This is a genomic window from Actinomycetota bacterium, from assembly GCA_014360645.1.
GTDB lineage: Bacteria > Actinomycetota > Geothermincolia > Geothermincolales > RBG-13-55-18 > Solincola_B.
Genome location: JACIXD010000014.1, coordinates 1 through 57,671, shown reverse-complemented (window position 1 = coordinate 57,671; position 57,671 = coordinate 1). Strand labels below are relative to the sequence as shown.

General features: G+C 66.9%; 45 protein-coding genes, 1 tRNA gene and 1 riboswitch (1 of these 47 running past the window's edge). Of the genes, 12 read left to right on the top strand and 34 right to left on the bottom strand.

Annotation, left to right across the window (positions count from 1 at the left end):
* From cobU to H5T74_12080, 8 genes are all read right to left on the bottom strand, one after another.
* Positions 1-545, bottom strand: partial view of a bifunctional adenosylcobinamide kinase/adenosylcobinamide-phosphate guanylyltransferase gene (gene cobU / locus H5T74_12115; protein ID MBC7231120.1) — the 5' portion only. 31 nt of this gene lie to the left of the window's left edge; only the first 545 of its 576 coding nucleotides appear in the window; the start codon lies at positions 543-545; the stop codon falls past the left edge of the window.
* A 150-nt stretch (positions 546-695) separates the two neighbouring features.
* A riboswitch (cobalamin riboswitch) is annotated at positions 696-874 on the bottom strand.
* Between the two features lie 158 nt (positions 875-1,032).
* Complete coding sequence (locus H5T74_12110) at positions 1,033-2,208, bottom strand: thiolase family protein (GenBank protein MBC7231119.1); 1,176 nt, start codon at positions 2,206-2,208, stop codon at positions 1,033-1,035.
* Positions 2,209-2,269: 61 nt separating this feature from the next.
* Positions 2,270-2,467: a hypothetical protein gene (locus tag H5T74_12105; GenBank protein ID MBC7231118.1), complete on the bottom strand. Its 198-nt coding sequence runs from the start codon at positions 2,465-2,467 to the stop codon at positions 2,270-2,272.
* Positions 2,468-2,612: 145 nt separating this feature from the next.
* Complete coding sequence (locus H5T74_12100) at positions 2,613-3,455, bottom strand: SAM-dependent chlorinase/fluorinase (GenBank protein MBC7231117.1); 843 nt, start codon at positions 3,453-3,455, stop codon at positions 2,613-2,615.
* Positions 3,445-3,849, bottom strand: a complete 405-nt coding sequence (locus H5T74_12095) for a YjbQ family protein (protein ID MBC7231116.1) — start codon at positions 3,847-3,849, stop codon at positions 3,445-3,447. Before H5T74_12095 ends, H5T74_12100 begins: the two co-directional genes overlap by 11 nt.
* A 370-nt stretch (positions 3,850-4,219) precedes the next feature.
* Positions 4,220-5,893, bottom strand: coding sequence for a thiamine pyrophosphate-binding protein (locus H5T74_12090; protein MBC7231115.1), 1,674 nt, complete (start codon positions 5,891-5,893; stop codon positions 4,220-4,222).
* A 96-nt stretch (positions 5,894-5,989) separates the two neighbouring features.
* On the bottom strand, positions 5,990-6,979 hold the full coding sequence (locus H5T74_12085; GenBank protein ID MBC7231114.1) for a hydroxyacid dehydrogenase: 990 nt from the start codon (positions 6,977-6,979) through the stop codon (positions 5,990-5,992).
* Positions 6,980-7,488: 509 nt separating this feature from the next.
* Positions 7,489-7,923, bottom strand: a complete 435-nt coding sequence (locus H5T74_12080) for a response regulator (protein ID MBC7231113.1) — start codon at positions 7,921-7,923, stop codon at positions 7,489-7,491.
* A gap of 452 nt (positions 7,924-8,375) precedes the next feature.
* Here H5T74_12080 and H5T74_12075 point away from each other — a divergent pair, with 452 nt between their 5' ends.
* Positions 8,376-9,518: an acyl-CoA dehydrogenase family protein gene (locus tag H5T74_12075; GenBank protein ID MBC7231112.1), complete on the top strand. Its 1,143-nt coding sequence runs from the start codon at positions 8,376-8,378 to the stop codon at positions 9,516-9,518.
* 220 nt (positions 9,519-9,738) lie between these two features.
* Here H5T74_12075 and H5T74_12070 read toward each other — a convergent pair whose 3' ends face one another.
* The 3 genes from H5T74_12070 to H5T74_12060 form a co-directional block, all read right to left on the bottom strand.
* A complete protein-coding gene (locus H5T74_12070) occupies positions 9,739-10,908 on the bottom strand; it encodes an aminopeptidase P family protein (protein MBC7231111.1) in 1,170 nt (389 codons plus the stop codon).
* 240 nt (positions 10,909-11,148) lie between these two features.
* A complete protein-coding gene (locus tag H5T74_12065) occupies positions 11,149-13,548 on the bottom strand; it encodes an RND family transporter (GenBank protein MBC7231110.1) in 2,400 nt (799 codons plus the stop codon).
* Between the two features lie 308 nt (positions 13,549-13,856).
* Positions 13,857-14,315, bottom strand: a complete 459-nt coding sequence (locus H5T74_12060) for a MarR family transcriptional regulator (protein MBC7231109.1) — start codon at positions 14,313-14,315, stop codon at positions 13,857-13,859.
* Between the two features lie 532 nt (positions 14,316-14,847).
* Here H5T74_12060 and H5T74_12055 point away from each other — a divergent pair.
* Complete coding sequence (locus H5T74_12055) at positions 14,848-15,486, top strand: PASTA domain-containing protein (protein ID MBC7231108.1); 639 nt, start codon at positions 14,848-14,850, stop codon at positions 15,484-15,486.
* A gap of 174 nt (positions 15,487-15,660) precedes the next feature.
* On the opposite strand, the gene H5T74_12050 is transcribed toward H5T74_12055, so the two are convergent.
* The gene (locus H5T74_12050) at positions 15,661-16,524 is read right to left on the bottom strand and encodes a prolipoprotein diacylglyceryl transferase (protein MBC7231107.1); all 864 of its coding nucleotides are present in this window, start codon (positions 16,522-16,524) and stop codon (positions 15,661-15,663) included.
* Positions 16,525-16,828: 304 nt separating this feature from the next.
* Between H5T74_12050 and H5T74_12045 the strand changes: the two genes are divergently transcribed.
* The 5 genes from H5T74_12045 to H5T74_12025 all read left to right on the top strand — a co-directional run bounded on the left by H5T74_12045 (position 16,829) and on the right by H5T74_12025 (position 24,236).
* Positions 16,829-17,071 carry a hypothetical protein gene (locus H5T74_12045; GenBank protein ID MBC7231106.1) on the top strand — a complete coding sequence of 81 codons (243 nt, stop codon included), beginning with the start codon at positions 16,829-16,831 and terminating at the stop codon, positions 17,069-17,071.
* 650 nt (positions 17,072-17,721) lie between these two features.
* Positions 17,722-18,228, top strand: a complete 507-nt coding sequence (locus tag H5T74_12040; protein MBC7231105.1) for a hypothetical protein — start codon at positions 17,722-17,724, stop codon at positions 18,226-18,228.
* Between the two features lie 230 nt (positions 18,229-18,458).
* Positions 18,459-19,433: a hypothetical protein gene (locus H5T74_12035; GenBank protein ID MBC7231104.1), complete on the top strand. Its 975-nt coding sequence runs from the start codon at positions 18,459-18,461 to the stop codon at positions 19,431-19,433.
* 1 nt (position 19,434) lies between these two features.
* The gene (locus tag H5T74_12030) at positions 19,435-23,070 is read left to right on the top strand and encodes a hypothetical protein (protein MBC7231103.1); all 3,636 of its coding nucleotides are present in this window, start codon (positions 19,435-19,437) and stop codon (positions 23,068-23,070) included.
* 239 nt (positions 23,071-23,309) lie between these two features.
* Positions 23,310-24,236, top strand: a complete 927-nt coding sequence (locus tag H5T74_12025; GenBank protein MBC7231102.1) for a hypothetical protein — start codon at positions 23,310-23,312, stop codon at positions 24,234-24,236.
* A gap of 88 nt (positions 24,237-24,324) precedes the next feature.
* Here the strand turns inward: H5T74_12025 and H5T74_12020 are convergent, their stop codons facing one another.
* Together H5T74_12020 and H5T74_12015 are read right to left on the bottom strand one after the other, a co-directional pair.
* Positions 24,325-24,957, bottom strand: coding sequence for a response regulator transcription factor (locus H5T74_12020; protein ID MBC7231101.1), 633 nt, complete (start codon positions 24,955-24,957; stop codon positions 24,325-24,327).
* A gap of 16 nt (positions 24,958-24,973) precedes the next feature.
* On the bottom strand, positions 24,974-26,596 hold the full coding sequence (locus H5T74_12015; GenBank protein MBC7231100.1) for a response regulator: 1,623 nt from the start codon (positions 26,594-26,596) through the stop codon (positions 24,974-24,976).
* Positions 26,597-26,947: 351 nt separating this feature from the next.
* Between H5T74_12015 and H5T74_12010 the strand changes: the two genes are divergently transcribed.
* Entirely contained in the window at positions 26,948-28,036 is a 1,089-nt protein-coding gene (locus tag H5T74_12010; GenBank protein ID MBC7231099.1) for a hypothetical protein, read from the top strand.
* Between the two features lie 336 nt (positions 28,037-28,372).
* Here H5T74_12010 and H5T74_12005 read toward each other — a convergent pair whose 3' ends face one another.
* The 18 genes from H5T74_12005 to H5T74_11920 form a co-directional block, all read right to left on the bottom strand.
* Positions 28,373-29,542, bottom strand: coding sequence for an aldo/keto reductase (locus H5T74_12005; protein ID MBC7231098.1), 1,170 nt, complete (start codon positions 29,540-29,542; stop codon positions 28,373-28,375).
* A 239-nt stretch (positions 29,543-29,781) separates the two neighbouring features.
* Positions 29,782-29,857, bottom strand: a tRNA-Thr gene (locus H5T74_12000).
* 227 nt (positions 29,858-30,084) lie between these two features.
* Positions 30,085-31,047: a pyruvate synthase subunit beta gene (locus H5T74_11995; GenBank protein ID MBC7231097.1), complete on the bottom strand. Its 963-nt coding sequence runs from the start codon at positions 31,045-31,047 to the stop codon at positions 30,085-30,087.
* A complete protein-coding gene (porA, locus tag H5T74_11990; protein MBC7231096.1) occupies positions 31,044-32,264 on the bottom strand; it encodes a pyruvate ferredoxin oxidoreductase in 1,221 nt (406 codons plus the stop codon). The genes H5T74_11995 and porA overlap by 4 nt, the downstream gene beginning before the upstream one ends.
* Positions 32,261-32,545, bottom strand: a complete 285-nt coding sequence (locus H5T74_11985; GenBank protein MBC7231095.1) for a 4Fe-4S binding protein — start codon at positions 32,543-32,545, stop codon at positions 32,261-32,263. The genes porA and H5T74_11985 overlap by 4 nt, the downstream gene beginning before the upstream one ends.
* A 38-nt stretch (positions 32,546-32,583) precedes the next feature.
* Positions 32,584-33,189, bottom strand: a complete 606-nt coding sequence (locus tag H5T74_11980) for a 2-oxoacid:acceptor oxidoreductase family protein (GenBank protein MBC7231094.1) — start codon at positions 33,187-33,189, stop codon at positions 32,584-32,586.
* 139 nt (positions 33,190-33,328) lie between these two features.
* Entirely contained in the window at positions 33,329-34,207 is an 879-nt protein-coding gene (locus H5T74_11975; GenBank protein ID MBC7231093.1) for a stage 0 sporulation family protein, read from the bottom strand.
* A gap of 25 nt (positions 34,208-34,232) precedes the next feature.
* Positions 34,233-35,381 carry a DNA polymerase III subunit delta' gene (holB, locus tag H5T74_11970; GenBank protein MBC7231092.1) on the bottom strand — a complete coding sequence of 383 codons (1,149 nt, stop codon included), beginning with the start codon at positions 35,379-35,381 and terminating at the stop codon, positions 34,233-34,235.
* A gap of 83 nt (positions 35,382-35,464) precedes the next feature.
* On the bottom strand, positions 35,465-36,124 hold the full coding sequence (locus H5T74_11965; GenBank protein ID MBC7231091.1) for a dTMP kinase: 660 nt from the start codon (positions 36,122-36,124) through the stop codon (positions 35,465-35,467).
* 91 nt (positions 36,125-36,215) lie between these two features.
* Positions 36,216-36,794: a fumarate hydratase C-terminal domain-containing protein gene (locus H5T74_11960; protein ID MBC7231090.1), complete on the bottom strand. Its 579-nt coding sequence runs from the start codon at positions 36,792-36,794 to the stop codon at positions 36,216-36,218.
* A gap of 3 nt (positions 36,795-36,797) precedes the next feature.
* A complete protein-coding gene (locus H5T74_11955; protein MBC7231089.1) occupies positions 36,798-38,507 on the bottom strand; it encodes an MFS transporter in 1,710 nt (569 codons plus the stop codon).
* 121 nt (positions 38,508-38,628) lie between these two features.
* Entirely contained in the window at positions 38,629-39,489 is an 861-nt protein-coding gene (locus H5T74_11950; GenBank protein MBC7231088.1) for a fumarate hydratase, read from the bottom strand.
* A complete protein-coding gene (locus H5T74_11945; protein ID MBC7231087.1) occupies positions 39,461-40,405 on the bottom strand; it encodes a malate dehydrogenase in 945 nt (314 codons plus the stop codon). Before H5T74_11945 ends, H5T74_11950 begins: the two co-directional genes overlap by 29 nt.
* Positions 40,406-40,662: 257 nt before the next feature.
* The gene (locus H5T74_11940) at positions 40,663-42,711 is read right to left on the bottom strand and encodes a DNA topoisomerase I (protein MBC7231086.1); all 2,049 of its coding nucleotides are present in this window, start codon (positions 42,709-42,711) and stop codon (positions 40,663-40,665) included.
* A gap of 375 nt (positions 42,712-43,086) precedes the next feature.
* On the bottom strand, positions 43,087-44,067 hold the full coding sequence (locus H5T74_11935) for an alcohol dehydrogenase catalytic domain-containing protein (GenBank protein ID MBC7231085.1): 981 nt from the start codon (positions 44,065-44,067) through the stop codon (positions 43,087-43,089).
* A 65-nt stretch (positions 44,068-44,132) separates the two neighbouring features.
* Positions 44,133-45,023, bottom strand: coding sequence for a 3-hydroxy-5-phosphonooxypentane-2,4-dione thiolase (lsrF, locus tag H5T74_11930; protein ID MBC7231084.1), 891 nt, complete (start codon positions 45,021-45,023; stop codon positions 44,133-44,135).
* 89 nt (positions 45,024-45,112) lie between these two features.
* A complete protein-coding gene (locus H5T74_11925) occupies positions 45,113-45,325 on the bottom strand; it encodes a hypothetical protein (protein ID MBC7231083.1) in 213 nt (70 codons plus the stop codon).
* A gap of 133 nt (positions 45,326-45,458) precedes the next feature.
* Entirely contained in the window at positions 45,459-47,567 is a 2,109-nt protein-coding gene (locus H5T74_11920; GenBank protein ID MBC7231082.1) for a sodium-translocating pyrophosphatase, read from the bottom strand.
* Positions 47,568-47,797: 230 nt separating this feature from the next.
* Here H5T74_11920 and H5T74_11915 point away from each other — a divergent pair, with 230 nt between their 5' ends.
* On the top strand, positions 47,798-48,478 hold the full coding sequence (locus H5T74_11915; GenBank protein MBC7231081.1) for a metal-dependent transcriptional regulator: 681 nt from the start codon (positions 47,798-47,800) through the stop codon (positions 48,476-48,478).
* 291 nt (positions 48,479-48,769) lie between these two features.
* Here H5T74_11915 and H5T74_11910 read toward each other — a convergent pair whose 3' ends face one another.
* Together H5T74_11910 and H5T74_11905 are read right to left on the bottom strand one after the other, a co-directional pair.
* On the bottom strand, positions 48,770-50,107 hold the full coding sequence (locus tag H5T74_11910) for an alpha/beta hydrolase (protein MBC7231080.1): 1,338 nt from the start codon (positions 50,105-50,107) through the stop codon (positions 48,770-48,772).
* Positions 50,108-50,734: 627 nt separating this feature from the next.
* Complete coding sequence (locus H5T74_11905; GenBank protein ID MBC7231079.1) at positions 50,735-51,379, bottom strand: hypothetical protein; 645 nt, start codon at positions 51,377-51,379, stop codon at positions 50,735-50,737.
* A 575-nt stretch (positions 51,380-51,954) separates the two neighbouring features.
* Between H5T74_11905 and H5T74_11900 the strand changes: the two genes are divergently transcribed.
* From H5T74_11900 to H5T74_11890, 3 genes are all read left to right on the top strand, one after another.
* Complete coding sequence (locus H5T74_11900; protein ID MBC7231078.1) at positions 51,955-53,109, top strand: pyridoxal phosphate-dependent aminotransferase; 1,155 nt, start codon at positions 51,955-51,957, stop codon at positions 53,107-53,109.
* Between the two features lie 386 nt (positions 53,110-53,495).
* Entirely contained in the window at positions 53,496-55,862 is a 2,367-nt protein-coding gene (locus H5T74_11895) for a S8 family serine peptidase (GenBank protein ID MBC7231077.1), read from the top strand.
* Positions 55,863-56,218: 356 nt separating this feature from the next.
* On the top strand, positions 56,219-57,671 hold a 1,453-nt coding region (locus H5T74_11890; GenBank protein ID MBC7231076.1), incomplete at its 3' end, for a hypothetical protein.

Genomic DNA, 57,671 nt, shown 5'->3' with positions numbered 1-57,671 from the left:
ACCACCAGGAAGACCTCGTCCGCGCGCTCCGCCAGGCGCTGGTTGAGCCTCCCCGCCAGGTCGCGGAAAACCCGTCCCAGCCGGTAGGGAGGCACCACGCCCATCCCCACCTCGTTGGAGACCAATACCAGCCCGGAGGCCGCGTCCCGCAGGCGCTCCACCAGCTCCAGGGCCTCCCCCTCCACCTCCTCCATGCGGCGCAGGACCTCCTCCTCGTCCATGCGCTCCTCCTCCTCGGGCGGCCAGTCGAGGCCTCGGCGCGCCATGAGGTTGGAGAGGTAGACCGTGAAACAGTCCATGAGCACCAGGGCTCCTCGCGGCGGGAGCTCGCGGAGCTCCGTCCCTCCCCCCAGCTCCAGGGTGAGCCACTCCTCCGGGCGCGCCTCGCGGTGCCTCCTAATGCGCTTCTCCATCTCCGCGTCGCCCGCCTCCGCCGTGGCCAGGAAGCACACCCTCGAGCCGGACGCCGCGGCCAGCCTCTGGGCGAAGGCGCTCTTGCCGCTGCGCGCTCCCCCCAGCACCAGGGTCATGCGCTTTTCCGCCATGCGTCCCCTTTCCTCTTCCCTCGCGGCCCTCCCGGCCTCACCTCTTCTCCCTCCTCTTTCCTCCCGACCTTTACCGCACAAAAAGCCCCGCTCTCTCGCCAAGAGCGGGGCGTATTTCCCGTCTCGCCAGGTTTCTCCCTGAGGCGGAGAGCTTACTGGCGCCTTCCGGGCAGGTCTTCTGACTCCTGGATCCTCGTTCCGCCCCTCCTTCCCAACGTATCGTCAGTGGATAAGCGGGGCTTCGCTCCCCAGTCACAGCGGCGCTACCGTGCCGGACTCCCACCGGCTTCCCTCTTGGCCCTCGCGGGACCCGTCAGGCATGCGTATGACGCTTTCAAGGAACGGGCAGTGAAATGTTAACACCGCGTCCGCGGGCGGTCAAACGGCCGACTCACGATCATGGCGGGGCGGCTCCCTTTTTTTCTCGTCCCGGGAGCCGCCGGCGCACCGCCGCCCCATCCCCCGACGGGGCGGCACGTCCGCGCCGTCACGCGCGCTCGACGACCATGGCGATCCCCTGCCCGCCGCCGATGCACAGCGAGGCCAGGCCGTAGCGGGCGTCGAGCTCCTTCATGGCGGTGAGCAGCGTGACCACGATACGCGCGCCCGTGCACCCCACCGGGTGCCCCAGGGCGATGCCGCTCCCGTAGATGTTGGTTATCTCCGGGTTCAGTCCCAGCTCCCGGATGCAGTAGTAGGCCTGGGAGGCAAAGGCCTCGTTGAGCTCGATGGCCCCTATGTCCTCCATCTTGAGGCCCGCCTTCTCCAGCGCCCTGGGTATGGCGTAAACCGGCCCCACCCCCATGATGTCCGGGTCCACCCCCACGTAGGCGTAGGAGAGCACCCTGGCCAGGGGCTTGACCCCCAGCTCCTCCGCCCTCGCGCCGGATATGAGCACCAGGGCGGCGGCGGCGTCGTTGATGCCGGAGGCGTTGCCGGCGGTGACCGTGCCCTCCTTCTTGAAGGCGGGGGGCAGGGAGGCCAGCTTCTCCAGGGTGGTCTCGGTGGGATGCTCGTCGGTATCGAAGACCTCCACTCCCTTGCGGGTCTTCACCTCCACGGGCACGATCTCCTCCCTGAACTTGCCCGCCGCGATGGCGGCCAGGGCGCGGCGCTGGCTCTCCAGGGCATAGGCGTCCTGCTCCTCCCGGGTGATCCCGAAGCGCTCCGCGATGTTCTCCGCCGTGAGCCCCATGATCAGGCCGTTATAGGGGTCATGCAGCACCTCCCACAGCCCGTCGACGAACTCTCCGTTGCGCATGCGCTTTCCCCAGCGCATGTCGTTGCTGTAATAATGGATGGAACTCATGTTCTCGGCGCCCCCCGCCACCACCACGCGGGAATCACCCACGCGGATGGCGCGCACGGCGTCGATGAGGGCCTGCATGCCCGAACCGCAGCCCCTGATCACCCCCGCCGCAGGAACGGTGTAGGGCAACCCCGCCCTGAGGGCTCCCAGCCTGGCGGCGAGGCAGTTCTCGTCGGTGCGCGGCACCACCTGTCCGAAGATGACCTCGTCCACTTCCTGCGGGGAGATCCCCGCCCTCCTCACCGCCTCATCCACCACGATGCGGACCAGCTCGCCCGTCTTGACGCCCCTGAGGCTTCCTCCGAACCTCCCGATGGCGGTGCGGCACGCGCTGGCGATGTAAGCTTCTTCCATCTCTCCCTCCTTGCCTTCGTCTGCTGCAGCGAACCGGGATTGCTACGCGGCCAAGCCCCTCTCAGCGGCAGGCCATGAAGCGCCGGACGGAGCGGTCGTAGGTGCGCTCCACCTCCGGCGGGAAAAAGCATGCCGGCAGCTCGCCGTTGCGGCGGTGGTAGTGCAGGCATTCGCAACAGTAACCCTTGCGGGAACAGGGCTCGTAGGTGCAGTTGCACTTCTCCAGATTGGCCCGGTGATTCTTGCATTCCTGGGACATGGAGACCTCCTCAACGTCGGAATGACATCGCGTCGAAAAACGCCTCTACTACATTAGCGACAGTCGCGGCGCGGCGCAAGGCATCCGGTGGGGACACGTGCGCTCCCCGAGGCTCTTACGGAGCATGAGGCGGCCGGCCGCAGGATCATTCTATCTGTCCGGGGTCCTCGGGCGTTTCCACGTACGCGTAGATCACGACCACGTCCCCGGGGCGGGCTCGGGTGCGGGAGGCGAGGCTGCCCCCGTTGACCCCCGCCGCCATCACCCCGGAAGAATCCTCGTAGAGGAGGACCTCCCCCGCCTCCACCTCCCCGAAGGTCGCGGCGAACACCGCCTCCATTTCCTCCTCGCCCAGGCCCAGCAGCACCCGCTCTCCCTCACGGCATCCCAGCGAGCGGACCTGTTCCGGGTAGGCGTTCAGGCGCAGGGACCCGAAGCGGTCGATGTCCACCACCGTGGCGTACACCGCTCCCTCCCCCTCCCGGGCGCGCCCCCAGGGCGCCGGGACGAGGTCGCAGGGGTCCATGGGGGACCCCATGTCCCTGGGGTCGGCGCCCAGGGAGAGATGCGCCGCCACGGGAGCGAAGATATCGCGCGCGTGGAAGGTGGGATGGACGGGGGAGCGGAAGAACTCCTGGTTGTCCAGGAAATAGGCCGCGGTCACGCCGCCCAAATTCTCCGCGGCGGGGATCAGGAGGCCGTTGTCCGGCCCCACCAGCATGTCCCCCCTGGCCGCTTGCAGGGCCACCGCCAGGCGGCGCGTGCCCACCCCGGGGTCCACCACCGCCAGGTGCACCCCCAACGGCATGTGGGGGAGGGCCGCCGCGAGCAGGAAGGCGCCCTTCCCGATGTCGAAGGGGGGGATGTCGTGGGCGATGTCCACGATGACCGCGGCGGGGTTTATGGAGAGGATGACCCCCTTGACCACTCCCACCCATTCCTCCGCGAGGCCGAAGTCGCTGGTGAAGGTGAGGAGGTCAGCGCACAACGGGGATCACCTCCACCCGCACGCGCCTGCGGCGCGGTCCGTCGAACTCGCACAGGAACACCCCCTGCCAGGTGCCCAGGGCGAGGTCCCCGGACTCCACCGGAATTATTTGCGAGAAACCCATCATGCTCGCCTTGATATGGGAATCGGCGTTGCCCTCGCGGTGCCGGTAACCGCCCCGGGGCACCAGCTTCTCCAGGTGCTCCAGGATATCGGTCGCCACCGCCGGGTCGGCGTTCTCGTTCACCGTGACTCCGGCGGTGGTATGGGGGACGTACACCACGCATATCCCCTCGTTTATGCCCGCGCGCCTCACCGCCTCGCGCACCTTCGCGGTGATGTCCATCATCTGGGCGCGCGAGGACGTGGAGACCTCGAAAACGGCCGCGGCCATCACCTCACCCCCTCCACCTCGCCATGTTCATGATGCTATGTTATATCGTCCGCCGACGCCCTTCCACCGCAACAACGAACCGGCCCTCCACGCAAAGGCCCGCCCTTACCGTCCAGTTGTCGACCGATGCAGCCTCGGATGAGCCGGTCATCGTGGAACGGCCCATATATTTCTGATCGGAGGTGGAGGGTCGTACCGGAGGCCACGACGCGTAGGGCGCCACGCCCTGACCCCGGAGGAAGGCCGGAAGGTCGGGTCAGAGATCCCGATTCTGCTCCAATGTATGGGAATCAAGCGGTAAGACCCCGCCCGTTCACTTGGCGATCATTCCATGATAAAACGTTCAATCCCGCGGACCCGACCACGTCCCCTATCCCATACCCATGCGCAGGGTGGCCTCGATGTTCATGGGGGGCAGGTCATCGGGGTCGATGATCGCGTCCACCACCGCCGGTCCCGGGGCAGAGAGGGCCTCCCGGAGCACGGGGACGATCTCCTCCGGTCTCTCCAGCCTCCATCCCGCCGCCCCGAAGGTGCGCGCCAGGGCGGCGAAGTCCGGGTTTCCGTGGCAGGTCCCCAGGATGCGTCCCGCGCACTGCAGGCGCTGCCTCAGGTTCAGCACCCGGTACATGTTGTCGTTGATGACCAGCACGCGCACCGCGATGCCCTCACGGCAGGCGGTCTCCAGGTCCTGCAGGGTCATCATGAAGTCGCCGTCCCCCAGGATGGCCACCACTTCCTTTTCCGGATACACCAGCTTGGCGGCCAGCGCCGCCGGAAACCCGAAGCCCATGGCCCCGAAGTTCACGGCGGAGAGATAGCTCAACGGCTCCCGGCAGGGGAGGAAGTCCATAGCGTAGACGCTGTGGGTCCCTCCGCCCACGGTCACCACGTGGCCCGGGGGCAGGAGGCGCGAGAGCTCGTGCACCACCCTTCCGGGCGAGAGCGGCACCCTGTCCGAGGTGACGGCCGCCTCCACGGCTTTTCTCCACTCCTGCCGCACCGGCTCCAGCAAGCCCCACCACTCGTCCCGGGAAGGCGGGCGGTATTCCTTCACCGCTCCCAGCGCCTCGGCCAGGAAGTCGCGCACATCCGCCTCGATCATGTACCGTGCGCGGAACCGGCTGGTGAGCATGGCCTCGAGGTCGATGTTCACCAGGATGACCTCGCCCTTCACCGGCAGGGTGTATTCGTAGGTGGTCATGTCGGAGAGGGTGCACCCGAGCCCCAGCACCACCTCGGCCTCCGAGAGCGCGGTGTCGGCTACGGTGTTGCCTCCCCCGAAGCCGGCGCGCCCCAGGCAGAGGGGGTGGTCCTCGGGGATGGTGCCCCGGCCGTTGCCGGTGGTGATCACCGGAGCCTGCAGGGCTTCCGCCAGGCGCACCAACAGCTCGGAGCAGCGCGCGTAGGCCACCCCGCCCCCGGAGAGCAGCAGGGGACGGCGGGCGCCCTTGAACAGCTCCAGGGCCCGCCATACGTCCTCCACGTGCAGGGGCGGGCGGTAGTCTGGGGCGAGGCGGAAGCGCGGCGACCCCATCCCCCCCTCCTCCCCCCACACGTCCTCGGGCACCTCGATGAGCACCGGGCCCCGCGCCCCCGATACCGCCAGGGTGTAGGCCCTGGAGAAGACCGCCGCGGCCTGCCCGGCGTCCTCGATGCGGAAGACCCCCTTGCACATGGGGGCGAAGACGCTCATGTGGTCCGCCTCCAGCATGCCGTCAGAGCCCTTGAGCTTCCTCTTCACCGCCCCGCTGAGGAGGATCATGGGGCTGCAGTCCTTGTAGGCGTTGCCCACGGAGATGAGGGCGTTGAAGGTGCCCGGACCGGAATGGGTCAGGGCCACCCCGGGGATGCCGGTCAACCGGCCCTCGGCGTCCGCCATGCTCGCCGCCACCTGCTCGTGGCGGCAGGAGACGTACCTCAGCTCCTTCCGGTGGTCGTAGAGGGCATCGACGAAAGAGAGGTTGGAGGTCCCGATCACCCCGTAGATCCTCTTCGCCCCCATGGCCTTGATCCCCTCGATGAGCACCTGCGCGCAGTTCATCCCCTTCCCTTTCTCCTCTTCCCCCAGCCTTCTTCTCCTCTTCCCAACCCTTCTGCCGCTTCCCTCGCTCCTCTCGCCCCGGCCGCAGCGCCCGCGCTACTCCACCCCGTTCACCACGTAGAGGGGCTTCTCGCCCGAGAGCACCCTGGCAATGTTTTCCATGGTTACCTGGAGCATCCTCACCCGGCTCTCGTTAGTCCCCCCCGCGATGTGGGGGGAGAGGATGACGCGGTCCGAGGACAGCAGGGGGTTCGCAGGGTCCACGGGCTCGCGGGCGAAGACGTCGATGCCCGCGCCCGCCAGCCTTCCTTCCGCCAGGGCCGCGGCCAGCGCCTCCTCGTCCACCACCTCACCCCGCGCCAGGTTGAGCAGGTGGGCCTCCGGCTTCATGAGGGAGAGCCTCTCGGCATCGATCATATGTCTGGTCTGCGGGGTGAGGGGGACGTGCAGGGAGACGATGTCGGAGACGCGCAGCAGCTCCTCGAGCTCCATGCCCTCGACGCCCAGCTCCCTCTCCTCCTCGGGCGAAAGGGGGACGAGGTCGTGATAGACGATGCGGCACCCGAAGGCGCGGGCGCGCGCCGCCACCTCGCGCCCGATATGCCCCATGCCCACGATGCCCAGGGTCTTGCCGTGGAGCTCGTACATGCCTAGGGTGAAGATGTCCGGCTGCCCCCACTCCCCCCGCGCCGTTTTGGCGTGGAAATAGAGCGCGCGCTTGAGCAGGCAGAGCATGAACATCATCGCCTGTTCCGCAACCCCGACGGCGTTGGCCGCCCCCACGTTGGCCACCGGGATGCCCGCCTGCCGCGTGGCCTCCAGGTCTATGTGCTGGTACCCGATGCTGGGCTGCTGGATGAGGCGGCAGCCGCGCGCCGCCTCCGCCGTGCGCGCGTCGACGGGAAGGCGGAAAGTGAAGTCGCCGATGATGATGTCCGCTCCCCTGACCGCCTCCTCCAGTCCCTCACCCGGTTCCCCGTCGTACACCGCAACCTCTACCTCCACCCCCGTGGCGTTCTGGGAGACCATGGCCTTGACCATCTCCTCGGGAATGGGCGCGAGCACCACTATCTTGGCCATCTTCACCTCCATGCGACCTCGTCGCGGCGGCGGCCGCCTCCACGGTCCAACCCGGTTATTCCCTTTAACACATCAATATATGCGTCACCTATGCTTCCCGCTCCGTATGCCGGACCGCGACCCCCCAGCTCCGGCCGTCCGCCCCCGCGGGGAGGGGCGGCGTGTGCCGGGAAAGCGCCTCCATCGGGCCGGGAAGGGGCCGCAAAACCCGTGGGAGAGCCATGGGGGCCTCGCGGTGTCCGGGTGCGCGTCAGGCGTCTTTTCCTTTTCCATGGGAGAGGGGTTCCTTCGCAGGTCCGGCGACGCCGCCGGAAATGTCGGCATCCGCGCTCTTCCGGGCCGCGCGGAAAGGGAGGATGACGTCTTCGGCCCCATGTCTCGAGGGAGCGGGTCGTCCCGAGCGGGCTCGGCAAGAAGCCCGGAAGCGACAGTCGCCGACCTTTTCGACGCCGGCTCGGCCGAGATATAGGGGTAAGGGGGTGGCACTACGGGTTATCCGGGCGGAACGGGGCTTCTCAGTCCTCGAGAAAGACGTCCTTGAGGCGCTCCACCTCTTCCTGCCTCCTGGCCAGCCGTTCCTCCGGGGTCGCCTCGAGGACCTTGCGCAGGGCGTCGGCGAGGTTCACGGGGTTGAAGGGCTTCACGATATAGCCGTCCGCGCCCATCCTCCATCCCCTCGCCATGTCCTCGTCCTGGACCTTGGCCGTGAGCACCACCACCGGGAGGTCCTTGAGCCCCTTGTCCTCGCGCATGAGCTTGAGGATCTCCCATCCGTCCATCTGGGGCATCATGATATCCAGGACCAGGAGGTCGGGGGGGTTCTCCCGCATCATCTTCATCGCGGTCCTGCCGTCCCAGGCCTCCTCCACCTCGAACTGCTCCAGCTCGAGGTTGATGCGCACCAGCCTCGTCACCATGGGATCGTCGTCCACCACGAGAACGCGGTACATGGGCACCTCCTTAGTCCCCCCGATTTTATCATTAATTCTACAATATCGGCGGTCATTTTTCCTTTCCTTCCCCCTTCACGCCTTCGCGGCGTACATGATCGCCGCTCTGTCGCCTTGATATCGATGGTTATTTATCCTTTCCCTCCTCCTCAACCGCTTCATCTCTCACTCCCGGGCGCACGGAGGAGAGGTCCGCGATGGCATGCCGCCGGTCGCGCAGAAGAGCCCCGTTCCCGGGCCCCGTCCCCCGGGCGCACGAGATGGGAGAGCGCTTCCGCCGCATGGAGGCACGAGCGGCGCTTGCGCTCTCCGGACTCGGTGGGAGGCGAGGAGGTCGTGCTCCGGAGGACGGGGGAGAGCCTCGAGCCCGCCGGGGTTGTGATATAATCTCCCCGCGTTCCGGGCATCGAGGCGGGCTTCCCGGTCCGCCCGTCCAGACAGGGAGGAAAGGGATGAGTTACGACATCTTCCAGCCGGTGCACGAGGATTTCCGCAAGACGGTAAGGGAATTCGTCGAGAACGAGCTCGCTCCCCACGCCGACGAGTGGGAGGAGGCGGAGGAGTTCCCTCGCGAGGTATTCAGGCGCATGGGGGAGCTGGGCTTCCTGGGCATGTCCTACCCGGAGGAATACGGCGGGGACGACGACCGACTGGCCGAGGCGGTGCTGCACGAGGAGATGACCCGTTGCGGCTCCGCGGGGGTGGCCTCGGGGATCGGCGCCCATATCGGCATCGCCATGCCCCAGATCAACCGCTTCGGAACCCCGGAGCAGAAGGAGAGGTACCTCATCCCGGGCATCAAGGGCGAGACCATCGGCGCCTTGGGCATCACCGAGCCGGAGGCGGGCTCCGACGTGGCCGGCATAAAGACCTACGCGGTGCGGGACGGCTCGGACTGGATCATCAACGGCTCCAAGACCTTCATCACCAACGGGGTGCGCTGCGACTGGGTGGTGGCGGCGGTGAAGACCGACCGCGACAAGGGCTATGCCGGCATCTCGCAGTTCATCATCGACCGCGGCACCCCGGGCTTCGAGACCTCGAAGAAGATAAAGAAACTGGGCTGGAAGGCCTCGGACACCGGGGAGCTCTCCTTCATCGACGTGCGTGTGCCCGCCGACGCCCTGCTGGGCGAGGAGAACCGCGGCTTCTTCCAGATCATGGCAAACTTTGTCTGGGAGCGGCTGATCATGTCCCTGGGAGCGGTGGCGGGCGCCCAACTGCTCTTAGACATCTCCGTCCAGTACGCCAAGGAGCGCCAGGCATTCGGCAAGCCCATCGGCAAATTCCAGGCCATCGCTCACATGCTCGCGGACATGGCCACCGAGATCGAGCTGGGAAGGGCCTTCACCTATCACGTCCTCAAGCTCTATATCGAGGGCAAGGAGCCGGTGAAGGAGGTGGCCATGGCCAAGCTCTACACCCAATCCATGGCGGTGAGGGTGGCGGACCGCGCCATCCAGATACACGGCGGGTACGGCTACACCGAGGAGTACCCCATCGCCCGCGCCTGGCGGGACATGCGCCTAGGCCCCATCGGAGGCGGCACGGACGAGATCATGAAGGAGATAATCTCCCGTTCCCTCGGGCTGTGAGATAACGAAGGGGCCGGGCTTCACACGGACCCAGCCCACTGTGTGCCGTAAGGCATCGTCGTTACGCGCTCAAACCGTGGCGATCGCGCCGGCGCGAGGAAGGCGGGAGACGCCGTCGCCGTCCCATGGGCGCTGAGCCCTCGCGCTTACGGAACATCTCGGCTGTCCCGGCGGCGCTTCCTCTCACCTACCGTGCTGCCATCCCGCGGGCCGGGAAGACTCACGCCTCCAGCACCGTGAGCTCGAGAGGCGTGGTGTTGAGCATCTCCCCCCCATCCGGGGTCACCCTCACCACGCACTCCAGCCTCATGCCGCCCACCCCCGGCACGTTCATCACCAGGGCGGCCACCTCGACCACGTCCTGCTCCAACACCACGTCGCGGAACTCGTCGCTGTTGATGATAGCGGGATACCATTCGTGTCCGATGACCCCTATGCCGTGCCCGAAGGCGGGAAGGGTGTGTTCCGCGTAACCGAGGGATGAGACCCGATCGTACACCTTCTGCCACACCTGCCCCACGGTGACGCCCGCCTTCAGCGAGCTTATGAGCAGCTCCGCCGTTTCCAGGTAGGCTTCGGCCAGCTTCCTCTGCTCGCTGGAAGGCCTCCCCAGGATATAGTTATGCGAGAGGTCGGAATAGTAGCGCCTATAGGTGGGATGCATGTCCACCAGCAGGTTCTCGTTGGGCTGGAGTATCTTGTCGGTGGGAGGCGTGCATCCCCCCAGGGGATACCAGGTACGATAGCCGGATGCGATCTCCGAGGAGCCAGTCACCGGCCAGTGAAACTCGCTCCCCAGTTCGCGCATGGCCAGCTCCCCGATGCCCGCGATCTCCTGTTCCGTCATCCCCACCTGCAGCGACTCCCTGACCCTCGCCTGGGCGGCGTCGGCGATGGCCGCCGCCTGGCGTAAGAGCTTTATCTCCTCCGGATCCTTGACGTAGGTCACCCGGTCCATCAGCTCGAGGGCGTTCACGAAGCTGGCCTCGGGGAGATTTTCCCGGAGGAAATCGTACTCCGTGGCGAACAGGTATCCCGCTATCATGCGCGGCGAATGCCCGAGTTCCACCCCGATGACCGCTTTCTCCCAGCCATGTTCCCTTATCTGGCGCACGGTTACGTCCCAGAGCTCGAACCCAGGGATGGGACCGCAGCCGGTGACGTTCTCCAGCCAGGAATCGTCCTTAACCCTCGCGGCGTCCATGAGCAGGGTGTTCAATCCCACGTAGCCGTCCCTGGACACCAGGGCCACGCTCCGCCAGGGGATGAAGGCGCCCCCGATGAAGGTGACGCTCTTTCCCCTGGTGGCCAGAAGGAGATCGATCCCCCTCGAGGCCATCTCCTCCCTGATCCTGGTCAGCCTCTTACCGTAATCGATGTTCACGTCCATGACTCTCCCCATCTCTGTCGCAACGTAAGTCCTTCACCCGGCCAGGTGAGCACCGCCACTCCAGTATATCATCCATCTCCTCCATGCCCGCCGCAGACCTATTCGCGGGATACAGTGCTTCGTGCCGCGGCGCCAGGATTCCCCGTGGCGCGAAGACCCATACCGCCCCTTTCGCGCAGGCGGCGAGGAGGGAATGTGCCCCCTCGCCGCCGGCAGTTCGGACATATGCGCCCGCTAAGTTCACCTGCAGGCACCTCGCTTGCGCTCCATCCTCCCCGCCCACCACGCGAGGATGGAGGGCAGGACCAGGAGGGAGGCGAGGAGGGCGAAGGTCAGAGAGAGGGCGGTGATGCCGCCGAAGCGGCGCAGGGGAGCGACGCCGCTGGCGGCGATGATGGCGAAGGCGCCGGCGGTGGTCACCGCCGCGGCCAGCAGGGCCTTGCCCACGTGCAGCACAGTGCGGCGTATGGCCTCGTCGATCTCCACCCCTCCATCGCACCACTCCTCACGGAAGCGGTGGGTGAAGTGGATGCCGAAGTCGATCCCCGCTCCGATGACCAAGGAGGAGATCATCACGGTCATGAAATCCAGGGACCATCCCAGGAGCACCAGCGCCCCGATCTCCATGGCGATGCCCAGAAAGACCACGCTGGTGGCTGCGAGCCCGAAGAAGACGGACTTGAAGACGATCATCACCACCAAGGCGCAGAGCAGCAGCGCCAGCCCGCTGGTCTTGAGCTGGGTGGGAAGGATGTTGCTCAGGAGGTCGCTCATGAGCACGGGCATGCCGCTGTAGCCCATGCTTATCGCGGGGTTTTCGGCGGTCACCCGCGCCCCTACGTCGCGCATGACGCGGGCGATGCGCTCCATGTCGCTCTCGGCGCCGCGGGCCACACGCACGCTGATCATAGCCGTTCTCCCGTCCTCGCTGATGAGACGGGCACCTCCCCCGCCCCCGTTGCCCCTGATTTTGATGAGCGAGGAGACGACCTCCTCCTTGCTCGCCGGGATCTCGCCCTGGTTGAGATTGCGGGCTACGTCGGCGATGCTCATCACCTTGTCGCGCGAAATAAGGGGCTCGCCGTTCACGTCCAGGCCGGCGGCGGATATCTCGTCCTCGAAGCGCAGCATGGAGCGCAGGTTCTCGGGCTCGAGGATATCTCCTTCCACCAGGGCGTAGGCCACGCTCTGGCCGCCGAAATATTCCTGTATCTTCTGCGAGGCCTGCATGGAGGGGGTGTCCCCCTTCATCATCTTGGAGAGGTCGGCCTCGGTGGAGACGCGAAAGCCGAGGGCCAGGCAGCCGGCCAGGATGAGCACGGTGACCACCCCCACCGTGAGGCGGTGATGCTCCGAGAGCACCGCCACCCGGGCCAGGGAACGGTCAAGCCAAGTCTCGCCGCTTCTCCTCCTGCGCCCGCTCTCCCTCCTCTCCCACCGCGCCTGCGCTTTCGCCCCGCGGTCGCGCAGCACGATGGCGGCCGGCAGGAGGGTGACGGAGAGGAGGAAGCTGAAGAGCACGCCCGCCACGCAGAGCACCCCGAACTGCACGATGGGCGGCATGTCGGAGATGGCGAAGGAGGCGAACCCGAAGGCGGTGGTCACGGCGGTGAGGAACACCGCCACCCCCGTGGTGACCACCGCGGTCACCGAGGAGGCGTGGGGGTCCTTACCCGCCCTGCGCTCCTCGTAGTATCGCGACATCACGTGTATGGCGTAGGCTATGTCCACCCCCAGGAGAAGCGGCATGATGGCCGTGCTCTGAAAGGTGAAGGGGAAGCCCAACCACCCCGAGAGGCCCATCACCCAGATGATGGTGACCATGATCACCCCCAGGGTGAGCAGCACGTCGGACACCCGGCGGAAGGTAAGGAAGAGCACCAGGACGATGAAGACCAGGGCCAGCCCGAAGAGCAGCCGCGTCTCCTTCATGGTCTGCTGATTGGAATCGCGGTTCTGGGTGGCGCTGCCGCTCTCGTAAAGGCTCACGCCCGCAAGGTCGGAGAAGTATTCCCGCGTGCGCTCCTCGAAGGGGCCCACGCCCTTTATCTGCCGGGAGGTGTTTAGGTCCGGGTTGATCTTGGCCGTGATGAGCAGGGCCTCGCCGCCGCGGGAGATGCCGTTGGGCCCGCCCCCGGACATCCCCAGCCTGCGGGCACGCTCGGCGGAGTACTCCATGTTTCTGCGCACCTGCTCCACCAGCTCCTCGTCGCCCAGGGATTCGACCCTGTCCAGAAGGGACTCCTCACCGGGCAACTCCTCGGGGCCAGGAAAATAGCTCATGCCGTCGAGGGGGGTGTTAACCTCGATGACGAAGCTCCCCCATACGTCGGCCTGGTCCTGCATGAACGCGGGGTATCCCGCTACCCTGCGCAGCACACTACCGGTCAGCACCTCCCCCTCCAACAGGATCTGTTCCTCGCTGGTCCCCCCGAAGAGGTCCTCGGCCTTCTCCAGCACCTTCACCGATTCCAGGTCCTTGGGCAACATGCTCTTGTAGCCATATTCCGACTTCAGGAACCTGAATCCCAACACCGCCAGCGCGGTGACCGCCAGCACCGCCAGGATGACCGGAACCGGCCTTTTCTCGCTCTGCGACGCGAGCCCGCGAAAGATCTTCTCCATCATCTCGTCACCCATACCTCCCGCTCTCTTTTTCCTTTACGATTAGTCCGTTAGCTCAGGAAGGGATGGCGCCGGCACAACATGAGGTTGAGTTATGGGCCTAAAACACCTACATTCAACGTGTTCCTGAGCAGATGTCATGATCGTTTTTTTTATCGTCCTCCGCTCTCCGCCATTCTCGTTCTCTCCCGTCTGCCGGTCGCCGGCCCGCTCCATGCGCCGGCCCGCTCCTCCGGCCACCGCCGGGCACGGCCCCCGATGCCCGGCCGCCTCCTCTGTCTCCGGCGTGGCGGCGTGCGCGTGGGCCGGGGCCCACGGACCTCTCACCCCTCGCCGCCGCGTACCCTCTCCAGGTGGTCACCGATCTTTCTGAACACGGCGAGCAAGCTCTCCCTCTCCGCGTCGGAAAGGTTGCTCAACACGGCCTTCATGTCCTCTATGCGCTTTTTCTCCACGCGCTCCGCCAGTCGCCTCCCCTTCGGCGTGAGGGAAAGACGCACCACGCGGCGGTCCTCCCGATCCCGCGAACGCGATATGAGGCCCTTCTCGAGCAGGCGATCGGCCATGCGGGTGATCACCCCCTGGGTTACGCACAGGTTCCTCGCCACCTCTCCCGCCGTCACCACTCCTCTCTCGGCGATGAAGAGCAGCAGCATGACCTGGTGAAAGGAGAGGTCCTCTGAAACCCTCCACCTGCGTTCGTCGCGGAAGCTATGGAAGGCGCGCATGAGCGCCTCCAGCAGCTTGCGAGCGTAGGTGTCCAGATCTTCTTGTCCGCTCATCGCTTCCCGATTCTCTTGGTTAAGCTAAATTTTAGCATAAGCAAATAATATCGTATGATAGGGATCAAGGCTGAAGGTGTCAAGGGGGCGGCCGTTTCGGCCTTCAACCTTCCTCGACACCCGGGGAGGGTCCTGCGGCACATACCCGGTTCCCTCCGGCACGAGAGAGGACGCCGCCCCGCACCGGCCTCCGGCTTCCGTGGGGAACCCTCCCTCCCCCGCGATGTCTCGGATCGCGGACAGGCGGGGGCGGTCGGGAACTCGACGGGAGAGGGGCGAGGACGTCTCCTCGCTCTTTTCCGCTGCTCCCACCCGTCTCAAGTGCCCGTGGCCGCTCCCTGAAAGAGTTTGAGCGGGACCGGATCTGTTCTTGTACCCCTTCACCCTCTTTGGAACCGCTTTCCACTCACTTTGAGCGCGTTTGGTCGGGGCCGAAACCGTCTATAATATGTTGCGGGGGGCGTTTTCACCCGAGTGGAGCAGTGGGCGCAGGCGAAGATGTTCCGCGATGGGGAGAAGGCGGTGATGAACCATGGCGCATAAGCCTTTCGGAACGAGGGCATCAGGGTGGCTGGTGCTCTTGCCCCTGCTCTTCCTGGCCATCTGCTGGATCTCGTGCGGCGAGGCGAAGACGGTGGTCCCGGACCTCGCAGGCCTTGACCCCGCGGAAGCGCAGGCTTTGCTCCACGAGGCCGGCCTCGAGGCCGGCGAGGCCGTGGAGAGTTTTTCCGACGGCGTCCCGCGGGGAAGGGTGGCCGCCAGCGAGCCGGACAGCGGAACGGAGGTCAGGCGGGGCTCCGCGGTGACCCTGATCCTGAGCCGCGGACCAGAGACGGTCGAGGTTCCCGCGGTGGTGGGCATGCCGGAAGCGGACGCCGTGGCCCAGCTGCGGGAGCTTGGATTCCAGGTGGAGGTGAGCCGCGTCTACAGCGAGGAGGCGGCGGCGGGAAGCGTATGCGCCGCGGATCCGGCTCCCGGCGCCAGGGCTCCGAACGGGTCCGCCGTAACCCTCTCCATCAGCGAGGGCTCGGCCTTCGTGGCCTGCCCGAACTGCGGCGGCAGCGGCAGGGTGACGAGGCCGGCTGCCTGCGGGCGTTGCGGCGGTACGGGGACGGTCACCGCCTACGAGACGTGTCCGGAATGCGGGGGAAGCGGCCTCTGTCCCACGTGAGGGGGCGCCCCCGTGCCGTGCGGTTCGTGCGGCGGGACCGGCAGGATAGCCAAGACTAAAGCCTGCCCCGACTGCGGCGGGGGCGGGAAGGTGAACGAGGAAGTCGCCTGCCCGGTCTGCGGCGGCTCCGGAAAGGTGAGGCGCTGAAGGCCCCGGGGACGGCGGGCACGTATCTCAGGCGCCGTCCCCCGCCTCACCGCCCTGAACGGAGACCGCCTCCCTTTCTCGCGCATCCCTCTCACGCAGGAACGCCGCCAGGGACGCTCCCGACACCAGGGCCAGGCTGAGGAGCTGGAAGAAGAGGCGCGCCCGCGCGTCCGCGTGTACGCGGAAGAACTCGTTGAGGAAACGGACCAGTCCGTACCCCGCCAGGGAGAGGAGGAAGAGGTCCCATCCGCGCCGCAGCCTCTTTCTCGCCCACAGCAAGAGACCGAAGAGGGCCAGGTCCATGAGCATCTCGTAGAGCTGGGTGGGATGCACGGGGGTCGCCGTGCCCGGAAAGGTCACCGCCCAGGGGAGACCCGAGGGCTTGCCCCCGCAGCATCCGTTGAGAAAGCAGCCCACCCTGGCGATGGCCAGGGACAGCGGGAGCGCCAGCCCCACGGCGTCGGCCGCCTCGCCCGCGGGCAGGCCGAGGCGCCTGACCGCCAGCAGGCATGCAGGCACGGCCAGAGCGAGACCCCCGTAATAGACCAGGCCGCGCATGTTGAGGTCTATCACTCCGCCCCAGTCCCCCGAGAACTCATCCAGGTGGCCGAGGACGTAGAAGAGCCGCGCACCCAGCACCCCGCTGACCGCGGCCACCGCTCCCAGGATATAGGCGGCGGAGCCGTCCAGTCCGCGCCTTGCCAGCTCGCGGCGCGCCACCGCGATCCCCGCCAGGAAGGCGAGGAAGAGCATCACCCCGTAGGAATACACGGGGTGGGAGGCGATGTGAAAGAGCACGGGCCGCATCCCTTTACCCCCCCTGTCGTCCGACCGGGCGTCGGCGCGGTCGCGCACCTCTCCGCCCGCCTTTCCAGGGCTCCACCGGCGCATCGCGAAAGCGGCGCCTCATCCCCGCCGGCGCTTCCCGGGACCCGTGAGGACGCCGCGAGTTAATATACTAGCACGGACCAGAGCGACCGTGCGGTGACGCGCGCGTTGCCCGCCCTCTCCGGGAAGACCCCTTCGCGCCTTGCGAGCCGCCCGTGCACACTCGACACCAGCGTACCATCCCGGTAGAATGGGCACGACTAGTACCGGGGGCAACCACAAATCACTCACAAGGGCTATGCTCCGCCGTCCGCCCGGCTCCGTTACTGAGAACAGAGGCCGGAGGCGTTGAAGACGGGAGGCGTCGATGGTGGGCATGAAGAGAAGGGGCGCAGGACCCGTTGCCCTGTCCCTGCTGGCGCTGCTCGTGCTTACGGCGGCGGTGCTGGCCTTTCCCGCGGGGGCGGCGCATGCCGGGGGGTCGGGATCGAGCACCGTGGGGTTTTCCATCCGCCCCTGCATCCGCATATGCCCGGACGGAGAGGTGCAGAGCAACGTGCCGGTGATCGCCCTCCGCGACGGCGCCACCATCACCGTGGTCGCCCGTTGAGGGCATATCCGGCGGGGAGCCCCCGCCGACCGCGGCCCGTCCGCCCCCTGAAGGGCTGCTCCGGCGGCGGCGCCCGAAAACAGCTTCGCGTCACCACCGATTTTCCGTCATGCGAGAAGCGCGGGCACCTCATCCCCATCCCGGCCCCTCCTGATCCCCGACGCTCCCGTCCCCCATGCGGGGCGGTTCGATGCATGCGGTTTGCAACCCCTGCCGCCGCGGCCGGGCCGTTGCGTCCGTCGCGACCCCTGCGGTTCCTCTTCACGCGGTGAGGATATCCTTAGCGGCGAGCCAGGAACACCTTCCCCCGCCGCGGGGCCGTTACGGCCGGCGCCTCGGCCGGCAAGAAACCGATGGCAGCCCGGGACGACCTCCGTTTCCCGCCCCGGCGGCCCCGGCAGAGGGAGCGGGCGAGCGCTGAAAATGCCGCTCAGGCCGCAATCTCCACTCGTCGCCACCGGTGCCTCTCCCCCGCGCGCGCAACACTTCCCGTTCATCCCCCGAAAAACGCCGTTAATCCCGCCTTTCCACCCTCCGGCAGATTGAACATGATGCCGGAGCGCGGGACGGCGATATATAAACCGGAGACGCAAAACAGCAGACGCAGATAAACAAATATCGGAAGTCGGTCACAGGAGGAGGTGAAAAGAATGGCAAAGGCTACGAAAAGGGCGATCGCCGGCGTCCTCACGCTATCGCTCCTGGGCATGTTCATCGTCCTGGGAGGAGGGGTGGTCAGCGCGGCGTCGGAGCAGGACACCCACACGGTGACCTTCAACGTCAAGGCCGCCATCCAGCTCAACGTTCCGGAAACGACCTATGATTTCGGCGACGTCGATCCCATAAACAGCCCCTACACCGCCACCGGCGCGGTAAACCCGTGGGTGAGGTGCAACACCAACTGGACGTTGAACGTGCGGGGCAGCGGCGACTTCGCAAGCGGCAGCAACACCGTCCCTCTCTCCCGCCTGGGGTGGCGCTACGGCGGCGGTTCTTACACCGCCATGACCACTAGCGACGCCCAGGTGAGGACGGGCACGAAGACGGGAGGGGCCGGGGTATCCACGGCCGTTGACTACCAGCTGACCGTGGACTGGGACGACGACGTGGCCGACGGCTACAGCGCCACTATCACCTACACCGCGGTCACGCCCTAGGAAAACGCCACGAGGCGGTAAAGACCTGGAAGATCCAGAGCATCCATCCGGAGCGAGGGGCGGGGGACACCCCGCCCCTTTACCATCCGGACCGGCATGACGATGCATATGCTGAAAGACCGGGTGTATCATCGATATGGAAAAAGGTGGCGGGGGGAAGAACTCCGCGAGAGAGCGAGCTCCCCGGCGCCATCCCGTGGGCATGGCACGAAAAAAAGGAGGGGAAGGGGATGAAAGGGAAGGCCGGTGAAGCGGCGACGGCGGGCCGCCGCGTCCCCTCTCGCCGCGCGCTCGCGCTCGCGTTCCTCCTTCTGGCGGGGGCGCTGGCGGCTGCGTTCCCCGACGCCTCCCGCGGACAGGGAGTGGACATCGCCGCCGTCCCCTCCAAGCTGGAGTTCAACATCCGGCCGGGTGCGGAGCAATCCCAGACGGTGAAGATCTACAACCAGGGCGCCGTCCCCACGAGGGTGCTGGCTTACGTGGAGGACTACTCCATCAGCCCCGAGAACCAGATCGCGTTCTTCCCCGGCGGCACCCTGGACTACTCCATCGCCTCCTGGGTGAGCTTCAGCGAAAGCGATTTCACCCTCGAGCCGGGGGGAGCCCGCGAGGTCACCGTCAGGCTCAGCGTGCCCGCCGACGCCACCGTGGGCGGATATGCCTCCCTGGCCGTCTTCGAGGCCCATCACCCGGAGGAGGCGAGCCTGGAGGGACTGGTCACAGTGGGTAGGATCGGCGTCCCCCTGCTTACCACGGTGGCGGTGAACCCCAGCGAGATAAGGCAGGAGGGCGCCATCGTCTCCCTGGAGGTGGAAAAAGGGACGTGGGTGCTTTTCCGCACCGACCTGCGGATCACCACCACCTTCGAGAACCTCGGCAACACCTATCTGCACTACCACGCCTTCACCGACGTCACCGGCGGGATCTCCGCCCTCAAACACAGCGAGGACCACGGGGAGAGCACCGCCCTGGCCAGGACCCAACGCCAGATAGCCTACGAGATAAAGGGGGCGTGGTTCGGGAGGTACAGGGTGCGGGCGGAGGTACATTATCCCCCCGACCGCGTGCTGGTGCGGGAACAGACGGTGTGGGTGGTGCCCTGGCTGCTCATCGTCATCCTCGTAGCGGCGGCGCTGGCCTTCTTCTCAGCCCTTTACTGGCGGCGTCACCGGCGCCGCCGCCCGGACGGGAAGGGCGCGGATTGAGATGAAAGGGAGAGCGAGGAGGACCTCCGTTCTCTTCGCCGCGGCTCTCATGGCCCTGGCGGCGGTGGGCGCCCTTGTCTTACTCCCCTCACCCGTGGCCCGCGCCTCCCCCGGAACCCGGGTGAAGACGGTGGAATACGCCCTGGGGCAGCGCTTCGACCCCAACCCCTTGGCGGCGGGGGCCGCCTGGTCGCCGGGAACCACTCAGGTATGGCTCCCCGAGGCGGGGGTGAGCGTGTTCCGCGCCTGGCTGGACCTGCACGTGCAGGCGCCGGCCACCCCGCCCTCCGACGTGAGCTCCATAAGCGTGCTCCTCAACGGGCAGGAATACTCGCCGGTCAGCGGGCGCTTCACCACCCAGAGCGGGGAGTCCTGCATCCTGTGGGTGAGCGCCGACGTCACCGCGGCCTTCTCCTCTTTCTCCAACCCCTTCTCCGCCACCCCGGCGGTGACCATAAACGGGGCCACGTCGCAGGGGCACTCCCTGAAGCTGTACATCACCTATACCTATGACGACCTGAGCCCGGTGCAGCTAAAGACGGTGCGCTACCCCCTCGCCTCGAACACCGCGGCCCTCGCGGCGAACAGCACCTATTCCGTCAACTACAACGCCTATATCCCCGAGAGCGGGGTGACGGTGCGCTCGCAGTGGTTCGAGGTCACCGGCCAGGCGCACAACGCCAACAGCGCAACCGACTCCTACCTCACCGCCAGCATCGGGGGCGGCCCCTCCACCCCCGCCGCCTACGTGGAGATGGCGGAGCGGGACACCATGGACATCCGTTTCCTCATGCAGCCCTCCGGCTTCACTCCCAACGCGGCCCAGACCCTCAACCTCACCGCGGGAGGGCAGGCCTTCTACGTCCTGGGCGGGGAGCTGGCGATAACCTACGAGTACGACCCCGCGTCCACGGAGCAGCTCAAGACGGTGTCCTACTTCATGGGACAGACGGCGGGCGGAAACACCACCGCGGCCTCCTACAGCTGCAACATCTACCTGCCGGAGAACGGCATCCGCGCGCGTGGCCTGTGGCTGCACCTGCGCGCCAACACCTCCGGCACCATCACCCACCGCGTGCTCGGCTACGTGGCGGGCGCCAGCGCCGGACAGCGCAGCTACGCCATAACCGCCGGGCAGGAGAACATCGGGGAGCACCGCATCATCTACGACATGGCCGCCCAGGCGCCCCGCCTGACGAACGGTGCGGTCCTGCGCGCCGACACCTGGTACTCGACGGCCGCGGGAGGGCCCTGCGGCATCGAGGCCTTCATCACCTACAGCTACAACAGCTCCTCGGACTTCGAGCTCAGGAGCGTCTCCTTCCTCACCGGCCAGAGCGCCGATGGCCTCTCCGCCTCCAGCGCCCAGTCCTTCTCCACCCTCATGCCGGAATCCGGGACCCGAACCTCCCGCAGCGCCTACCTGGTCTGTTTTATCGTCTCCTCCGCCACCGCGCCCTACGCGCACGCCGTGAACATAAACGGAACCGGACCCTCCAGCGTGACCATGGCCAGCACTGGCGAGGCCAGCTCCTCCAGTCGCCTCTACGAGGCGGCGCAGATAAGCGCGGACTCCGCCACCTACACCGCCGCCTACTCCAGCGACTCCAACGCCGCCTGGACCGGCCGGGCGGTGGTCACCTACGAGATCGAGCTCGCCGGCCCCGCATCCCAGCCCCAGTCGGAGATAAAGACGGTGGAGTACTGCCTGGGGCAGCGCCTGGACGCCGCCAACCTCGCCGCGGGCACGGCCTGGCAACCCGGCTCCACCACGGTCTATTTCCCGGAGGACGGCGTGGTGGTGAGGCAGGCCTGGCTGGAGTTCCGGGCCCAGGCGCCCTCCGACGTCGCCGCCAACGTCACCTCCGTGGAATGCTCGGTGAACGGCCGGGCCTTTCCTTGCATCCCCGACGTCGGCTTCACCCAGACCGGGGAATCGGGGATCATCTGGGTCAAGGCCAACATCACCCGCCTCTTCTCCGGGGTGGGGGCCAGCCTTGAGCTCAACCCCTCGGTCACCGTCAGCGGGGCCAACTCCCAGGGACATTCCCTGAAGGCGGTGATCACCTATGAATGCGCCTCGTCCTCCGCGGTGATGCAGAAGACCGTCCGCTATCCCCTGGCCTCTCGCACCGGCAGCCTCGCCGCCGGGTCCACCGCCTCCTATGCCTACACGGCGGCGGCCCCCGAGGCGGGAGTGAACATACGCTCACAGTGGTTCGAGATCAAGGGCCAGGCCTTCAACGGCGCGGCCACTGACTCCTACCTGTACGCCAACATAGACGGGGGACCCAACACCGGGAGCGCCTACGTGGAGATGGCCCTGCGCGACTCCATGGACGTCCTCTTCTACTTTCAGCCGGCCGGGTTCGCCCTCAACACCGCCCAGACCCTCAACCTCACCGCCGGCGGGCAGAGGTTCCACGTCCTGGGCGGGGAACTGGTGGTCACCTACGCCTTCGACGGAGCCTCCGCGGAACAGGTGAAGACCATCGGCTATTACCTGGGCGCGAACAACGCGAGCACCGTCCCGGTGACCTTCACCCGCAACGTGTACCTTCCCGAATCCGGGGTGAGCGTGGAGAGGGTATGGGCCCAGGTGCGCGGAAACGTCTCCGCCAGCATCAGCCAGGGCGTCTCCGGGAGCATCGCCGGAAACGCCGTGCCGCAGCTCTCCTATTCCCTCACCGCCAGCGCGGAGAACATCGGCGAACACCGCATCATCTACGACTTGTCCTCCCAGGCCGGCGCTCTCGCGAACGGCAGCGCGGTCTCCGTCTCCACCTGGTACTCCGGCGCGGGGGGTGGCGCCTTCGGGGTGGAGCTCTTCTTCACCTACCGCTTCGCGCGTGAGAGCTCCCTCACCCAGGCCAGGACGGTGCAGTTCTGGGTGGGTCAGAGCAACAACGCCCGCTCCGCCGCCGGGGTCTTCCGCTTCCGCACCCGGATGCCGGAGACGAACAAGACGGGGCGCAGCGCCTGGTTGGAGAGCTTCATCGTCTCCAGAGCCGTGACCGGCTATACCCACGTGCTGGACATCAACGGCAGCGGTTCCTCCAGCCTAACCATGGCCAACACCGGCGAGGCCAACTCCTCCAGCCGCCTCTACGAGGCCTCGCAGGTCACCACGGACGGCTCCGCCTACACCTGCAACGCCTCCAGCACCTCCACCTGCTGCTTCTCCGTGAAGGCGTACGTGACCTACGAGTCGCTGGTCCCCACCGTCTCCCTGGCCATCGAAGGCCTGTACGACCTGGACGGCGAGCCCAGCCAGCACGGCGAGATGCGCTTCATGGACGTGGACCCCATCACCGGCACCTATATCATCGGGGACGGCGAGCCCTACGCCGTGCGTCTCCGCGTGAGGTCCAACGTCAACTGGCAGGTGCTGGTGCACGCCACCTCGGATTTCACCGACGGAGAGCATACCATCCCCATCGGGCGCCTTTCCTTCTCCGACCATGCCACCGGGAACTGGAGGGACTTCTCCACCGTGGCCGTGGCGGTCACCGGCACGCAACCCCCAACGGGGACGGAGGGAACGGCCCTCGACCTCGACTACCGCCTCGAGGTGCTGTGGGAGGACGAGCCGGGAGGCTACTTCACCACCATCGTGTACACCGTCATCTCCCTCTAGGGAGGGGGCCGGCCGGGGAACGCCGTGACCGCACGGTGGATGCAAGCGCCGCGACCGGCGATCCGCTGACGGGGAACCGGGACCGCCCATGGTCTCCCATGTTTCCCGGGCATGAGGCTCAACTTCCGCGGCCCGGCGTCCGAGACAATATATCGGGCACGCGGCGCCGGCACGGCGCAGCGTGCCCGGCGGGTGGGGCGGTCTTGCGAGGGACGGTTTCGCACGGGGGAGAGTCCTGCATGGCCGTCGAAGGGGAGGCCGGACGCAGCTTTTTCACCCGGCAGCTGGAGCGCCTGCTCGCCGGCGAGGGGGTCGCGGTGCCCTCCTACCTCCTGGACCTCCTGGACAAACCCTTCCGGGAGTTCACCCCCGGGGACCGCGGGCTCTACGAGGGACAGATAAAGGCGAAGGGGCTCCTCCGGCTCTTCGCCAGACTGCTGCAGCGCGCGTACGAGGCGTCGCCGGAGAGCTCCCGCCACAGCTGGCGGGGCATGTACCACCTGCTGCCAGACAGCCCCATCAAGGCCTGCGCCGCCTTCGTGCTCGAGGGGGAGATGGCGGGGGCGACCGCCGGAGCAGGCGCGCCGGGAAACCCGCGAGTGGAGCCCGCGGGGACCGCCACCGTCATCCCTGGACATCGCCCCGGGCCTAAAACGGATGGGGCACCGTCTCGAGGCGCCCCTCCCGATCCCGCCGGCGGGGAAGAGCCCCCCGCGGCGCAGGGGGCGCGCAGGAGTTTCTTCACCAGGAAACTCGAGCGCAAGCTGGAGGAGCGGGGGATAAAGGTGCCTGAAGCGATAATCGCCCTCCTGGACAGGCCTTTCGAGGAGTTCACCCCCGAGGACCGTGCCCTGTACGAGGCGGAGTTCAAAGGCAGGCAGCTCACCATCCTCTTCTCCGACCTCCTGGACGAGCTGTACGAGGAGACCGGGAAGTGCGAGAGCGGGTGGAGCGCCATGTGCCGCTTCCTCAAGGACACCCCCATGAAGCTCATCGCCACCTACGTGCTGCAGGAAGAGGAAAGGCTCGAGGAGGTGGGGGAGCCTTCGCCGTCGGATCTCCTAACGGGCACGCAGCCGCGCGAGAAATACAAGGTGCGCAGCTACCAGCCCGCGCCGCACAGGGACGGATCCGCAGCGGAGAAGCGCCGCAGGCTCCTGCGCTGACGGACGCGGCGAGGGGCGGCGGTCCCGTCACCCCGGCGGGACCCCGCCCGCGGCCTCGCGCCGGCGGGCGCCGCGTGCGGCCCTCGGATCAGGTCACCAGGCCGCGGCGCAGGGCGGCGGCCACCGCCTCGGTGCGGTCGCTCACCCCGAGCTTGTCGAAGATGTGGGCGATGTGGGTCTTGACCGTCTGGGCGCTGATGAAGAGCTCCTCGGCGATCTCTCGGTTGGACTTGCCGTCCGCCAGGAGCTGGAGCACCTCCAGCTCGCGTCCGCTCAGGCCGTAGGTCTCGCGGTTGCGCCGCGCCAAGGCCACGTATTCCTTGAGCAGCCTGGCCTGGGCGTCGGGGTGGAGGGTGGCGCCGCCCCGGTGCACCTCCTTGATGGCCCTGACCAGCTCGTCGAGGCCCGCGTTCTTGAGCAGGTATCCCGTGGCTCCCGCCTTCACCGCCTCGTAGACGTAGGCCTCCTGATCCAGCATGGTGAGTATGATCACCGCCGCCTCCGGGCATTCCTTCTTCACCAGCCTGGTGGCGGTGATGCCGTTCATCCCCGGCATGCTCACGTCCATGAGCACCACGTCCGGCCGCAAGGATCGGGCCTTGGCCACCGCCTCGTCCCCGTTCTCCGCCTCGGCCACGATCTCTATCTCCGGGTTCACGCGCAGGAGGTTCACCAGGCCCTCCCGTACCAGGCGGTGGTCGTCCACCACCAACACCTTGATGGTCCTGTTTCCCAACTCACACCTCCCCGTCCATACCGTGCACGGGCAGCCTGGCGACCACGGACGTGCCCCCGCCCCTGACCGAACTTATCCGCAGCGAACCCCCCAGGGACTCGGCGCGTTCCCTCATCCCCACCAGCCCGAAACCGGCCGCGTGGCGGCGCTGCGTACCGGAGGCGTTGAAGCCCACGCCGTCGTCCGCAACCTCCAACACGACCTCGCCTCCCTCTACGCGCAGCGCCACCCTGGCCCGCGTGCAGCGCGAGTGCTTGATGGCGTTGCTTATGGCCTCCTGCGCGATGCGGAAGAGCGCCGTCTCCGCCTCCTTCGGAAGGGGCGGGATCTCCTCCGGCACCAGGTCCAAAAGTATTTCGCAGGGCGCTTTCTCCCGTGCCTGGCCCACGTGCTTCTCCAGCGCCACCGCGAGCCCCAGGTCGTCGAGGACGAAGGGACGCAGGCCTGCGACGATCCTCCGCATCTCGGCGATGCTGCCGTCCATGATCTCCTCTGCCTCCCGCAAGGCGAGGGCTGCCTCGGAATCCGTCTCCCGCATGCGCACCTCGCAGAGACGCAGGCGGTAGAGGGCGCTCACCAGGTTCTGGATCACGCCGTCATGGAGCTCCACCGCCACCCTGCGCCGTTCGTCCTCCTGCGCCGTGATCACCTTCTGCAGCAGCTGCCGCTGCACCTCCTCGTCATAGCGCAGGTCATCGTAGAGGCGCGCGTTCTCTATGGCCATGGCGGCCTGGTTGCCGATGGCCGCCAGCAGCTCCCGCTCCTCCTCGCTGAAGAGCATCTCTCCCCGCCGGCCCAGCAACACCACCCCGGTGAGCCTTCCCTTCACCCTGAGGGGCAGCAGGAAGACCGCCTCGAGCTCCCCCAGCAGGCCCACCTCGTGCTCCGCCGCCAGCTCCTCCGCATCCACGCGGATGGGTCCGGCGACCTCGTCGTCTCCCCCGCCGAGCAGATCCCGCAGGTACCCGGGCGCCAGCTCTATCTTCGCGGGCCCGTGGCCGTCGAGGCCAGAGGCCGCGCACGCGGAGGCGATGCGCAGGGAACCCTCCTCGCCTTCCAGGAGCCCGATGCAGCAGAGGTGGAGGTCGAAGAGTCGGAGCAGCTCGCCGGTGATGAAACCCAGGATGTCGTCGATCTCCAGGGTGGAGATGAGGGTCTCGGTGATGCGGTAGAGGGTGGAGACCTGCAGTCCCTTGATGCGGTCGCGCCTGATCTCCTCCTCCACCTTCCCGTGCCGCGACTCCAGGACCCTGGCCACGTATTCCCTGAGGGTGTCGGGGTCGAATGGCTTGGTAATATATTCCACAGCACCGCCGCTGTATCCCCTGATGCGGTCCACGTCGGAATGGCGGGCGGTCACCACCACCACCGGGATGTCCGCCGTGGCCTCGTCGCCCTTGAGGGCGCGGAGGACCTCCCAGCCGTCCATCACCGGCATCATGATGTCCAGGAGGATACAGTCCGGGGGTCGCCGCGCCACCTCCTCCAGGGCCGCCTTCCCGTCGTGGGCTATGCGCACCCCGTAGCCCTCGAACTCGAGGTTCAGGGCGATGATCCTGGCGACGTCGGGCTCGTCGTCGACCACCAGGATATCAGGCCTGCCTTTCTCCTCTCCCCATACCATATGTAAGCTCCTTCCGGCGCTGTCGAAGACCTGGTCCGCCCTCCGGCCCGGCCCGGGATCCATCCCGCCAGCCGGGTGCTGCGGGACGGCTTTCCGGGGGCGGTTGCCATGCCCCCGGGGCCTGTCCCGGGTCGCGGCATCATAAGATTGCGTCGGCAGGAGGGGGATTTTCTTTAGCCTCCACCCCGCCCTGCGGCGCGGGAGAGGCCGCATGAGCCCCATGGAGGCCCGGCGCCGTCACGAACCGCGGCCCCGTGATCGCAGTATCATGTATGCCCGCATCTTTTACGATAACACTTACGGGACATCGCGACGCAAGGGATCACGGGGGATGACCTCGGGAAGGGAGGTATGGAGAAGATGAGGATCCGGAGATGCAGGCAATGCGGGTTCGCCTATTGGCTGGCAAGGTCCCTGGAGTGGCACGACAACGGCACCATAACCAGCCGCTTCCGGGAGGATTACCGCACCCTCATCATCGAGGCGGATTTCCTGAGCGAGATCTTCAAGGCCATAGAGGAGGCCATCGGGGCTACTATAGGCCACGTGGTCTTCGAGGCGCAACGCCGTGCCTCCAAGGACGTCATAGACATGAACCTGGCGCGCATCCGCTGGGCCATCCGGCATGTTCCCGGCCTCTACCGGGGGGTCATCCTCTATTTCAACCGCCTCGCCTCCTGGTGCGGACAGGCATACTCGAGAACCGTCCGTAACGACCCCAGGGGGCCGTCCCAGGCGATCATCCGCAACCCCTTCAACCGCGACCTCATGGCGGCCATCGTGACCGGCGCCCTGGAGAGCCTCTTCGAGGTGCCCTACGACCACCACTGGGAGAAAAGGGGCGCCGACGACGTCATCGTCGTGGAGCCCACGGGGGAACACCCGGAGATATGCGAGCGCCTCGCCTATTCCACCCCCGCCCCCACGGGCGGAGGACGCGCCTTCGAACTCTGCCCCTCCTGCGGCGCGCCGCACAGGCTCTCGGTCCTGGATTGGGATCCCGACCGGGGCACGGTTACGGACACCAGGAGGGGAATCCGCGTGGTCTTCCTCGAGATCTACACCACCAATGTGGTGCTGCGCGAACTCGTCAGGGAGCTGGGAGAAGACATCGTCCCGGTGATCGTGGAGGCCCAGCGGAACTTCTCCCTGACCCATATCGGCACTCTCAGATCCTCGGGAGATGCCCGCCCTGCCGAAAAGGACAGGAAGGCGTTCATGGAGGAGGCGCTCGATACCATCGCGCTGTACGGACAGGGCAACCCCACCGTGCTCGAGAATGGGGAAAAGATGCTCAGGATCTCGGTGGAGAACCCCTTCAACGAATACGTGCTGGCGGGGCATCTCTCCGCCCTCTACGAGCTGCTGGAAGGAGAGAGGGCGAAGGTGGAATGGGAGTTCCCCCACCCCTCCACGGCGGTCTTCACCCTCACCGCCTGAGACCCTTCCGGCATCCCGGGACTCGCGTTGGAGAGGTGGGCGGGTCCGGTGCCGCCTCAAGGCGTCGCGAGCGAACGGGTTGCCCCCGCGCGAGCGGCTCCGTCCCGCCGGCAGCCTTCCACCGCTTCCCGGCGTAGCGGAGGCGGCCCGGAAACGTCCGTCCCTTCCCGTCATGACCCGGGAACGGAATCCGTCCTCCCTTGCGAGGGAAGAGAGCTCGGCGCGCCGGTATAAAGGGCCGCGGGTCGCGAAGGGGTTGCCTGACCGGTGGGCATGATCCCCGACATGCGGGCACGGCAATCCGCTGAAACGGGGCGCGCCCTGCGCCGGTGTTCCCTAACCGTCCCCCGGGGGATAGGGCCTGCCCTCCCCCAGCACGGCGTGCACCAGGGGCATGAGCTCGCTCACCCTCAGGGACTGAGGGCACCTCTCCTCGCACTCCCGGCAGCCGGAGCATGATCCCGCGCGTTCCGACGCGGTGAAGAAACGGAAATAGCGGAAGCGGCTGGTGATAAGGTCGTCGTACATGGCCCCGTGGTTGTAGAGACCGAACATCTCCGGGATGTTCACCCCCTGCGGGCAGGGCAGGCAGTAACCGCAGCGCGTGCAGGGCACCGCCGCCCTGGACTCCAGGCGCTCGCGCACCGCGGCGATGACCTCTAGGTCCCCTTCCGTCAGGGGGCGCGACCCCGCCAGCCCCGCGGCGCGTAGGTTCTCCTCCAGCTGCCGCATATCGCTCATGCCGCTCAAGACCACCTTGACCTCCGGATGGTCCCAAAGCCACTGCAGGGCCCATTCCGCGGGGGTGCGGGCTTCGCCGGAGGCCTCGAACATCTCCTCTATCTCCCGCGGGGGCCGTGCCAGGTTCCCGCCCAGCAGAGGCTCCATGACCACCACGGGGATGCCCCGCGAAGCGGCGTATTCCAGCCCCCTCCTGCCGGCCTGGTTGCGTACATCCATGTAGTTGTACTGGATCTGGCACATCGACCACCCGTCGTATCCGTCGACGATCCTCCGGAAAGAATCATAGACGTCGTGGAAGGAGAAACCGATATGCCTTATCCTGCCGTCATCCGCCGCCGCCTCCGCTCTGCGCAGTAGGCCGAGCTCGAGCAGTCTCTCCCAGCGCGCCGCGTTCAGGCCGTGGAAGAGGTAATAATCCACGGGGCCGCAATCCAGCCGCGTGAGCTGCTCCTCGAGATAGCGGTCGAAGTGATCCGGTTCCTCGATCATCCACACGGGAGATTTCGTGGCCACGCGGACCTTTTCGCGGTATCCGCCCCGCAGGGCCTTCCCCAGCACCTCCTCGCTCCTGCCCCCGTGGTAGGTATAGGCGGTATCGAAATAGTTCACCCCGCCTTCCACCGCGGAGCGGATCAGGCGCACCGCCTCGTCCTCCACGATGTCGGGGCTGATGGGGACGCCGTCACGGGTGGGGAGCCGCATGCACCCGAGACCGAGGATGGAGGCCCGCCAGCCATCGCCTCCGAAATCCCGGTATTCCATGCCCGTCTGCACCTCCGCGTGAGATCCGCGCCACCGCGGAAAGCCGCCGGGGGTCCGCCCCCGCCCGGTGCCCGGCTCCCAGCCGCGGCCGGGCCGGGCCAGCGCATCCTCGCCTTGCTTCCTCTTCCGCCTTCCTCTTCCCCCGCCCCTCCGCGCCGCGTCCGTCCGCGGCCCTCGGGCCAGGGACGGCCCCGGGAGGCGGGAACGGCCGGAGGCCATGCCTCCGGCCGACGCTCGGATGGAGCCGACGAGGAGACTCGAACTCCTGACCTGCTCATTACGAGTGAGCTGCTCTACCTGCTGAGCTACGTCGGCACTACACCGGTTACAGGAAGTATTATAGCGCCTGCGCGCGCCGATTGAAGACCCGAACGACGGAGAACGCCCTTGGGTCGGCAGCTCCCCCGGGTCACGGGCATCACTCCCAGGCTTTAACATACCGACGCCCCGGTGATGCCACGCCTGAAGAATACCGCCGCCCCCGCCGAGTCCCGATCTCCGGATATGGAGATAACCCGCTGAAGGAGGGACAACCCCTGTCCCTAATGGGGAGGGGCGAGCTCGATGTCCATGATGTGTTCCTTCATCTTGTGGGTGAACTGCAGGGTCTCGAAGACGTGGCTGATGCGCCTCTGGATCTCTCCGATGCGTTCCTCGTCCCGCTGGGGGTGGAAGAGGTGCCGGAAACGACCCTGAGCCTGGAGGTACTCCTCCACCGGCAGCAGCTTCGACTGGCCCTGGATGATGCGCTGGGTGCCCGCGGTGTAGGCGGTCCTGCCGTTCTCATGTTCGTAGAGCATCCACATCCCCGTCTGCACTGCCAGCCGCGCTACCTTGACGGTATGGCTGGAGGGGAACTTCCACCCCGGCGGGCAGGGGGCCTGTATCTCGATGTATCGCGTGCCCTTGATCTCCTTGGCGCGCGCGAACTTGCGGAACATGTCCGTGGGGTAGGCCAGGGAGGCGGTGGCCACGTAGGGGATGCCGTGCGCCACCATGATCTGGGCCACGTCCTTGCGCCACTCCTCCTTGCCCCGCGTGGTATTGGTGGTCCAGGCGGCGTAGGGGGTGGCGCCGCTGCGCTGCGTCCCGGTGTTGGAGTAGGCCTCGTTGTTGTAGCAGACGTAGATGAAATCGGTGTTGCGCTCCGCCGCCCCCGAGAGGGCCTGGATGCCTATATCGTAGGTGCCACCGTCCCCCGCCCACACCAGGATGGTCGGCTTCTCCTCCAGGACCCCCTTCGCCACCAGGCGGTCGGCGGCCGCGGAGAGTCCGGAGGCGGTGGCGCCCCCGGTGGCGAAGGCCATGTTCAGGGTGGGGAGACCCAGCGCCGATACCGGGAAGGGGCTCTGGAAGACCGAGGTGCAGGAGGCGATGACCGCGAGTACGGTGTTGCGCCCCAGGGCCTTGAAGGCCACGCGGATGGCGGCGCTCCCCGGGCAGCCGTGGCAGGCGGCGCTGCCCTGCAGGAAGAGCTCCTCCTCCGGGAAGTCCCTCAGCCTCAACGTGCAGCCCTCCTTCCCCAGAGTCCCTCCAGACCCCGCTTGCTCACCAGGTGATGTTCGTTGATGCGCACCGACGGCCAGGCGGTCCTGGGCTCCAGCCGGCCATCCGCCGCGGCGGTGGCGTTCTCGGCGATGAACTCGTAGGTGATGTCCCTTCCCCCCAGGCCGGTAACGATGTCGTACACCGCCACCTCCCCGCGGCCGTATACGGAGGCTTTGACCTCCGAGAAGAGCGGTCCCTCCATGCCGAAGGAGATGCTGCGGTCCAGGACCAAGGCCGTGCGCAGGGGGGAGAGCAGCTCCACCATCTCCTCCACGGGGAAGGGCCGGTAGGAACGGACGCGCACCAGCCCGAAACGGCGCCCCGCCTCACGCAGCATGTCCACCGCCACCCTGGCCTCGGAGGCCGCGCTGCCCATAGCCACCAAGGCATGCTCGGCGTCCTCCATACGGTAGGCGTCCACGAGCCCGCCGTGGTACCCTCCCACCTTTTCCCGGTATTCCTCCGCCGCCGCCCGGATGACCCCACGGGCGTTTTCCAGTCCCTGGAACATGGAGTAGCGCACTTCCTCGTAATCGTCGGGGTAGATGACCGACCCGTGGGTGAGGGGATGCTCTAGGTCCAGCCTCCACAGCGAACGGAACGGCGGCAGGAAGCGGTCCACCGCCTCCTGGTCCGGAATCTCCACCTGCATGTAGTTGTGGGAGAGGAATATGGCGTCGTAACAGACCATCACCGGCAGGTTGACCTCGGGGTCCTCCGAGATGCGGTATGCCTGGATGACGGTGTCCAATATCTCCTGGTGGGAGGCGCAATGGAGCTGTATCCAGCCCGTGTCCCTGGCCGAGAGGGTGTCCTGGTGGTCGCACCAGATGTTCCAACCCGGGCCGAGGGCGCGGTTGACGTTCACCATGACCATGGGAAGGCGGATCCCCGCCGCCCAGTGCAGCAGCTCGTGCATGTAGGCGAGGCCGTGGGCGGAGGTGGCGGAAAAGGACCGTACCCCCATGGCCGCAGAGGCGATGAGGGCCGCCATGGCGCTGTGCTCGCTTTCCACCGGGATGTACTCACACTCCATCTCCCCCTCGTCGATGAAGCGCGAGATCTCCTCGATGACCTGGGTCTGGGGGGTGATGGGGTAGGCGGAGACCACCTCCACCCGCGCCAGGCGCGCCCCCCAGGCGGCCACGTGGTTCCCCGTCTCCACCAGCTTCATGATCTCTTTTCCTCTTTGACCATGGCGATGGCGCCGCGCGGACACTCCTCCGCGCAGATGCCGCATCCCTTGCAGTAATCGTAGTCGATACGTATATCCTTGCTGATGCAGGCCTCGGGGCAATATATCCAGCAGAGCAGGCATTTGTTGCACCTCTCCCCGTCTATCACCGGGAGGAAGATGCGCCAGCTCCCCGTCATGCCCACGCTGCCCACGGCGGGGACAGAGAGGGTGGTGATGAAGCCTATGTCCTCCGCTTCCTTTTTCTTCCTCTTGGGCATCCTTATACCGCCTCCCGCGGCACAGGCTTCGTTCTCCCTCAGCGCGCGGCGCCCCGGGCGGACCTGCGCGCCCCCGCCTCGGCCTTCTTTATCTCCACCACGGAGGTGAACCCGCGCCGGGCCGCCTCCATGCTCGCCTCCAGCCGCGCCGGCGGGGTGTTCTCCTTGATCACCTCGGTCACCGCCTCCAGGGGCACCAGCTCGGTGACGTAGGATACCGCGCCCAGGAAGGCGATGTTGGTGACCGGCAGCCCCTCCACCTCCATGCCCAGTTCGATGGCGATGGAGGTGCCGTCCACCGCGAAGGCGGCGAAGGGCAGTCCGGCCAGCTTTTCCTCCGCCTCCTCCCGCTCCATGTTGACCAGGAGCACGGTGCTCTCCTTGGTGCCTTCCTTCAGCGCCAGCTCGAGCACGGCGGGGCTCATGACCACCAGGTAGTCGGGCCGGTAGATCTGGCTGCGCAGGTGGATGGGCTTCTCGTCCATGCGCAGGAAGCACTTCACGGGGGCGCCCCTGCGCTCCGCCCCGAAGAAGGGGAAGGCCTGCACGTACTTGCCCACCAGGTCTCCCGCCCGAGCGAGCATGTTGATGAGGGTCACCGCTCCCTGCCCTCCCAGGCTGTGAAAACGCACCTCTACCATAATATGCCTGTCCGCTTACCTTGCTTAAGGCGCTCCGGCCTCTCCTCAAAGACAGTATCAATATATAGCACAAGGCCGGGGACGCTGTCGATGACGACGCAAGGGCCTTGTGTTCGGGGGCGGCCGCGAGGCGGCGGCGCGGTCAGAAGCCTTCCTCCAGCTCCAGGTCCACGTCCTCCACCATCTCGTCCTCGCCCTCCTCCGGCTCTTCCTCCGCCTCCCCCGGCTCGGGGCCGAACCAGGAGGCGGGCAGGACCACCTTCTCGCCGCTCTCCAGCTCCACCGTGACCCTCTCGTGCATGACGTCGTGGGCGATCACCGTGCCTTCCCCCCGCTCCGTCTCCACCTTCTCGCCGATGTCGGGGACCCAGTGCAGGAAGCGCCGGTAGCAGTCCTGCTCGTAGCGCAGGCAGCACATCAGACGCCCGCACACCCCCGAGATCTTGGCGGGGTTCAGGGGCAGGTGCTGCTCCTTGGCCATGCGGATGGAGATGGGGTGGAACTCCTCCAGAAAGGACGCGCAGCAAAGCGTCAGTCCGCACGGCCCCAGCCCGCCCACCATCCGGGCCTCGTCGCGCACCCCGATCTGGCGCAGCTCGATGCGCGTCTTCAGGGCCGAGGCCAGGTCGCGCACCAGGTTGCGGAAGTCCACCCTGCCGTCGGCGGTGAAATAGAAGGTGATGGAGGACCCGTCGAAGGCATAGTCTATGTCTATGAGCTTCATGGCCAGCTGGTGCTTGACGATGAGCTCCTGGCACTTGCGCAGGGCCCTCTCGCGCCTGATCTGGTTGCGCTGCGCCTGCTGCCGGTCCCGGTCCGTGGCCCGCCTGATGACCTTCTTGAGCTCGCCGCGCACCGCCTCGTCCGGGATCTCTATGGGAGGGGCGACCACCCTCCCCAGCTCCACGCCCTTGGCGGCGGGTACGATCACCTCGTCTCCCACGCGCAAGGATAGCCGGTCGGGGTCGAAATAGGACGGCTTCGCCCCTTTCCTGACGGACACTCCAACCACCATTGCCATATACTCTCCTCCCGGACGATCGCGCTCAGCGCGCGCCCTTTATCTCCAGCATCAACCAGTCCATCACCAGCCCCTGGTCCACGTTGGCCTCCAGAGCCTTCTTCGCCCTGCCCAGGGCCCGCAGGCGCCTGGCCGCCTCCCCAGGGCCCGTGAGTAAGACCTCGTTCTCCAGGTCCTCCCTCCACTCCAGGTTCACCAGGGGCGCGCCGCCGGGCGCTCCCTCCGCCACGCCGGCGACGCCAATGAGCATTATATCCCGGTAAAAGGAGGCCATGCCATCTAGGAAGTCGAAGATGGCCTGCCGCCGCATGCGGGCGTTCTCCCGCTTCAGGGCCTCCTGCCACCTCTTCTCCATCCTCTCCGCGACCCGCCGGTCGAGGGCCTTGCGGTAAGCCTCCCTTGCCTCCTCCCGCACGGGCGCCTCCACGCGCGCAGCCTCTTTCTGTACCTCCCTTACCCGCTCCAGCAGGGCGGACAGGGCCGACCTGCCCACCGCCGCCGCCGCCTCCACTCCCCGCTCCCGGAACACGGACAGCTCGGGCCGGCGCGCCCAGAGCAGCGCCCGCCCGAAGATGCCGCCGCTGAGCCGCGCCAGCCTTTCCGCCTCCTCCGAGGACATCCCCATCTCCCGCCGGAGGTATTCCTCCACCTCGCGCCTTCCCAGGGGCGAGAAACGCACCTCCTGGCAGCGGGAGGCGATGGTGGGGAGCAGGCCCTCCGCCGCCGCGGTCACCAGGATGATGCAGGTACCGGGCGGCGGCTCCTCCAGGGTCTTCAGGAAGGCGTTGGCGGCGCTCTCGTTCATGCTGGCGGCCTCGTCGATGACCGCCACCTTGCGCCGCGCCTCCTGGGGCTTAAGGCTCAGCTCCCGTTCCAGGTCCCGCACCTGCTCGATGAGGATCTGGGCGCCCTCGGGCTCCACCAGGTGCAGGTCGGGGTGCGTGCCCCTGGCCACCCTCAGGCAGGAGGGGCAAGCATCGGGGGTGCCCGAGGGGCAGAGCAGCGCGGCGGAGAAGAGCAGGGCCGTGGTGCGCTTGCCCACCCCGCGCGGTCCGGTGAAGAGCAAGGCGTGGGGTACCTCGCCGCGCTCCAGCATGCCGCGCAGTATGGCGACGGCCCGGCCCTGCCCGAATACCGCCTCCCACCCGTCGCAGGACACCAGCTCCATCCTCACCTCCCGAAAGCGGCGGCCATTCCCGCCGGCGCGCCGCGAGAAAGAGGGACTTTTCCTCCGGACGTGGGGAGGCGCGTCGGATCTCAGGAGAGCAGCGGCGTAACCACCTGCATGACCTGGTGGTGGATGTTCTCCGGCTTGTCCACGCCGTTGAGGACCACGAAACGTTGGGGAAAGAACTTGGCCAGGGTCCTGTAGGCCTCCTGAACCTGCTCGTGGAAGGCCTGGGCCTCGCTCTCGATGCGGTCCAGGACCCGCTTGCGCTCCATGAGGCGCTTCAGCCCCACGCGGAAGGGTATCTCCAGGAGAAAGGTGACGTCGGGATAGTGGTCGTCGGTCACCCACTCGTTGAGGTTCTGCACCCCCTCCATCCCCACCCTCCGCGCCACGCCCTGGTAGGCGAGGGTGGAGTCGATGTAGCGGTCGCACAGCACCACCTTTCCCTGGTCCAGGGCCGGCTTTATCACCTCGTAGAAGTGCTGGGCGCGGTCCGCGGCGTAGAGGACGGTCTCCGTCATGGGATGCATCTCCTTGAAGGAGGGGTCCAGGAGGATGCGCCTGATCTCCTCGCCGATGCGCGTGCCGCCCGGCTCGTGCGTGGCCACCACGTCCACCTTCATGCGCAGCAGATGCGCATGGAGCATGTTCATCTGGGTGGTCTTTCCGGATCCCTCCACTCCCTCGAAGGTGATGAAGAGGCTCCTCCTGCCGCCTCCCCTTGCCGCCTCAGTCCTGCTCGTCATGGCCTCCTCTTCCCTCGCGCGCCTTCGTGTCGATATCCACTCAGACCCATATCTTACACCATGTAGCCGCTTGGCTTATAAGGGCTTGTTTCTAGATGTTCTCCAGGTGCGAGAAGACGTCCCCGCCGACCAGGTCGTAGCCCACGATGACCGGGAAATCCTCCACCTCCAGCTCGTAGACCGCCTCGGGGCCCAGTTCCGGGAAAGCCGCCACCCGGATGGCCCGCACCCTGGACCCCAGCAGGGCCGCCGCCCCTCCCACCCCCACCAGGTAGAGCACTCCGCTCTCCCGCAGCGCACGCCGCGTCTCGGCGGAGCGCGGCCCCTTCCCTATGCATGCCGCCAGGCCCTCCGCCGCCAGGCGGGGGGTAAAGGGATCCATGCGCGCGGCCGTGGTGGGCCCCACGGAGCCCGAGGCCCTGCCCTCCGGAGCGGGACTGGGGCCCGCGTAATAGACCGTCTCCCCCGCGAGGCGGACCGGCAGCGGCTCCCCTCTCTCCAGCATCTCCACCAGCCTGCGGTGCGCCTGGTCGCGGGCGGTGATCATCCTGCCGCTCAACAGAATGCGGTCCCCCGCCCGCAACGCCTCGCGCGCCTCGCGCTCCAGGGGCAGCGGCAGCCTTTTCTCGCCTCGCGCCCCGCCGCCCGCTCTACCCCCAGTGCCCGCCATCGTTCACTCCTCCACAGCTCGCGATCCCGCGGCCGCCTCCGTCCCGCCGGGCTGGCCGCCCCTCTCCGACCCCGTCGTGCCGTCACCGCTTCCCGCGGCCGCGTACTCCCGCGTCCCGCCGCCCGCGCCGCCGTTTATCCTCTCCACCGCGCCTCCGTCCGCGCCGCCCGGCGATCCGCCCTCTTCCGCCTCCACGCAGGGCAACGGCTCGGGCACCCGGCGGCGCTGGAATATCTTGTCATGCAGTTCCCAGCCGAAGTAGCGGTGGAAGGCGCGGTGGCCGAAAAGCCCCGCCCCGAGGATGACCATACCCCCGACGAAGAGGATGATCTGGGGCCCGTTGAGCAGGAAGCGGAAGTCGGCCTCCCTGCCGTCGATGGGACCGCTGTAGGAGCCGCCCACCCTCACGATCCACAGCGACACCGGGTTCAGTCCCAGCCTGCGCCCCAGGCCCGTGATGAGGTCGGCGAGGGGACCGGCGAGCATGATGGAGAGGAATATGGAGGCGCGCATGATCACCTGTATGGTGGCGAAGGCTCGGCCCCGGAACTCCTCCTCCAGGTTCTCGTGCAGCAGAGTGACCATGCCCACGATGGCATAGCCCATGCAGGTGCCGCCCAGAAAGACCACCACGAACGACAGCCAGGCCACGGTTAGCAGCGAGAACACCACCACCCCCAGCCCGAACCCGGAGATGGCCAGGCCCAGCAGCCTCTCCTTGCGCACGACGTCCTTGAGCGCGCCGGCCAGCATGGACCCCCCCATCATCCCGAAGAGGAGGGTGGTGAGGATGTACATGAAGCGTGAGTTGCTGCCGCCCAGCACGTACTTCACGAAGCCCACGGTGAGCACGTATATGGTGCCTCCCCCCAAAAAGCAGGTGAGGGTGAGGATGAGCACGATGCGGGTGAGCGGGTTGTGGCGCAGGTAGTGGAGGCCCTCCCGGAAATCGCTCCGCACCTGGTCGGTGGACATGCGCACCCTCTCCTCGCGGGAGGGGCGCTTGAAGCCGATGTGGTAGATGAGCCAGGCGGAGACGAGAAAGGTGAGGGAATCGATGACGAAGGCGGCTTTGTTGGGATCCACGTACCTGCCCATGAACTCCGGGTTGACCCTGGCCAGCCAGGCGAAGAGGCCGATGATGCTCCCGGCGATGGCGGTGCCGAAGGCCATGGAGGCGTAGAGGGTGAGCATATTGAGGGAGTTGGCGTTGGTGAGCTGCTCCGGCTCCACCAGGTCGGGGATGGAGGCGTCCTTGGCGGGGCCGTAGACGATGGTGAAGGTCTCGATGACGAAGACCAGCACGCAGATGAGGGGCAGGTTGGTGGCGAAGGGCAGGACCAGGACGAGCAGGGCGCGGCTGAGGTCGCACATGATGAGGGTGCGTTTGCGGTCCAGGCGGTCGATGGCGATGCCCGCCAGGAACCCCAGAAGCACCGCGGGCAGGAACTTGCACAGCATCATGATGCTGATGGCGTAGCTCTTCCCCCCCGATATCTGGTCCACGAAGGCGAAGAGCACCGCTACGATCACCCAGTCGCCGATGGCGGAGACCATCTGCCCCGCCCACAGACGCAGGAAGTCGCGGTTGCGCAGGAGGTCGCGGTAGGCGGAAGGCTTTATCCGCAGGTTGTCTTGGGTGCGCTGGAAGGCAGAGACCCCGGCCTCTCCTTCGAGGCATTCCCTTTTTGTCTCCCGGTCATCAAGCCTCATCTCGGACCTCTCCGGATACATCTCATGGCCGGCTACCGCCGGGCTCCGCGCCGCGGACGGACCCCCGGGATCCCGCTCCGCGTCCCGGATACGCCCCCGGCCTCCCTCCGCCGTGCACCCCTCAGACCTCGATCTCCACCGAGCTGCGCCGCAGACTGTGGCAGCAGATCACCACCCCCACGGGCAGGCAGGCGATATGGGCGGGCGCCTCCTCCACGTGCACGTCCAGGGCGGTGGTGTCCCCGCCCAGGCCCGCCGCCCCTATGCCCAGGGAGTTCACCGCGGCGAGCAGGCTCTCCTCCAGATCCGCGAGCTCCTCCCGGGGATGGCGCGTTCCCAGGGGCCGCAGCAGGCTCTTCAGCGCCAGCTCCACCGCTCCCGAGGCGTCGGCGCCCACCCCCACCCCCACCACCACGGGGGGACAGGCCTGGGCGCCCTTGAGCCGCACCGCTTCGAGCGCCGCCCTCTTCACCCCTTCCGGACCCTCTCCCGGCAGCAGCATGCAGAGGCGGGTGGCGTTCTCGCTCCCCCCGCCCTTGGCCATGAGGGTGAGGCGCGCTTTCCCCCGCGCCCCGCCTTCCTCCACGTGCACCTGGACGGGGGTGTTGTCACCACGGTTGGCGCGCCCGAAGAGCGGGTCATTCACCAGGGAGGAGCGCAGCGGTATACGGAAGGTGGCGGCGCGCAGGCCGGCATCGGCCGCCTCGCGGTATCCGCAGGGAAGGGACACCCCTTCCCCCAGCTCCACGAAGAGATGAAACATGCCGGTGTCCTGGCAGAGGGGGAGCCTCTCCTCCCGCGCGATGCGCGCGTTCTCCACCAGCATCTCCAGGGCGTAGCGCGCCAGCGGCTTCGACTCCGCCTCCGCGGCGCGCATCAAGGCCCGCTCCACGTCGGACGAGAGGTCCAGGCTGGCGCGCACCGCCAGCTCCTCCACCGCCGCGGATATGGTTTCAGGAGCTATTTCCCGCCAGCCAGCCATCCAGCTCCACCGCTCTCTCCCGCAGGGTGGCCGCGCAGGCCTCCAGCTCCCCGCGCTCCTGCGGCAGGAGGGGAAGCTCCACGACCCTCTTCCATCCCCCCCATCCCAGGACCACCGGGACGCCCAGGAACACGTCCGCGAGCCCGTATTCCCCCTCCAGCCTCACGCTCGCCACCACCTGCATGTCCTCGTCCATAAGCACCGCCCTCACCATGCGAGCCACGCAGGCCGAGGGGGCGTAATAGGCGCTGCCCTGCTTGAGCAGGGAGACGATCTCCGCGCCACCCTCCCTGGTCCTGGCGTTCAGCTCCTCCAGCTTCTCGGGGGAAAGGAGCTCGCTCAGGGGCACCCCGGCCACGGAGGTGAGGCGCGGCAGAGGGAGCATGGCATCGCCGTGGCTTCCCAGCACCACCGGCTGGACCTGTCCCGGCGGCACGCCCAGCTCCTCGGCGGCGAAGCAGGCGAGACGCGACCCGTCCAGCAGCCCCGCCATGCCCATGACCCTTTCCCTCTCCCAGCCCGTCAGCAGCCAGGCCAGGCGGGTCATCTCGTCCAGGGGGTTGGTGACCATGATCAGCACCGCCCCCGGCGCCGCCTCCTTTACCCCCTCCACCACATCCCGCACCACCGCCGCGTTCTTCTCCAGCAGGTCGGAGCGGGACATGCCGGGGGCACGCGGAAACCCCGCCGTAATCACCACCACCTCGCTCCCCTCCGCGAGGGCGTAATCGCTCCCGCCCCGCACCCGGGAGGAGGAGGCGGTGAGGGGCAGCGACTGCGCGATGTCCAGCGCCTTGCCCCGCGCCAGGTCTCCGTAGATGTCGATGAGGGCCACGTCGGCGATCCCCTGTTCCGCCACGCGCATGGCGGTGGTGGATCCCACCTGACCCGCCCCGATCACCGTTACCTTGCGCATAGGACCTCCTCTGCTCGCCGCGCACGTTTAGGCTATTTTCCTACAAGCCCTCGCGCGCGCGCAAATCGCGCCCCCGCCGCCTTGGTCGAGGACGGAGCTCTCGCGGCGTCCGCGAACGGAGGACGGATTGCCGTCTCCCGCGCGGGTCCGGAGGGATGGGGCATGGGGGGGCGGGCGGCAGCACATCCTGGATCGCCAGGCATCCGCGGAGAGGGTGACCGGGGACGGGATATCCTCGCGGCCCGCGCCGGGTGACCCTATTTCCCCTCCGCCTCCTCGCCGCCCCTCGCCTCCTTCTTGCTGGGGCAGGAGGGGTCGAGGCAGAAGGTCCATGGCTTGCGCCCCTTGTTCACGGCGCGGACCTTGGGGGAGCCGCAATCCGGGCAGATCTCCCCCGTGGGCATGATGGTCCCCGTCTGGGGCAGGGGATAGGTGGTGGTGCAATCGGGATATCCGCTACAGCCCACGAACCTCTTCTTGCTCTTCTTGGCCTTCACTATGCGCAGATTGGACCCGCAGGAGGGACAGGTCCCCAGGATGCGGTCCTCCTTGATGCCGTTGCGGATCTCCGCCGCCACCTCGTCCCGGCTGTTCTCCAGGAGGTGCATCACGCCGGCCAGGATGTCGCGGGACTTGTCCACCACCTCCTGCTGGGTCTCCACCCCCTCGGCTATGGCGTCCATGTCCCGCTCCAGGGCGGCGGTCATCTCGGGCGAGGAGATGACCCCGGCGAATCTGCGCAAGGCCTCGGTGACCGCCACGCCCGTCTCGGTGGGGGTGATGGGGTCTCCGTAGATATAGCCCCTCTGGTAGAGGCTCTCGATGATGGAGTGGCGGGTGGACTTGGTGCCCAGGCCCAGTTCCTCCATCTTCTCGATGAGCTTGCCCTGGCTGTAGCGCGGCGGGGGCTGCGTCTCGCCCCGCTTCAGCTCCGGCGGCCCCTGGAGGGACAGGACCTCTCCCTCCTCCAGGTGGGGCAGCATCGCCTCCTTTTTGCGCCCGTAGGGATAGTAGCGGTACCACCCCTCGTCCACGGTGCGGCTGCCGCGGGCGAGGAAAGGCTCGGGTCCGCAGGCGAGGTCGGCGCGCACTGAACGCACCACCGCGTCTCCCGCCAGGGTGGCCATGAAGCGGCGCGCCACCAGCTCGTATATCTTCCACTCCTGGGGGGAGAGGTCGCTCCGCGCCGCGGCCGCGGTGGGATGGATGGGCGGATGGTCGGTGGTCTGCTTCCTGCCCCGCGTGGGCTTGAGGTCACCCCTCGCCAGGAGCGATCCCGCCAGCTCCCCGAACTCGGGGCTGCGCGCCAGCTCCCCCAGGATGCCCCGCAGGTCCAAGGAAGGGGGATAGACGGTGTTGTCCACGCGGGGGTAGCTGATGTAGCCGTTCATATAGAGGTTCTCGGCCACGCTCATGGCCTTGGCGGCGGAGAAGCCCAGGGATGCGGCGGCGGTGAGCAGCCCCGTGGTGTTGAAGGGGATGGGCGGCTTGACCTGCCTCTCGCTGGACTTGACCTCCATCACCTTGGCATTATCTTCCAGGCGAGAGAGGGCTTCCTCCGCCTCCTCCTGGCTCTGGAAGCGCTCGGCGGCGTGGGTGGCCTGGAAGATCTCCCCGTCCTTCAGGCAGGTGATCTTCAGCGTCCAGAAGGGAGTGGAAACGAACTCCCTGCGCTCCTTCTCGCGGTCCACGATGAGCGCCAGGGTGGGGCTCTGCACCCGGCCCACGGAGAGGAAATGCTTGCCAAGACGTGTGGAGGCGAGGCTGATGAAGCGGGTGAGGCTCGCCCCCCAGATGAGGTCGATGTCCTGGCGCGCCTCCCCCGCCGCGGCGAGGTCGTAGTAGGGGTCCTCCAGGCGCGCGAACACGCGCTTGATCTCCACGGGGGTGAGGGCGGAGAAGCGGGCCCGCCTCACCGGTATGTCCGGGCGTATCTCCCTGATCTTGTTGATGGCGTCCACCCCTATGAGCTCGCCCTCGCGGTCGAAGTCGGTGGCGATGATCACCTCGTCGGCTTTCCGGGCCTCGGCGAGCATGGCCTTGATGAGGGCCTTGTTGGTGGGGACCTTGACGATGTCGGCGTGGATGAGCTCGCGGGGTTCCACATCCTGCCACTGCTGGTACTGCTCCGGGAAGTCCACCTTTAGGATGTGTCCCTTGAGGCCCATGCAGTGCACCTCGTCGCCGTTCATCTCGAAGGAATACACGGGGTTGCGCGAACGGTCCAGGGCGCGCGCCTTGCCGTCCGAGAGGATGGACGATATGCGCCTGGCGGTGGTGTTCTTCTCCGTGATGATCAGTTTCAATGCCATGCCGTCCCCGCCTCCTGGCAAACATTCGGCAAATATCCGTAACACATTTAGCGGGGGCCGTCAAGGAAGAGCGGGTTCGGGTTGCCGCGTTCAGGCATGCATCGATCCAGGCCTCGCCCGTGGAAAGGGCACGCTTGCCCGCAGGAACCCGATACGGGGCCGCCGTCAGGAGCTTGGAGCCTGCAACACGAAAAACGGGCGATATAAGTGAATTGAGCGGTGCGGGGCACGGTGTACATCTGATGGTATTATATTCCAGCATAGATCATGGTGACGTCATTCCCATCAGGGGCGCACCGGCAGATCATGGGGCGCTTGCCTTTGCGAGACCGCGACCTCCCAGGGTTGAAGACTCTCCGGGAAAGATGCTCAGGAGGCGTGCGGGAGGAGCACCACCTTGATGGACTCCGCGGCCTCCGCCACCAGCCTGAATCCCTCCTGCGCCTCTTCCAGGGGGAGGCGGTGGGTGATCATCTCCTCCACCGGAACCCGGCGCGCCCTGATGAGCTCCATGGCCACCATGATGTCCCTGGGGCTCCCTCCGTAGGAGGGCACGATGGCGATGCCGTTGCGCCAGAAGTCGTTCACGGGCACCGGCAGGTCGACGCCGGGCCGGGTGGGCGCGAAGCAGAGCAGCCTGCCGCCCCGGTCGAGAGACTCCAGGGCCTGCCGGTAAGCGGAGAGTTCTCCGGCGCACACGATGGCCACGTCCACCGGCCTCCCGTCGTTGTGCTCCCGAATCCGCGCCGGCACGTCCTCTGAGGCGGGTACCGCCGCGTCCGCCCCGAAGCGTCTCGCCGCCTCCAGGCGGTAGGGGCTTATGTCGGTGGCGATTATCCGCCCCGCCCCCAGCGCCCCGGCCAGGGCGATGTGCAGCAGCCCCGAGATGCCGCTCCCCAGGACGGCCACGCTCTGGCCCGCCTCCAGCCCGGCGACCCTCTGGCCGCGCACCACGCAGGCCAGCGGCTCGATGAAGGTGCCCTGTTCGTAGGTCATGCCGTCTGGGAGGGGGAAGACGCCGCGGTCCACGTTGAGCTCCGGCACGCGCAGGTATTCGGCGAACCCACCGGGGAAGAAATTGGTGGTGTGCAGGGTCTCGCACGCGGTGTGGTTTCCGTTCAGGCAGTACCTGCAGGTGTTGCACGGTATGTGATGCGAGACGAATACCCGCTGTCCCACGCGGTAGCGGTCCACCTCTTCCCCGGTCTTCGCGATCTCCCCGGCGATCTCGTGCCCCAGGACCAGGGGGGCCTTCTTGATGCGGTACCATTCCATGACGTCGCTGCCGCAGATGCCGCTGGCCATGACCTTCACCAGCATCTCCCGCGGCCCGATCTCCGGCACCGGCATCTCCTCGATCCTGATGTCGCGGTTGTTGTGGTATACGGCTACGCGCAAGGTCCGGCCACCTCTCCTCAGCGCCCGCTCGCTTCCCGGTAGATGTCGGCCGCCTCCCGCGGCGTCGCCCCCTGATGGATCACCGCGTGCAGGGCCCTGGCCATGGCGGCGGGCGCAGGGTTCTGCCACACGTTCCTGCCCAGGTTCACGCCGATGGCGCCCTTCTGCATGCCGTCGTAGACGAACTCGAAGACCTCGAGCTCGCTCTCGCACTTCGGCCCGCCCGCCATCACCACCGGCACGGGACAGCCGTTGGTGACCTTCTCGAAGTCCTCGCACCAGTAGGTCTTCACCACCCGGGCTCCGAGCTCGGCCGCGATGCGGCAGCAGAGGCTCAGGTAGCGCGCGTCCCTCTTCTCGAGCTCCTTGCCCACCGCGGTCACCGCCATCACCGGGATGCCGTACCTCTCGCATTCGTTGACCAGGGCGCTGAGATTGCCCAGGGTCTGCTTTTCGTAGGGGGTGCCGACGAACACCGAGACCCCCACCGCGCACACGTTCAGCCTGACGATGTCGTCGATGGAGGTGGTGACGATCTCGTCCGCCAGGTCCGCGCCCACCACGCTGGTGCCCCCCGAGACGCGGAGGATGATGGGGATGTCGCTGTCTGGGTCTATGCAGCTCCGCAGCACCCCGCGGGTCACGAAGAGGGCGTCGCAGTACTCGAGCAGGTCGCAGACGGTCTCTCCCGGCCGCTCCAGGCAGCGCGTCGGCCCCTGGAAATAGCCGTGGTCTATGGGCATGAAGAAGCAGTGGCCGTCCTCCTGGATGAGGCGGGAGAGGCGGTTCCTCATGCCCCAGTCCATGTGCTCGCATCCCTTTATATGCTTGGCCCTTGCGGTCACGGCCGGTTCCGCTCCCATCTCGCGGACGTCCCGCGCCTCGAGTATCCCACCTGCGTCCGGCATCTCAAGACCTCCTCGCTGTGAAATGTCGGCGGCCGTGGTCCCGCCCGCGGCGGACCCATCCCCGCCTGACCTCCCTGCCCCCGAAAGGCCTATCCTTCGGGACGGACGATGATGTAGCCCCTGTCCATCAGCCAGTGATGGAAACGGTAAGCGGTGAACCTGCAGTCATCCCTGCAGACGAGCCTCTTCTCCTCGTAGCCCTCCGATCCTTCCTCGAGGGCATCCAGCTCCATCTGCACCGGGCAGCGCACGTCCCTGCAGAACTCCCTGCGCCGGTATGCGACATATCCTTCCAGAGACATCCGCTCCTCTCCCCTTACTTCCTGAACGAACGGTAGTATTATATCCCTCCCGACCCCGGGGCACACAACGCCCCGCCCGCGCGGAAGGGGGCCGGGCTGGGCCCGGCCCCCCTGCTCGCCTGCATATCCGTATCTACCTGATGAACAGCGGAGCGAAGACCAACGCGATGACCGACATCACCTTGATCATGATGTTCATGCAGGGGCCCGCGGTGTCCTTGAAGGGATCGCCCACGGTGTCGCCCACCACCGCGGCGGCGTGCGTCGGGGTGCCCTTCCCGCCCAGGTTGCCGGCCTCGATGTACTTCTTGGCGTTGTCCCAGGCACCGCCGGCGTTGGCCATGAAGATGGCGATGAGGAATCCCACCACCAGGGCGCCCGCCAGGTATCCCGCCAGAGCCTGGTTGTCCCAGAGCCCGATGACCACCGGGCTGACCACGGCGATGGTCGCCGGAGGGATCATGCGCTTGAGGGCCGCCTTGGTGGAGATGTCCACGCACCTGGCGTATTCCGCCCTGGCGCCCTCCTTGCCTTCCTTCAAGCCCGGTATTTCCCTGAACTGCCTGCGCACTTCCTCGATCATGTTGTAGGCCGCCCTTCCCACGGCCTTGATGGCCATGGAGGAGAAGAGGAAGGGGAACATGCCCCCGAGGAAGAGGCCCACCACCGTCTGCCAGCGACCGAGGTCGATGATCTCTATGCCCACGGCGGTGGTGTAGGCCTTGAAGAGGGCCAGGGCGGTGACCCCCGCCGAGGCGATGGCGAAGCCCTTGGCGATGGCGGCGGTGGTGTTGCCCAGGGAATCCAGGCTGTCGGTTATCTCCCGTACCTCGGGTGGACGTCCGCTCATCTCCGAGATGCCGCCGGCGTTGTCGGCTATGGGCCCGTAGGCGTCCACGGAGACGGTCATGCCGGTGGTGGAGAGCATGCCTATGGCCGCCAGGGCGATGCCGTAGATGCCGCTGTTGGCCACGTCGGGCATGGCCCAGTTGCCGGCCAGGTAGGCGCCGGCGATGGCTCCCACCAGAAGGATGATGGCGCCGGCGGTGCTCTCCATGCCCTCGGAGAATCCGGAGAGGATGGTGGTGGCGGGCCCGGTCTGCGAGGACTGCGCGATCTCCTTCACCGGCTTGTACTTGTCCGAGGTATAGTACTCGGAGACCCAGCCTATGGCGAGGCCCGCCGCCAGACCGCACACGATGGAGATCCAGAACCCGATGGGATGCTTGACGGCGTCGACGTCCTTCAACCAGAAGAGGACGACGAACAGCGTGCCGATGGTGGTCAGCAGCGCGGCGGAATAGCTCCCGGCATTCAGGGCGCGTGAGAGGTGGCTGCCCTCCCTGGTGCGCACCAAGAAGGTGGCGATCACCGAGGCCAGGATGCCCACCCCGGCGATGAGCATGGGCAGGAGCATTCCCTTGGTGATGCCGTCGGCGCCGGAGATGGCGAAGACGGTGGCCGCCATGGCGATGGGAGCCACGATGGAGCCCACGTACGATTCGTATAGGTCGGCTCCCATGCCCGCCACGTCGCCCACGTTGTCTCCCACGTTGTCGGCGATGACCGCGGGGTTGCGGGGATCGTCCTCGGGTATGCCCGCCTCCACCTTGCCCACCAGGTCGGCTCCCACATCCGCAGCCTTGGTATAGATCCCGCCTCCCACGCGGGCGAAGAGGGCCACCGAGCTCGCCCCTAGACTGAAGCCGGCGATGATGGAGGCCTGCCCCGCCGGATCCGTGACCACCTGCCACCACTTGACGAACACGAGATAGACGATGGACAGGCCCAAAAGCCCCAGGCCGGCCACGGTGAGGCCCATGACCGCCCCGCCGCGGAAGGCGATCACCAGCGCGTCCTTCACCCCGCGCTCCGCACCGTGGGTGGTGCGAACGTTGGCCTTGGTGGCGATGTTCATCCCCACGAAACCGGCGGTCATGGAGAGTGCGGCGCCGAACACGTAGGCGATGGCGGTATAGATGCCGGTGTAGGTGCTCTCGCCGCCGCCCGCGGGCTTGTACCAGATGAAGATGGCGATAAGGGCGAAGACGATGACCACGAAGACGCCCAGCACCTGGTACTCGCGACGGATGAAGGCCATGGCCCCTTCCCGGATGGCCGCGGCTATGGACTTCATCTTCTCGTCGCCGGGGTCTTCCTTCACCACCATCCTGGCGTACAGGAAGGCCATGACCAGGCCGACCAGGGCCAGGCCGCCGGTAGCTAGAGCCCAGTACTCCATATCTCACTCCTTCCCATGCGTCCTCCTTGCGTTACGGTATGGCTGCTCCGTCTATCTGAAAGGCGGTCGCCGGTACCCCGGCAACGCAGAACCGCCGAATATCCCTTTCCCCCGACCTCCCGATCACCGTGAATGCCGGCCCGTTTTTCACTCCATGGCGGCTTGAAAATTCGGGACGCCGAAATTATAATTTGGAAAACCTAAAACATCAAGGGTCTGTCGGAGGCGGGATGAGAACGGGCAGAGGCCAGCCGGGCAAGGATTCCTTCAGTGAATACCTCAAGCACATCTTTCGCCTGGAGAATGTTTCCAGTCCTGTCTCCACCTCGGCCCTCGCCGAGGCCATGAACGTCGCCCCCTCCACGGTCACCGACACCCTCAAGCGCCTGGCCGAGAAGGGCCTCATCAATTACGTGCCCTACCACGGCATAACCCTGACCCCCGAGGGCCAAAAGGCCTCGGTAAAGGCCATCCGCCGGCACCGCATCGTGGAGAGGTTTCTCACCGACATGCTCGGCTTCGAGTGGCACGAGGCCCACGAGGAAGCGCTCCTCTTCGAGAACAACATCTCCGAGGAGGTGGAGCGGCGGCTCTTCGTGGCCCTCAACCGCCCCAAGGTCTGCCCCCACGGCTACCCCATCCCCTCCAAGCCCGAGGACGTGAGGGTCGAGGACACCACCCTCTATTCCCTGGAGCCCGGCGAGAGGGCGGAGGTGATAAGCGTCAGGGACGACGAGCCGGAGCTGCTGCAGTTCATGGCCTCCCTGGGGATCAAGCCCGGGGTGAAGATAAAGGTGGAGGCCAAAGACCCCTTCAAAGGCCCCCTGCAGGCCCTGGTGGGCAAGAGCCGCCGCACCGTGGGCTGGCACCTCGCCAACTCCATCTACGTGAAAAAGCTGGGGGGCGGCTGATTCGTTCCCGCGCCGCCCCCGCGGACCCCGGCGGGGGAAAGCCGCCGCACGAGGGCGGCGGCCCTCATCCTTCGCAGGCCTCCGGGGGGCGGGTGTCGTTCTACCGTCCCGGCTCTAGCCCGCCGGATAAGAATAAGCCCCGGGAGGAGTTGGGCCCCGGAAGGAGCCGGGCCCGCGTTGCTTCCGTAGCTTTCCGGTCATCCTGCAGGCCCCGCTCCTTCCTCTTTTTCCGGTAACCCTCCGTAAAGACGTGCCTTTCTCATGCCCGCACTCGGGTCATATCTCCTCGTCCTAGAGACCTTTCAACCAATCACCGATCCTTGGGAAGAGCTCGGTGGGCGCGTTGAGGCCGATCACCAGGTCCACGTGGGCGGTGTCGGGGACCTCATAAAACGCGTCCTTCCCGTTCCTGCCCTTCGCCTCATAAAAACCCCTGACGTCCCCCGGCCTGGTGATATCGTCCGTGGAATCCGCGATCACCAGGGAGGGAAGGCTTATCTTCCTCAGGTTCGCCGGGTCGGAGTAGTAATAATAGCCGTCCCAGGCATGGGGCGCGGTGGGAAAGACGCGGAAGGAGTTGAAGAGCCCGTTGCGGTAATCCTCCCTCAACCTGCCGATCTCAATGGCGTCCGCGAACTGCGCCACCACGCGCGTGCTCACCCCGTCAAGGCCGTGCTGGAAGAAATAGCGCGATACGCCGCTGTCCATGTTCTCCGGGTTGATGAGCAGCAGGAGGTTGAGCAGCCCCATGTCCGGATAACCGATCATCCCCCACAGGCCGCGCAGCAGGGACTCCAGGCCCATGAGGGGGTCGGCCGCGAGACCTCCCAGGTTGGCGGTCAGCGGGCGGAGGTCCAGATAGATGGGCAAGGCCAGCGCTCCGTACAGAAGCGGCCTCAGCAGACCCGGTATGCAGCCTCCCGGGACCACGGGCCCGTCCAGGTCCACCAGCCCCTTCAAGGTCTGCCTGCCCTCCTTGATGCCGTTGCGCTCCCTTGCGAGCTCGGCATCGGATACCACGTTGGGGTTGAGGCCCCAACCGAAACGAGCGCCCTGCAGGTACATGTAGGCCATGGTGGAGCCCATACTGTGCCCGATCCAAACCGGGTGTTTTCCAGTGACCTCATACACCTTCTCTATCACCGCGGGCATGTCGAAGACGGCGAGCTCGTCTATGGCATACCCGGCCGCCCCTCCGCTCCTCACGGGGTCCCTGCCTTCGCCCCTGTAGTTGGCCAGCCACACGTCGTAACCCTGCGACCACAGGTAATAGGCCAGGCTGTAGTATTTCATGGGGTCGGTCTGGAGGTAACGGTCTCCCTGCGCCCAGGGGGCGAGCTCCTCGGGAAGCGCGGTGCCGTAAGGGCCCCCCTCCGGTACGTGCACGTCGAAGAAATTATGGTTGCAGAGTATGCCCGGCATGAGGATGAGCGGCTGAGCCCCGGCGTTATGCCCGTCCTGGGATCCCGGGCGGTAGCGCTTGAGGACCAGGTCCACTCCGTCCTGAGTGCGCGCGGTGTAGAGATCCTGCGGCTGCGGCTCGGCGGCGAAGGCCGCCGGCGCCCAGGTCGCGAGGACGAGCAGGAGCGCGACCAGCAGCGTGAGAAACGGGTGTCTGCATCTTCTCATCGTATCTCCCCCTTCCGACGTCTTGTCTGTCCGTTACGGACAGCCCCCCACAAGAGAATGCTTACTCGCATCTCGCCAGCAGATCCCCCCAGCGGAGATTGGGGTCTTGATATCGGCAATCGCTTTCTCTCCGGTACCGACTCCCTTCGTCACCCCCGCGGTTCGTCGACTAACACGACTTCGTAGACCAGGCCTGGTTGGGAATAATTCCCTTTTTTTCGTCACCCCCGCGGTCCGTCGAGTACCGGGACCCGACACTCCCTTTTTAGAGGGGCGATCAGAACGTGCTCTCCATCCCCCGCGGTTCACCGACCGCCATGGCCGGGAGCGCCCCGATACAGCCATGTTTACTCATTGGTATGTTACTAAAAAGTATATATATTTGTAAATCGTCAACGCCCTCTACGCCGACCCGCCGAGCGGATCTTTCCTCGCGGACGGCGAGGCGAGGGAGGGGCAGCGCTGCAAGCCAAGAACAAATCCCGTTCTCGGGGCGGTATGACGAGGCACATATACCGGACGACGCCGTCCAGGTCTTTATGGTGGTGGTCTATCTCGCTGCGTCGCTGAGCGATTAGGCGTAAGGAGCCCCGGCGGAACGGGATAACGCCGATCCGGCCTCATTTTTCAGCCCTCACCGGCGACCCGGGTGATGTTATCCTCGAGCCGGGCGATGGCCTCCTTCAGCTTGCTCTGCCTCAAAGCGGTGGTGAGGTCGCCGCGCGTTCGCTCCATTATCGACCTGGCCATATCCGTGGTGCGGCGCAGCCCGCCGGTGATGGCGTCGGGGTAGTCGAAGGAGACCAGGAGGTAGTAGATGTCGTCCATGTAGGACAGCAGCTCGTCGCCCCTCTCCAGGTGCCCCTCGCGGATGAGGTCCAGGATGGAGCGGCGCAACTCGCCCACCGCCTCCCCCAGGCCGTTGAGGTAGGCCGGGTATTCCACGCCCAACTCCTCGGGCCCGGGCAGGGGTTCTCCCATGATCAGGGCATAGGTGGCGCGCGCCTCCGCGTATTCCTTCTGGGCATCGTGCACGAAACCCGCGGTGTAGACCTCGGGGTGGTCGCGGGTCATGTGGGTGATGCCTGCCGAAAGCTCCTCCGCCTGAGCGATGAGGTCCAGGACCTGCTCCCTCTCCCCGCGGTGCACGGAGCGGATGATGTAGCTCGAGGTCTGTACCAAGGAGCGGCAGGCCTTGAGCACCTCCTCCCTGGTGGCGTTCTTGGCATCGAAATCGGCCTTGATGCGGCTGCGCAGCGCTTCCCAGTCCATGGCATCTCCTTCCAGGCCCGCCGCGGGCGGTACGCCTTCATCTCCTCCGCGATAATCATATCCCCTTGAGGGCTCCAAGGCCATCGCCGGCCTCGCGGTCCGTCCTCCGCCGCTCGGCTTCCTCTCGCTCCCCAGCGCCGCATGCCGTGCCGCCGGCCGCCGAGACGCCCCCGCCCCGGGATCGGCTTTTCTCTCGCGCACTCCCCTTCTTCGGCAGCGCATCCGAGACGTGCGAGTCCTCCTGCAAGCCTGGGATCGGTTTTCCGCTCGCGCCCTCCCCTTCTTTTCCGACCCTTTCCCGCCCCTTTCATCTTCCCCGTCCCGATCTGCCCTTTCGCGTCCCGGAAGGGAATCCTCTTTCTTTTTCCTTTATATCTCCTTTTTTGCCTCTCTCTTTATCCGTTTCTTGCCTTACCTCTCATTTTCACGTCTCCTGCCTCTCCTTTCCCGCCCATCCTCCCCCCGGATCCCGCATAATCCCCTATAATAGTCTCTACCCGTCGGCGGGAGGCAGGTGCGCATCGCCGTCACGCCCGGGGCTGTGGCCGGACTGCGGGGCCGCGAGGAGGTCGATCATGCCGGCAAGGCGAGGAGAGCGCATACCGCCCTTCATCGTCATGGAGGTGCTGGAGAAGGCCATCCAGATGGGGCGGGAGGGCCACGACATCATCCACATGGAGGTGGGCGAGCCCGACTTCGACACGCCGCGCTGCGTGAAGGAGGCGGCGTGGCGTGCCATGCTGGAGGGAGAGACCCATTACACCCACAGCCTGGGCCTGCACGAGCTGCGGGAGGCCATCTCCGCCCACTACCGGGAAAAGTACGCCGTGGAGGTGGATCCCGAGCGCATCATCGTCACCAGCGGCAGCTCCCCAGCCATGCTGCTGCTCTTCGCCGCCCTCCTGGACCCGGGAGACGAGGTCATCCTCTCCAACCCCTGTTATGCCTGCTACCCCAACATCGTGGAGTTCGTGGACGGGGTCCCGGTGGAGGTGCCGGTCTTCGAGGAGGAGGGATTCCAGTACCGCCCGCGTGACATCGAGGGGCGCCTGTGCGAGCGCACCCGAGCGGTGATCATCAACTCCCCCTCCAACCCCACGGGGAATCTGCTGGAACCCGAGGTGATGGAGGAGATCGCCGCGCTGTCCGGCCGGGGGCTCTACGTGGTCAGCGACGAGATCTACCACGGCCTGGTCTACGAGCGCAGGGAACATTCCGTCCTCGAGTTCACCGACCGCGCCTTCGTCATCAACGGCTTCTCCAAGCTCTACGCCATGACGGGGTGGAGGCTCGGATATCTCATCGCGCCAGAGGAGTACGTGCGCCCCATACAGAAGATGCAGCAGAACCTGTTCATCTCCGCCAACGCCTTCGTGCAGAGGGGAGGTATCGCCGCCCTCACCGAGGCGGGGGAGGAGGTGGCGGCCATGGTGCGCACCTACGACGAGCGGCGCCGCTTCCTCCTTCCCAGGCTGAGGGAGCTGGGCTTCGGGGTGGCGGTTGAGCCCCACGGCGCTTTCTACATCCTCGCCAACGCCCGGGCCTTCACCGACGATTCCTACTCCTTCGCCCTAGAGCTGCTGGAGAAGGCGCACGTGGCGGTTACCCCGGGCATCGACTTCGGCAGCGGCGCGGAGGGGTTCATCCGCTTCAGCTACGCCAACCGCCTGGAGAACCTGGCGGAGGGAGTGCGCCGGCTGGGGGAATACCTCGAAGGACGCCGAAGCTGACCGCCTGGGTCGCGCAGGCCCGCGGGACCGGTATGGGGAACGCCAGGGCGGACGGCGGCGACGGAGCGGGAACGATCATGGAGAGCGCCTGCGCTGTATATGGGGGTAGGCGGGGAACGTCATGGGGAAGAGTATGCGTCGAAGAGGGAGACTCGAGTGATTGTCGCCGCTTTCGTATAATCTTGGCTGTACGCCGGGACATACGGGAACACAGAATGGACCTCGGGACCGGAGCACGGAACGGGAGCGTAGCGTCGGATGACCCGCCGCAAAGGTCGCGGCCCGCGGCGCACCATGGTTCGGCCTGAGGGCCCGGCGCGGGAGTTGAACGGGACAGAGGCACTGGGGCTCCACGGACAAGGCGCGCAGACGGAGGCAGGGGCTCCATGGCGATGGGGGTGATCGCTGCGATGTTGCGTTTCATCGGGGATCGTCTAGGCGCTTCGCGCGCCGCCGGCTTTCAACGGCGCGCCCTTACGGAGAATCCCGCGCGCCGGTGGCCTCTCCTGGCCGCCCTCTCTGCTCTCCTCCTCGCGCTCGCCGCCTCCCTCGTCGCCGCGCCCGCTCCCGCGGCGGCTTCCACGCCCGGAGGCGAGGGCGTTCGGGTCGAGGGAGAGGTCATCCTGCGCCCGCGGACGGGAAAGCTGGCGGAGGCGGCCCGGGAGGCCCTGTCCCGCGGGCTGCGCTTCGTGAGGGGGCTGCCGGGGGGCATGCTGCTCATGCGCGCGCCCAGGGAGACGGACCTCACGGTACTGGAAGCCCTTCCCAGCATCGACTGGGCGGAGCCCGACCTGCCGTTTCGCGCCGCCGAGAGCCCCAACGATCCCGATTACCCCCTGCAGTGGAACCTGCAGAAGATAAAAATGCCCGGGGCTTGGGACATCGCCGCCGGAGGTGACCCGTCGGTGGTGGTGGCGGTGGTCGATTCAGGGGTGGCCTACCGCGATTCCGGCACCTTCCGCCGTGCCCCCGATTTTGCCGCCACCTCCTTCGTGCCCGGATACGATTTCGTCGCCAACGACGCCTACCCGGACGACGAATACGGACACGGCACCCACGTGGCCGCGATCATAGCATCCGCGTACAACAACGCGTTCCGCGCGGCGGGCATGGCCTATTCCTGCTCCATCATGCCGGTGCGGGTGCTGGGCGCCGCGGGGTCGGGCACCGCCTCCGCCGTGGCCTCCGGGATCTACTACGCGGCGGACAACGGCGCCAGCGTCATCAACCTGAGCGTCGCGTCCCCACGCCACAGCAAGGCCGTGAGCGAAGCGGTGAGGTATGCCTGGGAGAGGGGCGTCCTCTGCGTGGCGGCCTCCGGCAACGAGGGCTCGGACCCCGGATACCCCGGCGGCATGGACTGTCCGGCCGACGAGGGGCAGTACGTCATCGCCGTGGGGGCGACGGACTGCCGCGACCTGCGCGCCCATTACTCCAACTACGGCGAGGGGCTGGACCTGGTGGCGCCGGGCGGGGACCTCACGCGTGACGACAACGGCGACGGCCACGGAGACGGCATACCACAGGAAGCGTACCGCATAGCCGGGAACCACCAGTCCGGTTTCGCGCTGGTATGGGGAGAGGGCACCAGCATGGCGTCGGCGCAGGTGAGCGCCGCCGCAGCCCTGCTCCTCTCCCTCGATCCCAAGCTCACGCCGGGTGAGGTCACCCACCTCCTCACCTCCTCCGCCTCGGATCTGGGGGAACCCGGGTGGGACGAATATTACGGGCACGGACTGCTGGACGTGGAGGCGGCGCTGGCCTCCCTGGGGGTCAACACCTGGTATTTCGCCGAGGGCACCACCCGCGAAGGCTTCGAGGAATGGCTGTGCGTACTCAACGCCGGGGAGGAGGTAGCGCCGGTTGAGTTCACCTTCCTCATGCCCGGGGGTGAGACCCGGTCCGTCACCTACGACATCCCCGCCGCCAGCAGGTTCTCCCTCAACGTGAACTCCCAGGTGGATCCGGAGAAGGACGTGGCGGCGACGGCGTCAAGCCCGCAGCCCATCGTGGCGGAGCGGGCTATGTATTACAGCTACAAGGGAAGCATGGAGGGCGGGTCGGCGACCCTGGGAGCCCGCCATCCCGGCACCACCTGGTACTTCGCCGAGGGCACCACCCGCGCCGGTTTCGAGGAGTGGCTCACCCTGGCCAACCCCGGGGACGAGGACGCCCTGGTCACCGTGGAGTACATGCTGGGGGCGGGGCAGGGGGACAACGTGGTGGAGGAATGGCTGGTGCCGGCGCGCTCCCGGGTCACCGTCAACGTCAACCTCGCGGTGGGCCCCGACAAGGACGTCTCCATGCGCGTGGTTTCCGACCGCGCGGTGGTGGCCGAAAGGCCCATGTATTTCAGCTTCCGCGGCGCCATACCCGGCGGCCATAACGTCATGGGCGCCCCCAGCCCCGGCACCACCTGGTACTTCGCCGAGGGCACCACCCGCGCCGGTTTCGAGGAGTGGCTCACCCTGGCCAACCCCGGGGACGAGGACGCCCTGGTCACCGTGGAGTACATGCTGGGGGCGGGGCAGGGGGACAACGTGGTGGAGGAATGGCTGGTGCCGGCGCGCTCCCGGGTCACCGTCAACGTCAACCTCGCGGTGGGCCCCGACAAGGACGTCTCCATGCGCGTGGTTTCCGACCGCGCGGTGGTGGCCGAAAGGCCCATGTATTTCAGCTTCGGACCCAAGGGCTGGAAGGGGGGAAGCTGCGGGATGGGATACGACCCCGTGGAGGGGGGTGGAGCGAGATGAGAAGGCGTGCCGATCTATTGCCGCGCGGTGGTGGCCGAGAGGCCCCTGTATTTCAGCTTCGGACCCAAGGGCTGGAAGGGGGGAAGCTGCGGGATGGGATACGACCCCGTGGAGGGGGGTGGAGCGAGATGAGAAGGCGTGCCGATCTATTGCCGCGCGGTGGTGGCCGAAAGGCCCATGTATTTCAGCTTCGGACCCAAGGGCTGGAAGGGGGGAAGCTGCGGGATGGGATACGACCCCGTGGAGGGGGGTGGAGCAGGATAAGGGGACATGCCGCTTTTCCGCCGTGCGTCGCTAGGCCGCTCGCCTTCGCCGGCGCGCTGCTGCTCCTCGTTCCGTTATTGTCCATGTTTGCCGTGGACCGCGCCCATGCCGAGCCCGTCGAGGGCCGCATAATCGTCGAGCTTCAGGGCAAGTCCTCATCCATCTCCCATGCAGGGCGAGATATCAAGGGCACGGACAACCTGAGCAAGCAACCGTACAAGTTTCAGGGAGAACGCTACGGCACGGATTTCCACTACGCCCTGAGCGGCCTCTCGCGCACCTCGTACAACATCGAGTTCAGCTTCTTCGAGCCCGTCTACGGTCCGGGGCAGCGCGTCTTCAGCGTTTACGCCAACGGCTCCGCCACTCCCCTGACCGGCCTGAACAACCTGGACATCGCCTCCAAGGTGGGGCTGAACACCGCCTACCAGGTGACGGTGCAGAACGTCTCCGCCCCGGGCGGCACCCTGGACCTGCGCTTCAGGGCCTCCAAGAAAGAGGCCACCATCTGCAACATCAGGCTCATCGCGGCGGGGAAAACGGCCGCGGAGATAAACGTGATGGAGTCCCGCAACTGGTCCGCCAGGCCGCTGCGCTTCGTCAACGGCGCGGGGCAGGACCTGCACGAGGTCGTCCTCGGTCGCTTCGGGTCCCGCTTCATGGTCAACCCTGTGCCCCAGCTCCTGGCCTGGCGCCAGTCGCCCCTGGGGACCTGGACGGAGGACCTCTCGGAGCTGGTGCTGGCCTTCCGCGACTCCCAGGGAGATATCCGGTGCCTCCCCTTCACCGACCGCTACCCGGTCTTCTCGGTCATCGACCAGGAGCTCACCCTCACCGGGGTCTCCTATACCTGCCGGGATCCCGGGCTGCCCTTCCGTGCCACGGTCACCGTCAGGGCTCCCTTCTACCCGGGCGAGGCGAAGCTCTCCGGCGCGCCCTTCTTCTACCTAGACGTGGAGGTGAGCAACCCCTCGGGAAACACAGTGCCGGCGGAGTTCATGCTCGTACGCCCGCACAAGGACGCGAACACCGGGGCGGATGCCCCCGTACAGCTCACGGGATCCATCACCTCCGGGTACAAGTTCAAGACCAACTATACCTATAGCGAGGAGAGCCGGGTGCTGCCGCCTCCCGCGGGGACCAGCGAAGGATATTACACCCTCTGGGAGGGCGTCGCCTGGGACGACGCCTCCGGCATGACGCCGCACTACACCGACATCAACGATACGGGGTGGATCTGGACCTCCCCCGCGGGATATCCACCACCCTACAGCCACCAGGTCTACACCTTCATTCCCCGGGGATATTCGGGGGTGGAATGGACGACGAACCTTCCCCCCTCCGGAAGAGCGCGTCGTACCTTCGTCCTCGCGGGACACACCGACTCCGGCGTGCTCAACGTGCGGGGAGACAACACCTACCGCTTCCTCTACAACAACCCCGCCGGCCCCAACCTCGCCTCCGTGGACGCGGTGGTGGACTACGCCCTGGGGGAGCGGACGTCCATCCTGGAAAAGAGCGACTTCTTCGACGGCATCCTCTCCG

Bases quoted from the DNA above. Each gene is read 5' to 3' on its own strand.
- H5T74_11935 (MBC7231085.1), bottom strand. From the start codon at position 44,067: ATGCCGGTGCCGGAGATCGGGCCGCGGGAGATGCTGGTGAAGGTCATG.
- H5T74_12060 (MBC7231109.1), bottom strand. From the start codon at position 14,315: ATGAGCGGACAAGAAGATCTGGACACCTACGCTCGCAAGCTGCTGGAG.
- porA (MBC7231096.1), bottom strand. From the start codon at position 32,264: ATGAAGCTGGTGGAGACGGGGAACCACGTGGCCGCCTGGGGGGCGCGC.
- H5T74_11925 (MBC7231083.1), bottom strand. From the start codon at position 45,325: ATGTCTCTGGAAGGATATGTCGCATACCGGCGCAGGGAGTTCTGCAGG.
- H5T74_12095 (MBC7231116.1), bottom strand. From the start codon at position 3,849: ATGGCCGCGGCCGTTTTCGAGGTCTCCACGTCCTCGCGCGCCCAGATG.
- H5T74_12065 (MBC7231110.1), bottom strand. From the start codon at position 13,548: ATGGGTGACGAGATGATGGAGAAGATCTTTCGCGGGCTCGCGTCGCAG.
- H5T74_12105 (MBC7231118.1), bottom strand. From the start codon at position 2,467: ATGTCCCAGGAATGCAAGAATCACCGGGCCAATCTGGAGAAGTGCAAC.
- H5T74_12030 (MBC7231103.1), top strand. From the start codon at position 19,435: ATGAAAGGGAGAGCGAGGAGGACCTCCGTTCTCTTCGCCGCGGCTCTC.
- H5T74_11895 (MBC7231077.1), top strand. From the start codon at position 53,496: ATGGCGATGGGGGTGATCGCTGCGATGTTGCGTTTCATCGGGGATCGT.
- H5T74_12045 (MBC7231106.1), top strand. From the start codon at position 16,829: ATGGTGGGCATGAAGAGAAGGGGCGCAGGACCCGTTGCCCTGTCCCTG.
- H5T74_11900 (MBC7231078.1), top strand. From the start codon at position 51,955: ATGCCGGCAAGGCGAGGAGAGCGCATACCGCCCTTCATCGTCATGGAG.
- H5T74_12015 (MBC7231100.1), bottom strand. From the start codon at position 26,596: ATGGTATGGGGAGAGGAGAAAGGCAGGCCTGATATCCTGGTGGTCGAC.
- H5T74_12010 (MBC7231099.1), top strand. From the start codon at position 26,948: ATGGAGAAGATGAGGATCCGGAGATGCAGGCAATGCGGGTTCGCCTAT.
- H5T74_12040 (MBC7231105.1), top strand. From the start codon at position 17,722: ATGGCAAAGGCTACGAAAAGGGCGATCGCCGGCGTCCTCACGCTATCG.
- H5T74_11915 (MBC7231081.1), top strand. From the start codon at position 47,798: ATGAGAACGGGCAGAGGCCAGCCGGGCAAGGATTCCTTCAGTGAATAC.
- H5T74_11965 (MBC7231091.1), bottom strand. From the start codon at position 36,124: ATGACGAGCAGGACTGAGGCGGCAAGGGGAGGCGGCAGGAGGAGCCTC.
- H5T74_12110 (MBC7231119.1), bottom strand. From the start codon at position 2,208: ATGGAAGAAGCTTACATCGCCAGCGCGTGCCGCACCGCCATCGGGAGG.
- H5T74_11960 (MBC7231090.1), bottom strand. From the start codon at position 36,794: ATGGCGGGCACTGGGGGTAGAGCGGGCGGCGGGGCGCGAGGCGAGAAA.
- lsrF (MBC7231084.1), bottom strand. From the start codon at position 45,023: ATGCCGGACGCAGGTGGGATACTCGAGGCGCGGGACGTCCGCGAGATG.
- H5T74_12070 (MBC7231111.1), bottom strand. From the start codon at position 10,908: ATGGACGTGAACATCGATTACGGTAAGAGGCTGACCAGGATCAGGGAG.
- H5T74_11920 (MBC7231082.1), bottom strand. From the start codon at position 47,567: ATGGAGTACTGGGCTCTAGCTACCGGCGGCCTGGCCCTGGTCGGCCTG.
- H5T74_11910 (MBC7231080.1), bottom strand. From the start codon at position 50,107: ATGAGAAGATGCAGACACCCGTTTCTCACGCTGCTGGTCGCGCTCCTG.
- H5T74_12090 (MBC7231115.1), bottom strand. From the start codon at position 5,893: ATGAACTGCGCGCAGGTGCTCATCGAGGGGATCAAGGCCATGGGGGCG.
- H5T74_12005 (MBC7231098.1), bottom strand. From the start codon at position 29,542: ATGGAATACCGGGATTTCGGAGGCGATGGCTGGCGGGCCTCCATCCTC.
- H5T74_12050 (MBC7231107.1), bottom strand. From the start codon at position 16,524: ATGCGCCGGTGGAGCCCTGGAAAGGCGGGCGGAGAGGTGCGCGACCGC.
- H5T74_12025 (MBC7231102.1), top strand. From the start codon at position 23,310: ATGGCCGTCGAAGGGGAGGCCGGACGCAGCTTTTTCACCCGGCAGCTG.
- H5T74_12035 (MBC7231104.1), top strand. From the start codon at position 18,459: ATGAAAGGGAAGGCCGGTGAAGCGGCGACGGCGGGCCGCCGCGTCCCC.
- H5T74_12055 (MBC7231108.1), top strand. From the start codon at position 14,848: ATGGCGCATAAGCCTTTCGGAACGAGGGCATCAGGGTGGCTGGTGCTC.
- H5T74_11955 (MBC7231089.1), bottom strand. From the start codon at position 38,507: ATGAGGCTTGATGACCGGGAGACAAAAAGGGAATGCCTCGAAGGAGAG.
- H5T74_11950 (MBC7231088.1), bottom strand. From the start codon at position 39,489: ATGGCTGGCTGGCGGGAAATAGCTCCTGAAACCATATCCGCGGCGGTG.
- H5T74_11975 (MBC7231093.1), bottom strand. From the start codon at position 34,207: ATGGCAATGGTGGTTGGAGTGTCCGTCAGGAAAGGGGCGAAGCCGTCC.
- H5T74_11985 (MBC7231095.1), bottom strand. From the start codon at position 32,545: ATGCCCAAGAGGAAGAAAAAGGAAGCGGAGGACATAGGCTTCATCACC.
- H5T74_11905 (MBC7231079.1), bottom strand. From the start codon at position 51,379: ATGGACTGGGAAGCGCTGCGCAGCCGCATCAAGGCCGATTTCGATGCC.
- H5T74_12075 (MBC7231112.1), top strand. From the start codon at position 8,376: ATGAGTTACGACATCTTCCAGCCGGTGCACGAGGATTTCCGCAAGACG.
- H5T74_12080 (MBC7231113.1), bottom strand. From the start codon at position 7,923: ATGTACCGCGTTCTCGTGGTGGACGACGATCCCATGGTGACGAGGCTG.
- H5T74_11945 (MBC7231087.1), bottom strand. From the start codon at position 40,405: ATGCGCAAGGTAACGGTGATCGGGGCGGGTCAGGTGGGATCCACCACC.